Raw genomic sequence first — 43,139 nt, forward strand, 5'->3', positions numbered from 1 at the left:
ATGTACTAATGTCTATACAAATATTAGAATTAAATAAGAATATTCAAAATAAAAAGAGAGATAGCCTGCTTTTTATAAAAAAAATCTCATTTAACGAAAAAAGAGGCTGGAACAGAAGTGGTTAACTCCGAGAAATAAGAAGGAATTCACGAAAATTGCTTTTCAAATTTTTGTGAATTCCAGCTTATTATCGAAGTAGTTGCTTCTGATTCCGCCGTTTATACATATTTAGAGCGTGAAACAAGAGTAAAATAATACTTTTGTTCCACGCTCACCTTATACTCACACTGTATATAAATCATAGAAATTAGTAACAAAAAATCTCATTTTTTTATTTCATTAAATAAGGTATATCGCTCATCATGGTCGGGTACCCAAAAATAAACTGATTTAAATCTTTTGCTCTTAACTGCTGATTGATCATTAACATCAAATCGTTAATTAGTTCGTCAGCCGATTCACTCAGAACTGTCGCTCCAACTAAATAGTTTTCTTGATCAAATAGTAACTCTGCTTTAGCCATTGGATCATTCCGCCGATGATACGTAAACCAGTTAGTAAGGTCAATTGATTCCGTCCGATAACTCCCCTCATCCTTTTCCTTAGTTATGCCAACTTTGGCTAGTTTTGGACTAGCATAAACAATCGTTGGTATTAAGGGGTAGGTTATTTTATTTATTGTTGGTTGAAGGATGTGATTCGCCACATATGTTCCTTCAAAAGTGGCAACTGGCGTTAATTTAGGCTGTTTTTTTGCCACTACATCTCCACAGGCATAAATGGCTGGATTACTCGTTTGCATCGTCGAACTAACCCTAATCCCACTTTTTTCTGTTGCTACATTTGCCTTATCAAGGTTTAAGGATGCTATATTGGGCTGTCTTCCCGTTGAGCAGATGATTGCATCGGCTTGGTATTCTCTATCTTCGGTTATTAGCTGAAACTGAGTTCCCTTTGGTTGGATCTTTTTCGTTTCAATATTCCACTCGAACATAATCCCGAATTCTTCCATCTGCTTTACTAACTCCTGAACTAGAGGTTCATTGAACTCTTTTAATGGATGTGTATTATGATGAATAATCGTTACTTGACTTCCAGCAGCATGAGCAATGGTAGCAAGCTCAAACGCAACGTAGCCTCCTCCGATAAAGATGATTTTTTCTGGTAGGTGATCTAATGAAAGAAAATCTGCACTAGTTTTCAGATATTCTTTCCCTTCAATTTGTAATATCGACGGCCGTTGACCAGTTGCAATCACAAACTTCTCCGCTTTAAAAAGCTGGCCGTTCAGTTCAATTTCATTTTCATTCAGGAATTGTGCAGTTCCCGTTTTATAATCAATCCCCGCTTGCGCTAAAGCTTGTTGTCTGTTTTCTGACACTGGATCAGTAAAGGTCCGTTTGAATGCTTGTAATTTTTCCCACTCAATAGATGGTACACTATTGAAACCTTTACCGATGAGCTGGCTTACTTTCCTTTGTGCTTCCACCCCACTCAATAAGATTTTCTTAGGGTCACATCCACGATTAGGACATGTCCCACCCCACAGATCTTCTTCAACGATTAATACGGATTTCCCCGCTTGGCGAAGTGGGTAGGCGGCACTGAGACCAGCCACTCCTGATCCGATAATGATTACATCGTATTCTTTCATATACTTTTACGCTTCCTTTCTACTTAAAAACGCAAAAACATCTCCTCGAGAAATTTTCCCTACAGCCGTTTCTTTATCGACGACAACTACTGCTTCTTCTTTTTTTAATAAAGCATATAGCTCTTTCAAAGAAGTATATAACGAAACACGAACTTGCGCTCCAGCTATATCTTCAGAGAAACAGCCATTCAAAATCAACTCCTCGATTTTTGTTTCTTTATGCTGGACTGATTCATCAAAAAAACTACGGACAAATTCATTTTTCGGGTTTAGCAATAATTGTTCCGGAGTATCACATTGGATTAGTTTGCCTTCTTTCATGACGGCAATTCGGTCACCTAATTTGATGGCTTCTTCCATATTATGCGTGACAAAGACGATAGTTGTCCCTAACTCATCGTGAAGTGAAAGAACTAATTCTTGTAAAGAGGCTCGTGAGAGTGGATCAAGTGCACTGAAAGGCTCATCCATCAAGATCACTTCAGGATTTGCTGCAAGGGCACGGATAATACCAACACGTTGCTGTTCTCCTCCGGAAAGCTCAAGCGGCATGCGATTACGATAGCTTTCCGGATCTAATCCTACTTTTTGCAAGAGTTCATCTGCTACTTTTGAACGTTTTTGTTTGTCCCAACCTAGCATTTCGGGAATAATTTCTATGTTTTGCTTTACTGTCATAGTGGGAAATAAAGCGATTTGTTGCAATACATAACCCATTTGCCATCTCATTTTTTGCAGATTGTAGTTTTTCAATGATTTCCCTTTGAAGTAGACTTCACCCTCGCTTGGACTTGAAAGACCATTGATCATTTTTAGAGAAGTGGTTTTCCCGCTACCCGATGGACCGACTAATACAAAGATCTCCCCTTGTTCAATGGAAAGATCTAACTGCTTGATGGCATATTTATCTCCATAACTTTTCTGGACATGATTAAACTTGATCAATTCTGTCAATGGTTTCACTCCTTAATTAATCCTTCATTTAGCAAGAATTCATGTGCAACTTCTGCTGGTTGTTTCTTTTCTACGTTTACTTGATAATTCATTGTACGCATCTGTTCTTCTGTAATCTTATTGCTCAATTTTTCTAAAGATTTCACAATTTCAGGATGCTCTTTTGCAAATTTTTGTTTCATCAATGGAGCCCCTTGATAAGCAGGAAACAGACCTTGATCATCTTCAAGGGTCACAAGATCATATTGTTTTAACTCACTGTCTGTAGAGTATGCATCTACTAGATTGACATCTCCATTAGTTATTGCCTGATAACGTAAACTAGGCTCCATACTTTGCACGCTAGGGAAATCCAGTTGATATAGTTCTTGGATTCCTTTATAACCATCTGAACGATCAATAAATTCCAAAGTAAATCCTGCTTTGATCTGATTTTCTATTTTGGCTAGATCTGAAATTGTGGTAAGCTGGTTTTCTTTTGCAAAATCATTTTTGAGTGCCAATGCATACGTATTTTGGTAGGCCATTGGTGGTAAAAGGGTCATTTCAAACTGGTCATTCAAGAGACGATTTGCTTCTTTATACGTTTCTTCCTTTGTCAACTTCTGCTTTTTTAATGTATCTGGTACTTTTACTAAACTTTCTAAAACTGTACCTGTAAATTCTGGATAAATATCAATTTGGTCATTTTCTAAAGCGCTAAAAAGAAAACTTGTTTTACCAAAGTTTGGTTTCAACTCTACTTCAACCTCGCTGTTTTCCTCAATCAACTCTTTATACATTTGGATCAATATATCCGGTTCCGCTCCTAATTTCCCAGCGATTGTAACTTTTTCTTGGGTCAATAGCCCTGTCTGATAAAAGGATGTGCCAGCAATCACTGTCAAAAGCAATCCCAATGTGATCACAGCATATCTTGGTTTTAGATGTTGTAAAATGCGGATCAAACTACTGAAAATGATGGCTAGTAAAGCCGAACTGATGGCACCAATCAAAGTCAGCACCGGTGTATTTCGATCGATCCCCAGTAAAATAAACGTACCTAATCCACCAGCACCAATCAATGCGGCCAATGTAGCAGTTCCAATGATCAATACTAAAGCGGTACGTATGCCAGAGATAATCACTGGTAAAGCAATTGGTAATTCTACTTTGATCAACCTTCTGAATCGTGACATACCAAATGCAACAGCGGCTTCTTCAATCGAAGGGTCAATCTCAGTCAACCCAATATACGTACTTTGAAAAATAGGTAATAATGCATAAAGAATTAATGCTATCAAAGCTGGCAATGTACCGATCCCTACAAAAGGAATCAATAAGCCTAATAAAGCTAATGAGGGAATTGTTTGAAGCACGCTAGTCACTTGTAGCAATATCTCTGCCAATCGTTTATGATTGACACTCCATATTGCTAAAGGAATAGCGATCAGCGCTGCCACCAATAAAGCAATTAACGAAATAGATAAATGCTGGAATGTGGCAGCAAATAATTCTTCTTTTCTTTCAATCAGTGTCTGGACAAATGTATTCATAATACCTTCCTTTCCGTTCTTATTTAAGTATAAACATTGGTGTTCAAAACACCAATTAAGTTGCCCTAAAAAAACTGTTCAGAAAACAAGAGTTACTCTCTTAGGATTCACCCATAAGTAACGCCTATCTTCTAAACAGTAATCATACTTTTATGGTATGTGGGATGAAGAGGATGTTTACAAAAAAATTGCTTTTCGAAACCCTCCTGTGAAGTGAAAAAGTTTCCTGTCGGGTTTCGCAAAATAAGGTAGGAAACAAACGCTGAAATGAACTGATAAAGCTAAAGCGTAAAAAAGGACAAAAAAACAGCCAGCAACAGTTAAATCTCGTGGGGGAGATACTTTGTTGACTGGCTTGTTCAAAAATTATTATACTTTATCTTTTATCATTTGCGTTAAAAAAGTAAAAATCGGTTGTTTTAACATCATAACTGTTAAAACAAATATAAAATAACGGTAGTTATATATCGATCTTTATTTTGCCTACCAAATGGTTCTAAAAAATAAGGCCCAGGGAGAGTTATATTCATCCGTTTGTGAATCATCTCGTATTCATCAAACAATCTAAATTTCTTTATCTTCATACTTTCATGCAAAAGGTGTACTTTTAGCGGCCAATATCTTTCATCCTCCTCCATGTGGAGCTTGTCCCATTCCCTTTTTCAAGGAATGAAAAAAATTAGTTTTTCCTATTGAACAACTGGATACATTCAGTATAATAAAGAAGTTGCTGAAAATTTTCAAAAGAAAAGAGGTTAGAAATGAAACAGATAAAATTTTTACTGGATTTATGTGGAATCATTCTAGGTGCTGGTATTTATGGATTGGCGGTAACTGGAATCAATATCCATGCAAAATTAGCAGATGGCGGTGTAACAGGTATTGCTCTTTTATTAAATCATTTATTTAACTTTGCACCATCCATCACTTCACTGATTATTAATTTGCCTTTATTGATTATCTCATTATTTATTTTTGGAAAACATGCATTTATACGAACAATTGTAGGAACATTTTCGTTAGTTTTCTTTTTAAATCTGTGGGAAAATCTTCAAATACATTTTGCTGTTCAAAATCTTCTGCTCAATAGTCTAATGACGGGAATCCTTTCAGGTATTGGTTGTGGTCTCGTTTTCCGCTTTGGTGGAAGCACTGGAGGTACCGATATCATTTACCAAGCGATTGAAAAATATTTCAATATCAATATTGGTAAAAGCTTATTTTTCATTACCTTTGGTATTTTAGTCGTCTCTTTATTATATCTTGACTTTATACATTTCGCATATACTTTACTAAGCTGTTCCATTTTATCCTTCACTTTAAACAAAGTAAAAGAGATGCGATTTATCTCTACAGTGAGAAAATTCACTTCTATGCCATCTGGCAATGAAATGGAACAAATGGAGTCACTGGAACAATTTGAACAATTCTAAGTTTACACTGCTTTCTTTGATTAAGATATACTTCATTCTTAATCAAAGAAAGACGATGCCTGATTCTCTTCAAAGTTGAAAAGAAAAAGACATCGTCTGCTTTTATTTTTGAGCTTGTGATATTTTCTAAAACTAATTATTGTAATTCTAAAGTACTACACTCTCACTAGAAAAAATCGTAAAATAGGTGTCCATTTTGTTTTTCCATCTTATTAGCTTTGATCAAAAGATGATTGTCGCCTTTTCCTGTACAAAGCTAAGTATTGTCCCTACTGACCCCACCGGAAACAACTAGTTTTCCTAAACCTTTTCCACTACCAACTTCCATCATTGCTCTTTCTAAACTGGCAGCAGTGATCCCTTCTGAATAAACTTTAGTAAGATGACTATGAAGTTGCTTTTTCTCAATCAAATCAGCAATGAATCTTAAAATAGCTCCTTGAGATTCCTCGTGAACCCCCGCATCTGTTTTCGTGAACATATACTCCCAATCAAAACTGATCGATCGATTTTTAAACTCACTTAATGGAATTGGTTGTTCTGTATGAACGATCATGCCTATATGTCCTAGCGGTTGAACGATTTCCTTGATTTCCTCCAAATAAGGCGCAACATCGTATAATACAGCAATATAGGCGATTTGTTCCATACGCATCTTTTCGAGTTGTGGCTTAAGGGGTTGATGGTAATCGACAGGAACGTCTACACCGTTTTTCTTCAACCACCAAAAATTTTTGGGACTAGCAGTTGCAGCAACTTTCAATCCGCTCCATGCGGCTAACTGAGTCAAGATAGATCCTACTCCTCCTCCACCATTAATCACTAAGATTTCCTTACCTTTATTCGCATTTTTTTCTGGGATAAGGCAAAACTTCTCAAATAGTAATTCGTAAGCAGTCAGTGAAGTTAGTGGTAAAGCAGCCGCTTCTTCATTGGTTATATTCGTTGGTGCTTTTGCAACAACTCGTGCATCCACCAATTGATATTGTTGGTGACTTCCATCTCGTTGTGTCGTACCAGCATAATAGACACGATCTCCTACTTGGAAATTAGTGACAGTGTGGCCTTTATCTACTACATATCCCACACTATCGAAGCCTAAAACAGTCAATTTCTCACTTTGTTTCGTCTGCCTTATTTTGACATCCACTGGGTTAATAGAAACTGCTGATACTTCAACTAAAAGATCATTTCCTTCGGGTTTAGGAACTGGAACAAGTGTCTCAATTAGATGTTGATGTTTTGTCTCTTTATAAAAACCAATTTTTTTCATAAGTGATGCCATGCCAAAACCTTCTTTCCAAAAAGAGGCTGGGACAGAAGTGGTTAACTCCGAGAAATAAGAAGGAATTCACGAAAATTGCTTTTCACATTTTTGTAGGTTTCAGCTTATTATCGAAGGGGGTGCTTCTGATTCCGCCGTTTATACGTGTTTAGAGCGTGAAACAAGAGTAAATCATACTTTTTGTTCCACGCCCTCTTAATTGTATCTTTAATTTTAAAACAGCCTATCTAAAATAACCATTTTCATTCAAAGTATTTCCTTGATCCTCGATCAATCCTTTTAAAGAACGATCAAGTACGCCACGATTTTTATGATTTACTTCCTTATTTGTTCGTGATTTTTCTTGATTCGCTTCTTCTTGTTTCCCTTGATAAGGGGTATCCCCCGTATCAAACAACAAATACGCATTCTTCTCTTTTTTAAGAGCCGTCAACAACTCTTCTTCAGAAATCTTCTTTTTTTTTGTATCGGGAATAATCGAAGCCGGCACATACTTTGGAACAAAATAGGATCTTTCTCTCCCATTCGTATTCAATAACCCTTGACTACTCTTTGTTTCTCTTTTGTTTGCTGGATTAACACGTTGGCCATTACCAAACAAGGAAGATTGACCTGAACGCTTAGGCTGTTGACTTTTCCCACTTCGATAATCGGGTAACTTTTCCTTATGTTTAGCTAAATTTTCTTGTTGCGCAGAAGAGTGTCTGGCATTTATAGTGGCATTTGACTGGTCCATGTTTTTGGAATAATCATCAAAATGAAATCCTTGGATTTCTTCAAATAAAGCCTGTTCTTTCGTATCATTAAGCAGATCATCCTGTCCATCAAACAAGACTCGTTTATTCTCATTTTTTAATTTTACACCTAAATGATCATCATAGGCGGGAAAACGAAAATGTTTTCGTGTGATTTCTGTCATGTAAATCATCCTTCTCAATATGGGAGTTTCTTCCATAATAGCATAATTCATTGAATTTCAATAGCATAGGGTTTGTCATTTTATTGTTCGATCGTTGTTTCTCGAATAATCAGTTCTGGAAAAAATCGTCGATAGCCTTGACTTTCTCCTTTTTCTGAAATTTTCTTCAGCAACATCTCTCCGCAGACTTCCCCCATTCGAATAATATCTTGTTTTACAGTGGTTAATTTGGGTGAACTGATTTGATCTAAAAATACCCCATCAAACCCTATTACACCATACTGTTTGGGAACTTCTCCCCCTGCATTGAGAATTCCCCGAACGACTCCAAGCGCTAAACGATCTGAACTACAAATAAAGCATGTACGATCAGAAAACTCTTCCCAATGCTCCATCAAATAGGTTTCCGGCATAGTCGAATGATTGGAAAAGCGAAGCATCTTCGGAGGTTGCGCTGCTTCTTCCATCACACTAAGGTAACCTTTTTCTCTCGATAACTCAAAGGGCTCTTCTTCATCAATACCAATATAGACAATTGATTTATAGCCGCACTCTAAAGCATATTGTGAAGCTTTTGCCGTTCCATATTCATTATCACTATCGACATAATCATACCCAAAACGATTCTCACCAAAGAGAACGACCGGTTTTTCTAATCGATCGATCCAATCAAAATCTTTTTCACGTACCCCCGTGATGATATACCCATCACAGGAGCCGACATCGAATGCATCGTTCGTAACAAGTTGTAAAGAATAATGTTCTTTACCAATTCGCTTGGCAATCCCCATTAATAGATTCATATAATAAGGTTCAGTTGTATCGATTTCTTCAAGTATGAAAAGCTTAATGATCTGAGAGCGATTCGATACAAGCGCTTTGGCAGCGATATTTGGTCGGTAATCTAACTCAGCCATGGCAGAAAAGACAAGCTCCTTTAATTCATCCGTTACTTGTTCCGGGTGATTGATCACCCGAGAGACGGTCATTTTAGAAACATTGGCCCGCTTGGCAACATCCGCTAACGTTGTCATAAAAATCCCCTTTCAAAAAACATCCAGAGCTCTTTTTTTTTCATTACTTTCTATTATAACAAATATCTTTTACATAAATGATGAAAGGAAAATCATTTATGTAAAAAAGAACAGTTTTATAAAAGATAATTGTTACTCTATCTTTTATAAAACTGTTCTTATCTATTTAACAGACCTAAATGATTGCTTATTTATTCGTTTGTAACATCTTTCCTAGAAAATCAGCAGCCTCTTCCATCACTGGAACTTCTACCATATGTCTTTGCTCTTCTGACGAACGAAAAACGATCTTTTTTCCGTAAGATTGAGATTGATTGTTTGTCACAAAATCTGCTACCTGATGATAGGGAATCTTTTCATCTTTCTTTCCATGCCAGAAAAAGAGATCTCTCCCAGCTAATTTTTCTGGTTGCAAAGACAGATCGTATTTGTTTACCCATGAAATCAAATCAAAATAATCCTGTGGTAATCGATACTGAAAATCACTTGCTCGCTTTTGGATTTCTTTTCCATATTCAAGCAGTGCAGGTGATCCCATTAAACAAATCCCGCCGATGATCTCGGGATGTTTTGTCAGCAGTCCACAAGTCGTCATACCACCCATGGAAACACCACCTACTGCTATCTTATCTGAAAGTAGTTCTCTCTTTCTAAGATGATCCAATAAAGTATCAAATTCAAAAAGATTACTATAAATACTACTCCAAAAAGTAAAAGATGGAATAGAAGATACTGGTTGTTTTCTTTCTCCATGATTCATTGCATCTGGAATCAAGACACGGATGCCCTGTTTAGCAATTTTTCTTCCTTGGGTCAGTACTAATTCTTTACTGGTCTGCCACCCATGATAATAGATGACGACAGGAATCTTTACATCTCTTAGCTCTCTTAAGACTACTTCTAGAACAGGGATCGTTTTAATTCTTCGCTTCAATATAATCGGATTCACTGACTCACCTGATTTTCATTAAATTTGCTGACCTTACCACCAGTGATAAACCAATGATAAGTTGAAATAAACTAAGTATACCAAATACAACACTAAAAAAAGTCATTGATTTTGCAAAAAACATTAGACCGCAAATACCTGCAATCCCTAATCCCATAGAAAGTAATGGATAAGCGGAAAAATTAAAATAACTAGCCACACTTCCGAAAATATTACCGATAAAGATCATCAAAAATAAAAAAATACTTAATATTACTCCATCGGTAAGAGAGATTGGAAAAAACCAATTATTCGCTTCTATTGGTTGTTGGATTGAATAGTTACCTAAATACATGCTAAAACAAATACTTAAGACATGACTGGTACAAACAACCCGATTAATTGTCTTCATCACGCTCACCTTGCCCTCTTTATAATTCTATTATAATCATTTTATCATTTTTTTACAGAGAAATACGCTCATAATTTAATTATTTTCCATTTTTTATGATAGGATTAAGTTAATATTACTAGATTGGAGAGTTGATACATGTTTGATCCTAAAATGTTGTTGATGATTTTTTTCATCAATTTCGCTTACATCACCCTTAATACTTTGCGTTTTATGCTGACGATGAAAGGTTATCGTTATATTGCTCCATTGGTTAGCATGGTTGAGATTACGATATATATCGTAGGACTGTCACTTGTTTTAGATCGTTTAGATAACCCGATAAACTTATTTGTCTATGCTTTAGGTTATGCCGTCGGGATTAGTGTTGGCATTGCGATTGAGGACAAATTGGCACTAGGATATATCATGGTAACGACCATCTTACCTGCCAATACTTCAGAGGATAAAAATTTACCAATTATTTTAAGACAAAATGGCTTTGGTGTCACACAAACTTCTGCAATGGGTCTTGAAGGGGAGCGATTAGTCCTTGAGGTACTTTCTCCTCGTAAAAACGAACGAGAATTGTATCAATTAATTAAAGAAATTGAAGAACGTGCATTTATTATTTCTTATGAACCCAAATACATCTCTGGTGGATTTTGGACAAAAAAAGTACGTAAACGCAGAAATAATCACTAATCTAGAAGGAACGATCAGACAACTACAACATCAGATCATTGGTATTGTAAAGAGGAGTAACAAGCATATATTTCATCTAAGTTAAGGTGAATAAGAAGAATGACTAAAAAGAAGCTAACCTTTCTAAAAATTAGAAATAAACCAATTTTAGGTGCGTTAACTTCTTTTTTGATCTGTACATACAGGTTTTCTTCAATTATTTTATTTGATTTTATTAAAATCGTTCGACATTCCCTCATCATTTTGTTATGATAAAATATATTATTAATACAATAGGAGCAGTTATGGAAACACATCAAAGAACTACAACCTTTTTACACTGGGGTGCTGTTTTTGCCGCATTAAATGCTTTACTTTTTTTCTTTTACACTTACTTTAAAACGTCAAGTGTCCCATGTAATTCGTTTGGATGGTTATTGTTAGACCATTCAGAACTCAATCAAGGATCTGATAATCCTACCTTACTAATCTTATCCGCCATCTGCGGTTTCATCTTCTCTCTTTGCTTCGGCGCTTTTTTTAAACAGAAAAAAATAACAAGATTTAACGAAGCAATTGGAATTTTTATTGCTTTGAAATCATTGACACTATTAACCGATATCTTGTATTTCTTTGATCAAGACTCACTTTTCTTTTTCATCGTCAACGGTTTAGTTGTCATTTTGACTATCTTTACTTTCTTTATGTTTTCACTGATTTTCAAACAATTAAAAATGCCGGCATTACTACAAATGATTACACTTTTTTGTTTTTGTTATAGTATTTGTTCTTTTTTTATTTTGGCTTTAGCTACATCCATTGATTCTTCCAATATCCAAATCACTAGCAATATTTTAGATTTGCTATTTATAGCCAGTCTTGGTTATATGATGTGGCACCTAAGAAAACCAATTACTATTCACAAACAACAAGATAACATGTGATCAATCACCCTTAAAAAGAGGCGAAGCCATAATCAGAAGAAAACTGATTATAGCCTCGCTTTTTTAGGATATGCAAAAAACGACTCTATCAGTTAAAGTGACGAAACTCAACCAAAAAAGCGTGCTTTTATGTTTAAAAATCTATACCGTGAATCAAACCACTGTACCATTAGATATGGGAAAATATATTCCAGAAACGATTTTTTCTTCTAATCCATGGATTAGTCCTTATCTAATTTTTATCACTTTAAATGAAACTTTAATGATTATCTACTATTAGTCCTTTTGTTCACATCTTTATGAAGATAACTATGAACAACTAGACGAATACGATAAAATGAAACGAAAAAAATTGACCATTTTTAGTTACTTCAAAAATATTTGTTGCTCTCCTCACAAATATTTTGCCTAACAATTGTGAATCATTTTAATATAATTATAGTTGCGAATGTCAAAATACTTCATTACACTCCTAAACGCCTGTTCTTTGACATATACGCGTTCGGAAGGAGCTAGATGATCCAATCTATCAAAGAAGATGTCCGAATGGGCTTGTGCATCCATCACAGGTAATACAAGTTGGTATTCGTTCTCTTTTTTGATGACATTTGTAGATAGTAAGACATCTAAAAAAACATTTCTACGTCTTTCCTTAAACTTATGTTTAAGAATTCGCTCAAGAATCACTTCCACCTGATCAAAAAAATACTCTTCATTCACATCACCGATCAATTGGACAATAGGTGAAAACGCTTCGGGCATCATCGATTGTTTCTTTTGCAAATCAAAATAATTTGGCAAAGAAACTTGCTCGGTATTTCCCAATTGTAGTGTGACAAATTGATAATCTTCATTCCCTGCTGTAACTTTTTTGATGGTCTCAACAGGGAAAGCCGTGGCGTAAAAATAATCTGTTTCTTCTTCAAAGCAATTGGACCAGATTGTCTCTGACAATGCGAGCTTTCGTTCTTCTTGAGTATAATCAGACAGCTCTTGGATCATCTGCTCTTTTAACCGTTCAATGTCTTCTTGACACTCTCCTTCTTCAAAAACGGGAAAAGAGAGATGATAACGGCGATTTTTCCGCATAATCAAACCGGCTTCGATCATCTGATCAAGAAAGTGTTCGAATTTTTTTTGTGGAAACTCTTTTTTTAATTCTCTCAAAATGATTTCTTGTGATCGATTCTTGACCAAATAGTCGATCATTGGTTCAAATAGTGGATGAGCAAGTAATCCTTCATCTAAATATTTTTTTGAATAAAAATAATCCATCCAATACCCCTTTTCATTGTTGCAAGAAAAAAGCGGGAGAACCAGCCAAAGGCTCCTTCTCCCACTTCTTCAGCTAATTTTTTATGCTATGCTTAGTTAAATGCTTCCGTCAATTGAGGAACCACTTGTTTCTTACGAGACACAACTCCTTCTAAGAAGGCACGGTTATTGTCTAATTTTACTTGAAATGCTTTTTCTACTGCTTCTGTTTGTTCGCCCGCAATCAATAATTCAGAATTACTATTTAGAATGTCTGTTACGACTAGTACAAAAAGATCATATCCGTTTTCAGTCATTTCAGCCTGCATCGCTGTTTCTAATTCCTCTTGACGGCCCAATACTTCATTAAGGTCCACTGTATTTACTTGAGCAATTCGTACGTTAGCTCCCCCCATCGGGAAACTTTTAGCATCTAAATCAAGTAATACCGCTGCAGTTTTATCACTTAGATTTGTTCCAGCTTTCAACATTTCTAGTCCATAACCTTCTAAATCTACTCCAGCGATTTCCGCCAATTCTTTTGCGGCAGCTTCATCTTCTGCTGTACAAGTTGGTGATTTGAACAATAATGTATCAGAAATAATCGCTGAAAGCATAATACCTGCAATTGCTTGTGGGATCTCTACTTGGTTTTCTTTGAATATTTTTAATACAATCGTGCTAGTACAACCAACTGGTTCTGCACGATAATAAAGTGGATTTGCTGTTTCAAAATTAGCAATACGGTGATGATCCACTACTGCTAAAATCATTGCTTCAGCAATATCTGCTACACTTTGTTGAAATTCATTATGATCGACAAGCATGACATCTGCTTGTTCTTCTTTGATTGCTGTAATGACACGTGGTGCAGGTAAGCCAAAATGATCCAATGCATATTGTGTTTCTTCATTTGGTGTACCTAATGCAACAGCTTCCGTTGTTTTACCTAATTGGTTTTGTAAATATGAAAAAGCAATAGCTGCTCCGATTGCATCCGTATCGGGATTTTGATGACCAAAAACTAAAATTTTTGACATATAACTCGCTCCTTTGTGTTTTCTCCTATTTAATAATAGCAAAAAAACGGAAAGAAGCAATACTTATCTTCCTCCCGTTTTCGTCTATCGAGTCAAATACCCTTTATAATCTTCCGTATGGAGAAGCTGCTTCGCATTCTCCACTCTTTCTTTCGTTGGTGGGTTGATTCCTTCAAGTGGATAGGCCAAGCCAAGTGTTTCCCACTTGTATTTACCCATTGTATGATAAGGAAGAATCTCTACCTTATCCACATTATCAAGAGTTTTAATGAATGAATCCAAGCGTATCAGATATTCATCATAGTCACTACGCTCAGGAACTAGAACATGTCTGATCCAGACAGGTTTTTTGATTTCAGAAAGATATTGAGCCATCTCTAAAATATTCTCATTGCCCCAACGAGTCAATTTTTTATGTGCTTCATTATCGATATGTTTGATATCAAATAAAAGTAGATCTGTATATTTCATCAACTCTTGAAAACGAGAAAAGAAAGGTTCTTCGCGCGTAAATGGCTTACCACATGTATCCAGAGTTGTGTGAATTCCCCGTGCTTTTGCTTTTTGGAATAATTCAATCAGAAAATCGATCTGTAACAACGGTTCACCACCACTAACTGTAAGTCCCCCTTGAGCTCCCCAATAAGAGCGGAATCGTTCAGCTTGATCTAAAATTTGATCTGCAGTGTACTCTTTTCCTCCACCAATATTCCAAGTATCCGGGTTATGACAAAACTCACAGCGCATACGGCAACCTTGCATAAATACAACAAAGCGGACACCTGGTCCATCAACAGAACCAAAAGTTTCAATGGAATGAACGTAGCCAATTGTTTTTTCTTCCAAAATAATCACTTCTTTTCTTTAATTTCATTACGAATGATCGACTTTCAAAATGAGGATGTACCACGAGATCTTCGCTATGATAACGAAGACCTCTTTTGAGACATCACTTATTCAAATTTAAAGCAAATAGCATTGAATCACAGCTAACATTGAAAATTTAGTTTTCCTATGAGTAAAAAGGAAGACAAAAGCTCTTGAGATGCGGAACTTTTGTCTTACCTCTTCCATTTCACTTGTTGCTTGTCTTACATTCTATCGTGTGATGTACGCATCAACACGTCTAATTGTTGTTCTCTTGTCAAATCACGGAATTTAACCGCATATCCAGAAACACGAATGGTCAAGTTGGGATATTTCATTGGATTTTCCATTGCATCACGTAACAAGTCATTACTGAAGACGTTGACGTTCAAATGGTAAGCCCCTTTAGAGAAGTAGCCATCCAATACATTACGTAAATTGTTGATTCTTGTTTCTTCATCTTTACCAAGCCCAGAAGGATTGATTGTTTGAGTATTTGAAATACCATCACGAGCATGTGCATAATTGAATTTCGCTGTTGAATTCAGACTTGCAAGTAACCCATTTTGTTCTGCGTTGTAACTTGGGTTCGCACCTGGTGCTAATGGTTTTCCAGCTTCACGTCCATCAGGTGTATTCCCTGTGTTTTTACCATAAACAACGTTTGACGTAATCGTCAATAATGAAGTTGTTGGTGTTGAATTGCGGTATGTTTTATGGCGTTTGATTTGTCCCATAAAGTATTCCAATACCCATTCTGCGATCTCATCTGCACGATCATCATCATTACCATATTTAGGGAAATCACCTGTTACTTCAAAATCAACAGTGATTCCTTTTTCATTACGGATTGGTTTTACTTGAGCATATTTGATAGCTGACAGGCTATCTGCCGCATGTGAGATCCCTGCGATCCCTGTAGCAAAAGTACGTTTCAAATCTGTATCCATAACTGCCAGTTGAGCTGCTTCATATGAATATTTATCATGCATGTAATGAATGATATTCAATGTATTCACGTAAAGTTCAGCTAACCAGTCCATCATGTTCATGAAGTTGTGTTTCACTTCTTCAAAATCTAATGTATCACTAGTGATTGGACGATATTCAGGACCTACTTGAGCGCCTGTCATTTCATCAACACCACCATTGATTGCATATAGTAGTGCTTTCGCTAAGTTCGCACGAGCCCCAAAGAATTGCATATCTTTTCCGACAACTGTTCCAGATACACAACAAGCGATCGCACAATCATCTGATCCCCATTGTTCACGAAGCAGATTGTCATTTTCAAATTGGATCGATGAACTTTCGATCGCAATTTTACTTGCATATGTTCTGAACCCTTCTGGTAAGTTTTCTGAATATAGAACAGTCAAGTTAGGTTCTGGTGAAGGACCCATATTTGTCAATGTATGCAATAAACGGAAATCATTCTTAGTTACTAATGAACGTCCATCTAAGCCCATTCCTGCAATAGAAAGTGTCGCCCAGATCGGGAATCCAGAGAACAATTGATTGTATTCAGGTGTACGTGCAAATTTCACCATACGTAGCTTCATCACTAAATGATCGATCAATTCTTGTGCTTCTTTTTCAGTGATTACGCCATTGTCTAAATCACGTTGGATGTAGATGTCTAAGAATGCTGAAATACGTCCAATTGACATTGCCGCACCATTTTGTGATTTAATCGCTGCTAGATAACCAAAGTATAGCCATTGTACCGCTTCTTGCGCATTCGCTGCTGGTTTCGAAATATCGTAGCCATATTTTGCTGCCATTTCTTTCATTTGTGCTAATGCACGATATTGTTCTGAAATTTCTTCACGAAGACGGATCACTTCTTCACTCATTGTGTGGTAACCAGTCATATCATGATCTTTTTTCTTTTGTGCCATCAAGTAGTCGATTCCATACAATGCGATACGACGATAGTCACCAATGATACGTCCACGACCATAAGCATCAGGAAGTCCTGTGATGATTTTGTTTTTACGAGCTGCACGCATTTCAGCTGTATAGGCATCAAATACTCCTTGATTATGTGTTTTGCGCCAGTCTGTGAAAATATGAGTTAATTCTTCATTTGGTGTATATCCATTACTTGTTAATGCATTGTTTGCCATATTGATTCCACCAAACGGCATAAATGCTTGTTTCAAAGGCGTTTCTGTTTGAAGTCCTACGATTTTTTCTAAATCTTTATCTAAATAACCTGCATCATGAGAAGTAATCGTTGAGACAATTTCTGTATCCATATCGTAAACACCATTACGATCGAATTGAATATCATTTAATTTTTGTAGTTTTTCCCACAAATTTTCAGTTGCTTCTGTTGGCTTTTCCAAAAAGCTGTCATCGCCACGATATTCTCGGTAGTTATTTTGGATGAAATCACGTGTATCCACGCCTTCTTTCCATTTTGTTCCTTTAAATCCATTCCATTGTTCCATTGTATGGACCTCCCGTTTCTGTTTTATGTAACAGTTTTTATGTGATAAGTATAACACACGCCCCTCGTAATGCAAGGGTTTTCTTGTTTTTATTTTAACAATTTAGACTAACTTAAAATAATGTTTGTTATCAAACCTTATTTATCAACGTTTATCTATTGTGAATACTTTATTTTTTTCGATTGTTCAACTTTTAATTTTATCTTAACAGATAAAAAATAGGAGAGATCTGTAATAATACAGATCTCTCCTGAAACAATCTAGATGTGTATAAGAGACAGGTATAACACACGCCCCTCGTAATGCAAGGGTTTTCTTGTTTTTATTTTAACAATTTAGACTAACTTAAAATAATGTTTGTTATCAAACCTTATTTATCAACGTTTATCTATTGTGAATACTTTATTTTTTTCGATTGTTCAACTTTTAATTTTATCTTAACAGATAAAAAATAGGAGAGATCTGTAATAATACAGATCTCTCCTGAAACAAAAATACTATAACAGTTATTCGTCTAGTTCCATTTGTGGCGATTCAATAACCATTTGGATTTCTCCGCCTTTTTTTTCATCTAATACGAATGAACCGTTCGTTGTACGGTCCCCAATCGGATAGTCAGTTGGATCGATCGTTAGTTGATCTCCTTTTTGATTCATCAAGGTGATCTCTTTAGTCCGCCCTTCTGACATGTAAATCACTCGATGCGGTTGTTTCTTCAACTCACGTAGAACGGCTACACCTCGGTTTGCTCTTGAGGTTTGACTGATTTCTTGAGCTAACATCCGTTTTACTGCACCACGTTGGGTAACGATTACAATAGGTGTATCTCCTTCAGCAAGAACTAACAGACCATTGACGATCGTATCTTTTTCTTTTAAATTCATTGATTTAACGCCTGCAGCCTTTGAACCGACTACCGGAACATCAGTCAACGGGAAGCGCAGGCCCATTCCTTGATTCGAAACTAGAAAAACATCTAAGTCCGGTTGTTCTTTTTCAAGATAAACCGCTACTAGTTCATCCTCTGCTTTTTTTAGTTTCATCCCACTCAATGGACGACTCTTGTAAGTACGCCAAGGTTCAAATTCAGTCATTCTCGTTTGTTTGATCAAACCGTTTTTACTCATGAATACGAAGGTCTTTTCTGGATCTATTTTTTGATAAGGAAAGACTGCTAAAATCGATTCATCTACTGAAAGGTTCAAGATCGTCTGTGAAATATGCTCACCCGCATCTTTCCATTTCAGATCCGGCAACTCATGAATCGGACGATAGATGACATTGGCCTTATTCGTAATCAATAACAAATGATCCAACGTATTCAATTCACCTGAGTAAAGAAGATAATCACCTTCTCGCATGCCGATTTCTTCCGGCTTAGAAGCACTATATGAGCGTAAGCTCGTTCGCTTCACATAGCCTTCTCTGGTCACACTGACGATGACGTCCTCTTGCGCTACAAGCACTTGAGTATCGATTTTTATTTCTTCGATTTCGTCTTCGATCTTCGTCAATCGAGAAGAGGCATATTTTTTCTTCACTTCACGCAATTCTTTTTTCATCACAGAAAAAAGTTCTTTGTCATTTGAAAGAATCTTGTTCAATTCAGTAATTTGCGCAATTAGTTCATCGGATTCTCGTCTTAGTTCGGTAATATCCGTATTCGTTAAACGATATAATTGCAGCGTAACGATTGCTTCTGCTTGTTCTTCTGTAAATTGGAACATCGCCACCAAATTAAGTTTCGCATCTTTCTTATCTTTACTTTCACGAATCACAGCAATCACTTCATCTAAAATAGATAAAGCTTTGATCAAGCCTTCAACGATGTGTTGTCTTTTCTGTGCTTTGGCCAAATCAAATTGGCTACGTTTCGTGATGACTTGTTTTCGATGTTCAATGTAACTGCTCAAGATATCTTTTAAACCGACTTGATGCGGTGTCATATGATCGATTGCTACCATATTGAAATTATAATTGATTTGTAATTCCGTATTTTTATATAAGTAATTTAAAATCCCTTGCGCATTCGCATCTTTTTTCAACTCAACCACGATCTGTAAACCAGTCCGGTCACTCTCATCTCGTACCTCAGCAATCCCATCCACTTTTTTATTCAAACGGATTTCATCCATTTTTTTGACAAGTGTCGCTTTATTGACTTCATAAGGGATTTCTGTGATAACGATTTGCTGCTTATTGCCTTTGAGCGCTTCAATTGATGTTTTTGAGCGCAAAATGACTTTACCTCGGCCTGTTTCATAGGCTTTTTTGATTTCCGCTTTTCCTTGCAAGATCCCACCAGTTGGAAAATCTGGTCCAGGAATATATTCCATCAACTTATCTAGGCTTGCCTGAGGATGATCAATCATATAGATCGTTCCGTCAATCACTTCCGCTAGATTATGTGTTGGGATCTCTGTTGCATAACCTGCAGAAATTCCTGTCGAACCATTGACTAATAAATTCGGATAGCGTGCAGGTAACACAGTTGGTTCTTTTTCAGTATCATCGAAATTCCAGACTAGATCAACAGTATCTTTTTCAATGTCTGCTAACATTTCACCACTTAATTTTGATAAACGAGCTTCCGTATAACGCATCGCAGCTGGAGGATCTCCATCCATACTCCCGTTATTTCCATGCATCTCGATAAGTACTTCTCGCAATTTCCAATCTTGACTCATACGGACCATCGCTTCATAAATACTGCTGTCACCATGGGGATGATAATTCCCCATGATATTTCCGACTGATTTTGCAGATTTGCGGAAACCTTTGTCGAATGTGTTTCCATCTTTATTCATGGCATATAAAATCCGTCGTTGAACAGGCTTTAAGCCATCACGTATATCAGGCAACGCTCTTTCTTGAATAATATATTTTGAATAACGTCCGAAGCGGTCACCCATTACTTCTTCTAATGTTAACTCTTGTACTTCTTGCCGTTCTTCCATGAGGTGACCTCCTATTCTCCATCAACTATTTGTTCATTTTCTTTTGTTGCTAAAAGTTCTTCATCAAACAACTCATTAGAAACAGAAGATGTCATATCCGTTTCTTCTTTTTTATCCAAAATACTTCCGTCTTCTTCCAAGCTAAATTGAACATGGTTCTCGATCCATTTACGACGAGGTTCGACTTTATCCCCCATCAATGTCGTTACACGACGCTCTGCTTGAGCAGCATCATCAATTCGAACACGAATCAACGTACGAGAACTTGGATCCATGGTTGTCTCCCATAATTGCTCCGCATTCATCTCACCTAACCCTTTATATCGTTGCAACATATATCCTTTGCCGATTTTTTGGATCGTAGCGGCTAGTTCATCATCTGTCCAAGCATACTCCACCACTTGCTTTTTCCCTTGTCCTTTCGAGACTTTATATAATGGCGGTAAAGCAATATAGATTTTTCCTGCTTCGATCAAAGGTTTCATATAACGATAAAAGAAAGTCAATAACAAGACTTGGATATGCGCACCATCTGTATCCGCATCGGTCATGATGATGATCTTATCATAATTGCAGTCCTCAATTGAAAATTCCGGACCAACACCTGCACCAATCGTATAGATCATTGTGTTGATTTCTTCATTTTTCAAAATATCTTGCATTTTCGCTTTTTCTGTATTGATGACTTTTCCTCGAAGGGGTAAGATCGCTTGGAATTTCCGATCTCTTCCTTGTTTGGCCGAACCACCAGCAGAGTCACCTTCCACAAGATAAAGTTCATTTTTCTTAGGGTTTCTTGATTGAGCTGGAGTTAGTTTCCCTGACAACAAGGATTCTCCTTTTTTCCGTTTCTTGCCATTACGGCTCTCTTCACGCGCTTTACGTGCTGCTTCGCGCGCTTCTCGGGCCTTGATTGCTTTACGGACAAGCGTTTGGCTCATCTCACTATTTTCTTGCAAGAAGAAGCCCATTTGTTCGCTTATGACACTATCTACCACACTACGTGCAATCGGTGTTCCTAGTTTTTCTTTTGTCTGACCTTCAAATTGAAGCAAATGCTCAGGTACACGGATCGACAACACGGTCGCTAGTCCTTCCCGGAAGTCACTACCTTCTAAGTTTTTATCCCGTTCCTTCAACAAGCCCACTTTGCGGGCATATTCATTGTAAGCTTTGGTCATCGCCGTCTTCATCCCGACTTCATGCGTTCCGCCATCTTTAGTCCGAACGTTATTAACAAAGGATAAGACATTTTCTGAATAACCGTCATTGTATTGATAAGCTACTTCTACTTCAATTCCTTCTTTTTCACCCGAAAAGTAAACCACAGGTGTCAAAGTATCTTTTTCTTCATTCAAGTATTCAACAAATTCTTTGATCCCTTCTTCATAATGGAACTCTTCCATAACCGCTTCTTTGCCTCTTAGATCCGTCAATGTGATCTTGACGCCTTTCAAAAGGAAAGCGGACTCTCTCAATCGTTCAGACAAAGTATCATAAGAAAACTTTATGGTTGAGAAAATTTGATCATCTGGTAAAAAGTGTACGGATGTACCATTTGGTCTTTTTGTTTTACCAATTTTTTTCAACGTACCGTCTGGTTTTCCACCTTGTTTGAATTTTTGCTGATATTCGATACCATCACGTACGATTGTAACAGTCAACCATTTGGATAAAGCATTTACTACACTAGCGCCAACACCATGAAGTCCACCAGAAGTTTTATACCCTCCCTGTCCAAACTTACCACCTGCGTGAAGAACAGTAAAAATGACTTCAACTGTAGGAATACCAGAAGCATGCATGCCAACTGGCATGCCCCGACCGCTATCGGCTACTGTCACGCTATTATCTTCGTGAATCGTTACATCTATTTTATTTCCATAGCCTGACAAGGCTTCATCTACTGCATTATCAACGATCTCATAGACTAAGTGATGTAAGCCTCGGCTATCTGTTGATCCAATGTACATCCCTGGTCGTTTTCTAACTGCCTCTAATCCTTCAAGAACCTGGATAGATGCATCATTATATTCGTTCTTTACTTTTTTTGCCAAGGCAAACGCTCCTTCAATAATACTTTGCGGCTAAAGCCACACCACGCTAATCATACTAGAAAAGTTCACGAAAAAAAAGAGGTTAGGCAAGAATAAAACAAATTACCTCCTAACCACATTTTTCACAGTTGCTTTTCTTTCAAATGATTGGATTTTCATTTCAACTAAAAAATAAGAGTTCTCTGTTCTTACATTACTCAGCTTCTGCCATTTTGGCTAATTCGATTTTGACACAGCGATCCATGACAATATCCTCGCGTCCAGCAGCACGAAGCTGTTGGGCCGCCTCATCATTTTGGATGCCTAATTGCGCCCAAAATACTTTGGCATCTGTCTCCAAGAAGTCAGCCACTACTTCTGGCAAAAATTCACTACGACGGAAAATATCCACGATATCGATTGGACCATCAATATCTGTCAATTTAGCTACTACTTTTTCACCAAGTATTTCTTCCCCGACTAATAGTGGATTTACTGGAATGATTTGATACCCGTTTTCTTGTAGCAGTTGGGCGATCTGGTAGCTTGTCCGATCTGTTTTATTGCTTAAACCGACAACAGCGATTCTGTTTGCTTCTTTTAAATACTGAAAAATTTTTTCCTGTGACGGATTTTTAAAAGTCATAATTACAACTCCTCTCTGATACTTGCAAGTTTTTCGATTGTTCTGCTCCTCTATTCATGCTAAAATAAACAATAGTTTTCAACTTGAAAGAGGTTAAAAAATGAAAGTAATCTTATTGTTTATTGTAGCATATCTTTTAGGTTCCATTCCATCCGGAGTTTGGATTGGTAAGCTATTCTTTAAAAAAGATATCCGAGAATATGGAAGCGGTAATACCGGAACTACAAACACTTTCCGAGTATTGGGTAAAACAGCGGGAACGATCGTCTTGTTCATGGATATTCTTAAAGGAACATTAGCCACTTGCCTTCCTATTATTTTCCATATCACGACTGTCAATCCTCTTTGGTTTGGTGTTGGTGCCATCATCGGACATACCTTCCCGATTTTTGCAAAATTCAAAGGAGGAAAAGCTGTCGCTACTAGTGCCGGTATGCTTTTAGGATTCAATCCTTTATTCTTTATTTATTCTTGCCTTATTTTTATTATCAGTTTATTTTTCACAAGTATGGTAAGCTTGTCTAGTATGATCAGCGCGGTCTTGATTACTTTATCAACCGTCATTTTATCGTATGTTGCTCCTGCTATCCTGCCAAAACCTAATTGGTTATTAACCATTATTGCATTTGGTGTTTCCGCCTTTATTTTTTATCGGCATAAAGACAATATCCAACGAATCAAAAATAAAACGGAAAGTCGTGTTCCTTTTGGTTTAAATAGTAGTAAAAAGAAAAAATAAGGATAAAAAAGCCCAATAGTTCCATAAATCAAGATTGCACCCGTATATCAAGTCTGTGAAGAAAAGGATTTGCGCTTTTGGGGGTACCAACTACTTTGGTAGAGCAGTTATTGTCGATTGTCGAAGTCCTTCTTCAATAATACAAGAACAATCGCACACTATATGAAGTAAATAACGCCTTCTAAACTTTTGCCAGAAGTTTAGAAGGCATTTTTCATTTCAAGAATGGTGTTTCAACCAACTATCGGCTAGATTAAAATAAGACAAGCCTGCTGATTATATGAATCAGTAAGTGAGCTGCACATATTACTTAACTGTGATCGAATATTTTGTTTTGAAGATTTCATAGGCTCCCAATTGGTTGATCCCTGCTTTTTCAATTAGATGACCATTACTATTGACTGTATCGGCAATTCCAAACCATGGTTCGATACAAATAAATGGCGCTTCTTTTGGATAAGGAGACCAGATACCAACATAAGGAATATCCTTATAACTTAAAGTCACACTGTGGCTTGATTGTTCACTTCGGATCGAATAGGCATTCAATCCTTTTGTTTCAAATACTAAAGCATCCTGCTCAAATAAATCTCTCATCAAAGCTAAATTAGTGTTAGTTTGACCTAAAGTTTTTTGTTCCATATCAATGAATGGACCATTTAAAGGTAAACGTAATCTTGATTTCCTAGGTGAAAAGGCTAAATAGAAATCTTCAAAAGATAGCCCTTCTTCTAAAGGTACGTTAAATGCTGGATGGCCACCTATGGAGAAAAACATCTCTTCATCTCCAGTATTCTCGACTTGATAGTGCACCGTAATGCCATCTCCACCAAGTTCATAAGAAATTACCAATTCAAAATCAAAGGGATAGTTTTTTTTCGTTTCTGGGGTACTTCGTAACATAAAGCTAGCTAACTCCTGACCATGCTCAATCACTTCAAAATCCATATCACGTGCGAAGCCATGTTGCCCCATCGAATACATTTTTCCCTGATACATATATTGATCATTTTTTAGTCTGCCTACAAATGGAAACAACACAGGGGCATGTCTTCCCCAGTAGTTGGGGTCGCCTTGCCAAATATATTCAAGATCATGCTCTTTGGACTTCAAACTGATCAATTCTGCCCCATGTTCAGCAATTTCAGCAATCAGCTGATCATTTTGAATAATAACAGTCATCGTCATTCCTCCACCTATACATACTCTCTTCCCGGTAACTAAATAATCCTGAAGGAAAACGAGTCATTTCTATTTCTAATAACTATGCTTCATCAATTCTTCTTTAAAGCGTGCATTCAACACTTTCAAATACGTACCTTTCATCCCTAACGAACGAGATTCAATGATCCCTGCTGACTCTAATTTACGTAAAGCATTCACGATCACTGAACGTGTGATACCGATCTTATCGGCAATATTTGAGGCCGTCAAACGACCTTCATCTCCTTCAAGTGCATCAAAAATTGCTTGGACTGCTTTTAGCTCACTATAAGATAAAGTATTGATCGCCATTTGAACCGCGGTAGTGCTTCTGACATCTGCTTCGATATCTCGCGATTTTTGATAAAGGATCTGCATTCCTACAACGGTCGCTCCGTATTCAGCTAATACAAGATCTTCATCATTAAAGGCTTGTTCCATTCGAGCAAGAATGATCGTTCCTAAACGTTCACCAGCACCAAATATCGGTACAACTGTTGTTAACCCAAATGGATATTTTTCACGGCTTTCAAAAGGAAAAGCAGTCATTTCGCTAGTAATTGGAATATTTGCTTCGGTTTTTGTTAATTGATCTACTGTATCCGTATAGGCATCTGGAAACTGTTTTTTTACAAACATCGTTTTTACACGATCATTATTGACATCGTGACGTTCGTTATAGCCGAGTAGCACTCCTTCACTGCCAATGATGTATGCATTACTATCTAAAACAGCTCCTAACGTAACAGCCATTTTATCGTAAGGTAAATCCGCTTGCATATCAAATGTATTTTTTTGTTGCAATAACTTGTTTATCTTGCGAGTTTTCGTTAACAAATCCGTCATTTTCTTCCTCCAATTTTATAATATATATCGGCTTAAGTCTTCATTTGATGCAATCGATTCTAGTTTTTCATTGACATACGCTTCGGTAATCGTAATTTCACCCATTTGCATTTCAGGTGCCTCAAACAGCAGATCTTCCAATAATTTTTCTAAAATCGTATGCAATCGTCTCGCACCAATATTATCTGTCTCACGGTTTACATCGTAAGCGATTTGTGCAACACGTTCAATCGCCTCTTTCGTGAATGTGACAGTGACATTTTCTGTACCGATCAACGCAATGTACTGTTTGATCAAAGCATTATTTGGTTCCGTTAAAATCTTGACAAAATCTTCTGCAGTCAAATCATCTAATTCCACACGAATCGGGAAGCGACCTTGTAATTCTGGGATCAAATCACTTGGTTTTGATAAATGAAAGGCTCCTGAAGCAATGAAAAGAATATGATCTGTTTGTAAAGAGCCATATTTGGTATTCACTTGTGATCCCTCAACGATTGGTAAAATATCTCTTTGAACACCTTCTCTAGAAACTTCACCCGATTGTTGTGATTTGGACGTGATCTTATCGATTTCATCAATAAAAATGATCCCACTTGACTCAGCTAGTTTTATCGCTTCACTATGGATATCCGCATCATTCACTAATTTTGCCGATTCTTCTTTGATCAACAATTCCAATGCTTCTTTGACTGTCACTGTACGCTCGACTTTTTTCTTTGGTGTCAATGCACCTAGAGTTTCATTCAAATCGATCCCCATTTGTTCAAGCCCATTATTCATCATTGGAGCAGGTTTCTTTTGATCTTCCACTTCGATCGTGACTTCACGGTTATCTAACAGTCCTTTTTGTAACTGTTCAAGTACCGTTCGGCGATTGACACGAATTTCTTCTGTGACTTCTTCTTGTGGTTCAGCACTATTATTTTGCTGTGATGCATTGAACATGCTCATCATTTGTTCAAATTGGTTCGTCGATTGCTTTTGTTCTTTTTTGATACCAGGAACTAAGATTTTCACCAATCGTTTTTCTGCATTCTTTTTCGCTTCAGGTCGGACACGGCTGTATTGAGTTTTCTCAACGATTTGGATCGCATTCTCAACTAAGTCACGGACCATTGATTCTACATCACGTCCGACATAGCCAACTTCAGTAAATTTTGTTGCTTCTACTTTGACAAAAGGAGCATTGACGATTTTAGCCAAACGTCTAGCAATCTCTGTCTTACCAACACCTGTTGGGCCGATCATCAGCATATTTTTTGGTGTGATGTCTTGTTGCATTTTTTCATCTAGTTGCAGACGACGATAGCGATTACGTAGCGCAACAGCTACTGATTTTTTAGCAGCTTGTTGACCAATAATGTATTGATCCAGTTCACTGACGATTTGTTTTGGTGTTTGAGTTAATTCATACATATTATTCACCTCTATAGTTCTTCCACGATAATGTTATGATTCGTAAAGACACAAATGTCCGCTGCAATATTCAACGCATTTTCAGCAATTTCTTTGGCACTCATGTCATTTTGCGCATAGTTTTTCATTGCTCTTGCAGCCGCTAAAGCAAAATTCCCTCCAGAGCCAATGGCTAAAATACCATCATCCGGCGTAATAACTTCTCCTGTACCCGATACTAATAACATTTCTTTGTCGTTCATGACGATCAACATGGCTTCAAGTTTTTGCATCGACTGCTGTGTCCGCCATTCTTGTGCCAACTCTACAGCTGCTCGTTGCAGATTTCCGTTATATTCGTTTAGCTTACCTTCGAATTTTTCTTCCAGTGTAAATGCATCGGCGACACTTCCAGCAAAGCCGACAACAACTTCATCGTTATAAATGCGTCGAACTTTTCGTGCGCTACCTTTCATCACGACAGATTCTCCCATCGTCACTTGACCGTCTCCAGCCATTGCAAACTTGCCATTTTTTTCAACTGCACAAATAGTGGTTGAATGGAATTGTGATTCTACCATATAGCTTTCCTCCTATAACACTTTATAAGTTTACGCTCTTGGATGAAATGAGCGGTAATTTTTTTGTAGACTTTCTTTTGTCACGTGTGCATAAATTTGGGTAGTGGATAGATTTTGATGTCCTAGTAATTCTTGTACGGTCCGCATATCTGCTCCATTATTCAATAAATGTGTAGCAAAGGTATGTCGCAACATATGCGGATGGATATCGCTATCTAAGCTACTTTTTTTGATGATCTGATTCAATACATATTCGATTCCAGTTGGAGTAATCGGTTCCCCATGATGATTCACGAACACATACTCATGATCTTTGTGATACTTTTCCATTAAAACCGTGCGACCATATTTAAAATACTCTCGTAAAGCATCTTGTGCAAAAGTACCTAATGGCGCATAACGTTCTTTATTTCCTTTTCCATGAATCAACATCACTTCGGATTCAAAATCAATAGCCGTTATCTTCAAACCACTACATTCACTTAAACGAATACCTGAGCCATAAAGAATTTCCAATAATGCGCGATTTCTCAAATCTAACGGACGATCCCCTGTAACACTTGCAAATAATGCCTGCATCTCATTTTCATAAAAAAAACGAGGAAGTTTGATATTTTTCTTTTTTAAATGGACGTAAGAAAACGGATTTTCCTCTATGATTTCTTCTTTTAGAAGATATTGGTAAAAGGAGCGTAGGCTGGCAATCTTACGACTAACAGAATTCCGACTGTAAGCCTTATCAGACAGATGACTTAAATAAACGCGGACATCTAAATAACTAACTTTCAATACATCCGCATCGCCAGATTCTGCTAAAAAGGTCTCAAAATCTTTGATATCCTCAGCGTACGCCCCTTCAGTTTTCTCAGAGTAGCCACGTTCAACGATTAAATAACGCAAAAATTTTTCTTGCCACGTTGTTTCTGCCATCTTTTCCCCCTCCTTTAGCTTCCAGAGATAAATTTAGCATAGCTAAAGTAAAAAAACAAATAAATTGTCAGAATTTAACCAATATTTCTAAGGTTAGTCACAATTGACACAATTCACTTGACTTTACCTCTTATTTTCTTCTCATTATTAATACTTATCCCTTTTTTACTTCTATCCCCGTGTTTCCATTTTTTATCTGTTGATTCGTAAGTCAACAGTGAGTGATCTTTTCGCACCAAAAAAACAAGACGAATAATCAAAAAATAGTTGTTCCTATTTCATGATTCTTCGCCTTATTTATTCAAAAATCATTTCTTGGTTCCTAGACACAGAAAAAGTTACCTTAAGAACTTTTAAGAAATAGTTTGTTTATTCTGATGCTAACATTTCTTTGATTTGTTCATTAGCTGCTAGCGCTCGTTGCGCAATCGCTTCATAACGTGCTTTTTTATCCCGGATACGTTCAGGCAATTCTGGGAACAGACCATAATTGGCATTCATTGGTTGGAAATGTTTGCCTTCAGCATGGGTGATATAGTAAGCCATGCTACCCATTGCGGTTTCTTGTGGCAAGGTGACTGGTTCCATTTCCTTTGCCAAGCGCGCTGCGTTGATCCCAGCAAGCAAACCACTTGCAGCACTTTCCACATAACCTTCCACACCAGTCATTTGTCCAGCAAAAAATAAATCTTCCCGTTTCACAGATTGGTAAGTTGGCTTCAATAATTCTGGTGAATTCATAAAACTGTTACGATGCATGACACCGTAGCGTACAAACTCAGCGTTTTCTAGACCAGGTATCATACGAAAAACACGTTTTTGTTCGCCCCATTTTAAGTGAGTTTGGAAACCCACGATATTATAAAGCGAAGCTGCCGCATTATCTTGTCTTAATTGAATCACTGCATAGGGACGTTTACCAGTTTTTGGATCTTCCAATCCTACTGGTTTCATCGGACCAAACAGCATTGTTTTAAATCCACGTTGCGCCATCACTTCAATAGGCATACAACCTTCAAAATATTTCTCTTTTTCAAAAGACTTTAGCTCTGCCACTTCCGCATGGATCAAAGCCTCATGAAATGCTTTGAATTCTTCTTCTGTCATCGGACAATTCAAATAGGCGGCATCGCCTTTGTCATAACGTGATTTCAAATAGACTTTATCCATATCGATCGTTGCTTTATCAACAATCGGTGCAGCCGCATCATAAAAATAGAATCCATCCGAGCCATTAAATTTTTTGATACTTTCAGCTAAAGGATGAGAAGTTAAGGGGCCTGTAGCAATGACAGTAATCCCTTCAGGTATTTCTGTGATTTCTTCATTCACGACTGTCACCAAAGGATGTTCTTTCACTTTACGTGTAATCGTTTCTGAAAATGTATCACGATCCACAGCTAATGCCCCACCAGCAGGAACAGCTGTTTCATCTGCTGAAGTGATCACGACCGAATTTAACCGACGCATCTCTTCTTTCAATAGCCCAACTGCATTGGCTAGGCTGTTTCCTCTTAATGAGTTTGAACAAACAAGTTCAGCAAAATTTCCTGTATGGTGTGCTTCAGTCGATTTAACTGGACGCATTTCATATAATCGTACTGGCACACCTGCTTGAGCAATCTGCCATGCAGCTTCACTTCCAGCAAGTCCTGCTCCTACAACATTTACGTTTTTCAACTGAAAACCTCTTCTCATTTTTTTATTTTTGGACATCTTCTTCATAATCGCCATTTACACAGACGACTTGTTTCCCGCCTTTGACTTTTTTCTCAACTAGATACTGATCACATTTTGGACAGTTTCTACCGATTGGCTTATCCCAAGATGTGAATTCACAATCAGGGAAACGAGAACAGCCATAGAATAGACGGTTTTTCTTAGATTTACGTTCAATGACTTGTCCTTCATGGCACACTGGACAAGTCACGCCAATTTCCTTGACAATTGCTTTTGTATTTCTGCAATCAGGGAAATTGCTACAAGCATAAAATTTACCATATTTCCCTAGTTTGATAACCATTGGATGACCGCAGATATCACAATCAAAACCAGCTGGTTCATCTTTGATTTGGATCTTTTCGATTTTTTCTTCCGCATTACCTAATTCTTTTTCGAAAGGCTTATAGAAACGGTCCACAACTTCGACCCACGCTTCTTTTCCTTCTTCGATTTTATCTAGATCGCCTTCCATCTCAGCAGTGAAATGGATATCTACAATTTGTGGGAAGAATTCACAAATCAACGAGTTGACGATTTCACCTAGTTCAGTTGGTTCAAATCTTTTTTGTGTCAGTTTCACGTAATAGCGACGCTGTATCGTATCCAAAGTGGGAGCATACGTGGATGGGCGTCCGACACCATTTTCTTCTAACGCACGAATCAAGGTGGCTTCACTAAAGCGAGCAGGTGGTTGAGTGAAATGCTGTTTTGGTTCGATATCGACAGATTGGACAATATCGCCTTCTTCTAGTTCCGGCAAAATGTTTTCTTTGTCTTCTTTCCCATCATCTCTACCTTCAACATAGACTTGCATAAACCCTTTGAACTTCACTTTCGATCCATTAGCAATAAAGGTCACTCCATTTTGTTCTAAAGTCACTTTCATCGTATCAAGAATGGCTGGTGTCATCTGACTAGCAACAAAACGTGACCAAATCAAGGTATAAAGTTTTAATTGATCTTTATCCAAGTATTGCTTAATTTCTTCTGGTGTTCGCAATACACTGGTTGGTCGTACTGCCTCATGGGCATCTTGTGCGCCTTGGGAATTTTTGATTTTGCGTTCAACATGGCTAGAAAATTCTTTGCCGTATGTTTCTTCAATATATGAAGCTGCTTCGGCTTTTGCTGTATCAGCAATACGAGTGGAATCTGTACGCATATATGTGATCAACCCCACTGTACCTTGTTTGCCTAGTGCGATTCCTTCATAAAGTTGTTGAGCAACCATCATTGTTTTTCTTGTTCTGAAATTCAATTTACGTGCTGCTTCTTGTTGTAAACTACTTGTTGTGAAAGGATTCGCTGGATTGCGTTTACGCTCCTTCTTTTCAACTTTCTTTATTTCAAATTCTTTTCCATCAATTCGTTGGGTCACTTCTTTTACAGCTTCAGCATCTGAAAGTTTTTTCTTCTTTCCGTCGATCCCCCAAAAGTTAGCCTTGAATTTTTTTCGTGCCTTTTTAAAGTTACCATCAATGCTCCAGTATTCTTCTGGTGTGAATTCACGGATTTCTTTTTCACGATCAATAATAATCTTTAATGCGATCGACTGGACACGACCAGCACTTAACCCTTTTTTGACTTTACGCCATAGAATAGGACTAATTGAATACCCTACAATCCGGTCAAGAGTTCTTCGTGCTTGTTGTGCATCCACTAGATCAACATCAATCGTACGTGGTTCTTTAAATGCCGCTTTGACGGCATCTTTTGTGATCTCATTAAAGATAACACGATTTTTTTCATTTAGATCGAGCCCTAGTAAATAAGCAAGGTGCCAAGCAATGGCCTCTCCTTCTCTATCCGGGTCACTTGCAAGATATACTTTTTGTGCTTTTTTAGCAGCTGTCTTCAAGCTTTTGATGACATCGCCTTTTCCTCGAATCGATATATAATGGGGTTCATAATTATTTTCAAAATCAATACCCATTTTGCTCTTTGGTAAATCACGGATATGACCAACACTGGCCATTACTTTATAATTACGTCCGAGATATTTTTCAATTGTTTTGGCTTTCGCAGGTGATTCTACAATCACTAAATATTTATATGCCATTCCTGAATGGACTCCTTTCCATTGACGTGTTCCTACTATAATAAGAGGAATCATACAAATCGTAGCTTATCATATCCATTCAGAAAACGTTTGTCAAGGAAAGTAAATAATAAAACATTAGCTAGCCATTTATTTCAGCTAAGATATCTTGCCCTGAAATGGCGCAGATTGCCCCATCTTGAATCAAATGATGACAGCCAGATGACTGTCCTGTTAAAATATTTCCTGGAACGGAAAAAATAGTACGTCCAAGTTCCAAACCTTGTTGGGCAGTAATCAATGATCCACTTTTTTTCTTTGCTTCTACTACACAGATTCCTTGTGACAATGCAGCAATTATGCGGTTTCTCATAGGAAAATGATATTTTTTCGGTCCATCTTCAGGACGAAATTCACTTAGTAAAAGATGATTTTTACTAATTTCTTCTTGAAGTCTTTGATTTTCTTTGGGATAGCATCGATCGATCCCAGTACCGATAATGGCGATCGTCCTACCAGAAGCTTTGATTGCTGCTTGGTGAGCATATGCATCAATACCTTTTGCCCCACCACTCACAATCACAAAGCCTTTTTCAATTACGGGTAACAACAAATGGTTTACAGTTTTTTTAGCTAACACAGAAGTTTCTCGACCGCCAACAACACTGATCATCTTACTTCTCAATAATGAGAGATCTCCTTTATAAAAAAGCAAGATAGGAGGATACGCTAGATGAAACAATTGTGATGGATAAATTGGATCAAGACAAGTGAAAAATCGCTCTTCTTTTTTGATTTTCTCCCACTCTTCATGGATCATCCACCAACTTTTTTGAAAAGTCATTTCTTGACTTTTGATTTGTGCGATTTCGATGATTTCATTTGTGGTTAACCGTTCATTTTTAAAGGTTAAAAGATGATGGATCACTCGCCATTTTTGTTGTCCATTCATTCCATTTACATAGGCTAATTTGATTAAATAATCTTTGATATAAAACATAAAACGTCTCCTTTCTACATAATTACTTTTTAGTAATATACGTGAAAGTGACGTTTTTTATTTTATCCTAAATATTGTTTGACTGGAGCAAAACTTTTCCGATGAATAGGTGTGAGACCCTGTTTTTCTAATCCTAGAAGATGTTCTTTTGTACCATACCCCGCATTATGTGCAAATCCATATCCTGGATATTGCTGATCATAGTCTCGCATTAAACGGTCACGAAACACCTTGGCAATAATACTAGCCGCCGCAATGGAGATGGATCGAGCATCCCCTTTGATCAATTTTTTTTGTGGAATAGGTAAGTCCAACGTCATTGCATCAATCAGTAAATAATCAGGAGTGGTTGTAAGCTTATTTACTGCTTCACACATAGCCAGTTTACTTGCTTCATAAATGTTGACCTCATCGATGGTTTCTTCACCAATTATGCCTAGCCCGATTGATACGGCTTTTTCTTGGATTTGTTCATAAAGAGTTTCTCGTTTTTTTTCGGAAAGCTGTTTTGAATCATTTAATCCATAAATAACTACATTTTTCGGTAAGATAACTGCTGCTGAAACCACAGGTCCTGCTAAAGGTCCCCTGCCAACTTCATCGATTCCAGCAATCCATTCATATCCTTTTTCATGGCCTTCCAACTCAAAACATGACATTGTTTCATATTTCTCACGAAGTAATCGTTCTTTTTGAATCCTATTCTCAAAAGAAAGCAAGGCTTGCTGAACACCCTTGCGAGGGTCTTTCCTGTATAATTCGAGTACAGGATCATCTAGTTGGCTGATTGTTTTTAATTGTTCTTTGATTGTTTTGATCGATTCACTCATCTAAAGATGCACCTATTTCTTCACAGCGATCAAGAGTATAACGTCCTAGTTTTCCTTGGCGGATATCAAAAACCACTAGTTCACTTCCACGATCATAATCTTGACGATAGCCTCGTTTTTCAGTGATCGTCATCAATAATTCAGGTGCTAAACTCTGTTCCTCTTCTATCTCTAGTCCATAACGCTCACTGATTTTTCCTGGATAATAGCGCGTGAAAAAATCCAAGCCATAGATAGCCAAATCATCTAGATGAACGAGCTGATCCTTGATAGCTCCTGTCAAAGCCAATTTTTTGCCGATTTCTTCATCTTCAAATTTTGGCCATAAGATTCCTGGGGTATCTAATAGTTCTAGTTCACTTCCTAAACGTAGCCATTGTTGACCTTTAGTGACGCCAGGTTTATTTCCTGTTTGGGCAATTTTTTTACCAACGAGTCGATTCATCAAAGTAGATTTCCCAACGTTAGGGATTCCTAAGACCATTGCACGAATGGCTCGAGTTTTGATCCCACGAGCAGCATCTCGTTCACGCTTTTCCTTCAAAGCCTCTTTTGCAGTGGGAATCAAAGCTTTAATCCCTTTGTTTTCTTGCGCATTGATTGCTAATGCTTGATGACCTTGCTGTTTGAAGTACTCTTGCCATTTCTTTGTTTGTTGAGGATCTGCTAGATCTGCTTTGTTTAATAAAACAAGCCTTGGCTTTTGCTGAATGATCTGATCCAGCATAGGATTACGAGAAGACAACGGCAAACGCGCATCAACCAATTCAAAGACGATATCAACGTATTTCATTTTTTCAGATACTTCTCGTCTGGCCTTTGCCATATGTCCTGGAAACCATTGAATGGTCATATTATTAAAGCAACTCCTTTCATATCAAGTGTTTACACTATTTAATTGTTGATAATCTTAGTAAAATCGTTTTATGATACAAACCATACATATCAAGCGAAGAAAAGATTATCTCTATACGTTCTTTTATAACCACGTATCTTTTGCATTTTACCATAAATCGTTTTGATGTTAAACTTCTCCATCAATCAATTGATTCACATTATCTATATTCAATCTTTCTCATTCAGTTGTTCTTGAATTAGCATCAACACCCCGATGATTAAATTACTTTTATACAAGTTGTGAAAAGTTTTCTACTGTTTCCGATTTACTTTATTCCTGTTTTCCAATGATTTTTATCAATCTTCTCTTCATAGCTTGCGTTCTGCATTTCGTTGAACTTTACGAATATTTTCGGATATATTCATATCATCTTCATACGCTTCCGATCTAGGGATTTACATACCAACTAATGCATAATTCATATTACGTATGATACCATTTAATATCGCTCTTCATAAGTGAAGTGAGTACTGATATTGATTTGAAAAACATGTGACAATCTCCTCTGGCTATTCTATCATACCACCAATTTTTAAACATCCTATTATCAATAATTATTCCTTTGCTTTTATTTCAAAAAACATAAAAACCATTAATGTTAATCCACACTAGTTGATTGGAATCGCAATTGAAGATAACGCCCTGCATAAATTGAATATTTCTCCAGCTAAACCTAGTAGATTCGAAGGCGAAAATTACGAATATCCAATCAATCGTTGTGCGTCCATTTCCAAAAAAAAAGCAATCCATATAAAATCAAATGCTAGATATAGATTTGACCCATAGTTTGCGCCGATTATCAGTAAGATAATAATAGATTTGTAATAATCGGTATTTTTCTAAACCTACTATCTCAGAAGCCTTTTTCGGTTAATTTATCTGAAGCATATCCAGCTATTATCAAACTAGATTAAGTAGACAAATATGGAATACTTGATAAGAAGTCGATATTACACAATGATAATCCTGTTGTTTGCGTCAGATAAGAGTGTAACCAAGTCAAAAAAAGGAACAAAGTCAGGTTGTGGCACTTTCAATAAAAAGAGTTGCTCGCCTATTTTTAGGTTAATCGCAAAAATACATATAATTAAATGGAATTTTTAGGTTATTTATACCTCAGAATAGAATCAAAGGCGTAACTATTAAGTTCTTGTCCCACACTTAAAAATATACATTCCACTAATATCCCACCTTACTCTCTATCATGTCCGTTTTTGCCTTCATACAGAATGCAGTAAATTCGGACATCACTTAGTTAGTGTTGTGGGGAAAATTCTTGCTGATCCTGACTTATTGGGTGGTTGAATATCATCGTTGACTTGAATTGAGTACTTCTTTCCTTCCCCGTTCCTACAAGATCTAAAAATTTTTTTTTCGCTGTAGTTTTTGGGAGTTCCGCTCCTTGTTGATTGAGGGTAATTTGAGTCTGACTGTTGCTACCTTGTGTTTTCGTGGGTGAAGGATTTAAGGAAATTCTATTGGGTGTGATTCGTGTAGATTCTTTCCCACTCGTAGTGCTTGCAGTTACTAATGTTTCTTTGTCTGTTATATCTACACTTACATTATCCGTTGTTCTTGTTGTGATCTGCTTTTGCATCTTGTTCAGTTGAAGATCTTTTTCGAATATTCCCTCTCCAAGTTCGTAAGCCAACGCTAGATACATAAACATAAATTTATCTCCTAATTCTTCGGTAACAGCCTCCCTTGAGACACGAATTAGGTCATCATATTTTCTTCCTTCGACAACATCTCTGATTATAATCATAACAAGTTCAGCATCGGTTAACAGAAAATTGGTTCGTAGCATGGGATCTACATCTAGTGCTAGCGCTTCAGCGACTACTTCTTCTGATAAATTTGGCAAATTAAACTCTTCCGCCAATCGTGCAACGAATCTTTTAAAACCCATAGATGCTAAAACTTCCGAAAAATTTTCATTAATTTCATCCATTATCGCTTTTCCATTATTCCAAGTGCCTCTCATAGGCAAGCTATATGTTGTTAAGTCTGATGTTCTTGCAGTAATATGAGTGACTTCATGCATAATTGTTTCATCTAGAGCCGGTGTTAACTCAATTGATAGATCTACCTTGGGATCTAAGTGGAAAGCATCCGCTAAAACGAAGATTCGACATTCTGGATCGTTTCTTATTGCAAATGCCTGTTCTAGCAAATTTTGATGTATTGTATAATAAATTTTTGAACTTCCTTGCTGAATTAAATCAGTCGATACAATCAAAATATTTTCAAAGCCCCAATCTTTTGATAGTTGAAGAAATCTCTCTGCTTTTCTTGTAATTGACGCCAATCTTGTTACGATTTCCTTTAATATCTCTTCTTGATTATCCTTTCCTTCCAGTGAAAACATTTTTGTTAAATACTCCCCACCAATGGTTTCTGAAATCATTTCTTGCCTCAATAAAGTGTTGAATTTTACATGTGCATCTCCAAAATATTCCATAGAACTCGTAATATCTTTTGCCAGCTTTCTGACAAACGGCTTGAGAAACTCTGGTACTCTTTTTGTCCGAAGTCCAGTAAATACTCGAAATGCAAATCGATAATGCTTATTAATCTCTCTCAAAATGCTCTCATTAATCCAATCATTATTAAGGGAAACGGCAGGAGACGATTCCGGGATAAATTTAGCTAGCAATGGAAGCTTAACAGTAGGATCTTCTACTCTTCTAACAGGCTCCATTAACTCTACTGCTTTTCTGATTTTATTCCATAGCTCTCCTCTACCTGGAGATGGTGGAATCTTATTATACGGCGGAAACACTCCGCTTTGATTACTTTGTGAGACTACTCCTTGCGAGGTACTTGGCTCTCCTTCTTTCAAAATTTTTGAAGTTTTTTTCTTGACTTTCCTTTCCCCTCTCCTATGTAGAACCTCTTCATCAATTCCTTCTTCCACTTGTGTCCTTTCAAAATCTGTTTCAAAACGAAACTGGCCACTTTTTGAATCAAGTCTTAACACTGTCATTTCCTCATTGTAGTCTTTTTTCACCAAATGATACCGTTTTAACTTCTGATCTAGTAAGATCAACGGGATGTAGTGTTCCTTGATCTTGATGTAGGACCTATCTGATTCATTCCACATCAAACCATCTCTACTATCTGGTGCAGAAAGATCATTTGGATTTTTTTGTGTTTCAAACTGATCCAAAATATCAGCGATTTTTGTTTCTACCTCTTTTGATATGAAAGGCGAAGTCTCAGCTTCAAAATACCACTCCACACCGTTATAATTCACTGACAAGATTTTTTCTGAATGCGGGACATAAACATCCAATCGGATACCATGCTCCTTAATTACCGTGATGATCACCGGAATCAGTTTTTCTTTCATTCGAATAAAGTGTGTTGCTTCCTCTCCTTCTTTTAATACTGTTGTGATTGGTCCTTCTCCATAAGCCTGAGGATTAGGGTTAGCTTCAACGACAAATAGCTGAGTTTTATCTAGTTTCACCTCCAAAAGATCAATCAACGTTAATTGTTCAGGAGTGAATGTAGCCACGCCTCTATAATCTTCTAGTTGATCTCCTTTCAACATAAATAGTCCACCAAACACCTCCACAGTTTCCAGATTCGTCACCCGCCTATACAAATGAGATTTTACCTTTCTCACTGGAATAACCAATTCATCTCTCGGCGAGCGTGCCATCACAATCTCTTTTTTCAACGCCTCTCGTGATTTTTCCATGGTCTCTATTTTTTCTAATAGCTCTTTGGTTTTTTTACTTACCCATAATTCATTTTTGAGACTCGCTAGCTTCTTGGCAACCAGTCGTCCCCCACCTATGACTAACTCAAACCCTGGATCGAGGGTCCGTGCAAGACTTAACAGAAGTTTTTGAATCTCTGCTATATTAGGAAGAAAACGACTACTATTTAGGATCACACCTCTGATACCGCTTTTGGCAAACGTTCTGGCAACACCTAGTGCAAATTTGATATTGAGGGAAGTGATCTGCCCAAATACCGGTATGAAAATCAATGCATCAATCGTACACGAAGTTACCGCTTCCCCCACATTTTGGTTTTTGATCCCAATCACACAATCATAAAATGGGATGAAATGCTTGATGACATCCCAAGCTTTTTCGATATCCGCTTTGTCATTTCCCGAATCGTAGAGCTGGTTATATAGTTGATCACTATGCTTTCGACTTAATGCCTCAATGAACGGTCCCATTTCCACTCCATGGGATAATTTTTTACTTCGATTCACACGAGCAGAGAACTGAAAGTTTTTATCTCCTATACGAATTTCATTTCCTACTTGGCGATATCCTTTTTCCCAAAGATCTTTTCGATTAAATAAACCATATTTGAGATAGGATAGGGGATCTTGATCCACTCGATAGAGGATATATCCCCCTTCTTCATCCAGTCTCTTCAATCCATACCAACGTTCTTCCTTTCCTTGAACAGCCACGAATAGATCGGTTTTATCTAGACTAAGCGTCGTGTCCTCCCACGTCACTCGTCCTCTAAAATTAATCAGTAACATCCCACCTGTTCCCGGAGCTCCACCTATATAGTGGGTTTCATTTTTCAACTCGGCAAATCCTTCGTAAAGGGAGGTTCCTTCCGAGAAGATAAACTTACGTTCCTTTAGATCAACCGTATTTATCGCAAATTCAATCATTTTTTTATCAAAGGGAATATGCGTATCCGAGACGTTTTTTGTCAATTTGATATACTCGTCTTCTAATTTAGGTGGGAACCAATCGATATCTCGACAGGGCTCCTCTAAGCCTAAAAGATAGTTTTGTTTTATAACATAAATGGGCGCACGAGAACCTTTGTTGCGACATTTTTCAGCAATATTTGTGGCTATAGCATCTTTTCGGCGCCATTGAAGTAAGGCTTCTTGATAGGCTTTATACAAACGATCGAGTAATTCTTGATTTTCAACGAGTTGAAAATAACCTACTTGTTGGTATCCTATAAATGTGCTGATTGCCACTTCTTTGTAGGTACCCGTAGCCAATGCCTCACGTAATAAATCTGGTTCTAGTTGAGCGACCGCAAGTAAAGAAGGCATCAGGAGATGACGGAATTCTTCATAAGTGGTGATTCCTTTTTCAAGGATTGTTTGCCAAAAATGTTCCCCCATCAATCGAGCCTCTTTTGGACTAAAGGAGGCTTGATATTCCCCCTCCTTTAAGATTTTAGCCCCTGTTAGTTGCATCAATGAGTTATAATCAGAAACCAATAAGTTATTGCCTAGACCACTGCTGTCTACAAAATAATTAGGCAACTCTCGCTGGAGGAATAAATTCCATAGCTTATTAAAGAAGGTCTTCTGTTCTTGAGAAAAGGTCGGTACATCTAACTGAAGATGACCTGCTTTTTTTAAGTTTTCAACCGTAAATAGATCCCTCAGGTGTCCAATTGTAAATTGGTTCACGTCAGGAACCGTCACGAGTGTTTTGACTATATATGCTTCAATCGAACTCCCCAACACATTTTCAAAGACCCATTTCATGACGGTTAGTTCGGCATCTTTGTTCGAGACATTCTCCTCTTTTATTCCACCATAAAGCTTCAATACATTCAGGATCACTTTCGCCACTGATTGAAGCTTTTTATAATTGAAGACCAAGTGGTTATTTTCTTCTTGTGTGAACCATTTTCCCATAGCAATCAATACTTGTTCTTGAGTTGGTTGATCAGAGAGCACCTTTTTCCCCTTAAGGAACGCTTCTATTTTTTTTCGCACTTTTGGATTACGCCATTGAACCGTACCCTCTTTAGCTGTTGAATTAGTTTGCTCTTCATTTACTGAGGGGGATAGCATCGTGCTCGTTTCTTCTGATTGTTTTGTAGTTCCTGCGACCATAGCTAAAGCTACAGGTTGGTTGTCTTTCATTGTTTCATAGATCCATGATCCGACAGTTAAACCTGCTTGTTCCTCTGAAATTACTGTCTCTTCCTCCATGTCTAGAATAATTTTTGCGAGTTGTTTGACTTTCACCATATCCAGCGCTGGGGGAGTCGCTCCTTCAAGAAGCGCCCACTCACCGACTGTCTCCATTAGATCTTTGGCATTAGATTCTTGACAGTCTATTCCTTTTTCTATGAAAAAATCAACTAGATTCTTACGGATGTTCTCTTTTTGTTCACTTGTCCATTCAGGGGGACTGAATTCTCCCTTTACCTCCTTAGCCACTACCTTTGTTGGGTCATCGGCATTTTCCCGCAAAAATGCTTGGATCTTTTCATTGATTTCCTGAGTATCATTACTTCCCCCAGCTGGTGTCATCTCTAATTCAGTTCCATTAATATAAGGTGCCGTTCCATTAACTTGACTGCTTCCTGTAGTGGTTACACTTATCTGACTCTCTTTGAATGTTAATTGATTTTCCTCTAATTCTAGAGAAGGTATTCTAGTAGTTGGCAACGGCATAGCCTCGGCGCTTAAAAACTGGAGGCCAATGGATTGTTGGATAAAATCATCGACTACTCCATAAAAATCCGTAGCCAAGCGCCAAAGTTGAGGTAAAAACCCCTCTCCTTCTGAGTTCAATACAAGCACAGTTTTCAAAATCATTTCTGGTGTCACTTCTTGTTCGGGTTCCAATACCGTTTCTGGTGCCATTTTTAATACAGTTTCCGCTACCATTTCTGGCGTTACTTCCAATAGTCTTTTTTTCGTTTGATTTGATTGATTAGAAAATAACTTTTTCATCTGATAATTTAGGTTCTTTTCTGATGGTGGGTTAGTGGGAACATGTTTTCCATAATCTATCGAAAAAGTTTGTAGCAACAAATCCACAAAATATGACATCAGAGATCCATTACGACTTCCTTCTTGTTTTTGAGTATAGGACTTATTTTCGTGTTGGGAAAAAAAATGATAGAGCCGTTCCATTAATCCCTTCCAAAATGTTTCTGCCACTTGATTATGTATATGATTTGGGGTTCCTATTGTAGCGTTATGTTTGTTTTCGAAAGAATCTTGAAAGGACTTGATTAGTTCTTGAGCAGCCTCTTCCGCAGAAAACTGAGAAGTTCCTTGAACATTCATGCCATTCACAGGGTAAGTAGAAATAGAAGAGCTCTCACTTTCTTGTTTCATTTCTTGATTATTTTGTGTCTCAGCTCTGCCGATGGCATTCTGACAAACCGTGGTAAAACTCGTTTGTTCCACGCTTTCTCCTGTGACGACCCATGTCTTCACCTGATCCGTCCTTCTCGTAGTGCTACAATTCATCAGTTGATAGAGTTCATGAGCTTTCTGGTGAACAGAAATACTTAATTCATGTGCCATCTTCGCTATGTCAACATTCGGTTGCGTAGACGTTGATGTCTGATAATGTAATGTCTGATTGTCAAAAAGAGAGTCAGCAGTACTGGCAAACGGTAGTGCCACCGATGAGGATAGGTGAGACCTAGTATGGGGCCTATTCAAAAATAATGTAGATTGGATTTGCTCATGATTAATGGTGGAGGTTGAAACAAAGGAGTGGATCCTTGTCTGATTCCCATCTCTTCTAACGTCAATTCGTGTATTCACTTCAAATGCTGGTTGAGTTTTTTTTAAGACCATCTGTTGGTCGGGAAAATCTAATGGTGGGGCCATCATTAACAAGGTTCCCCATGTATGAAGCCAGCCCGCTGGGCGCTTTATTCCTTCGGGTGTTAGGGTATGTCCCGATGTGTTGGAGACATTGTTTAAAACGCGTTGGACACCTCCTGGTTTATTCTTGTCATTCATTTTGTTGTAGTTCCGACCACTTGTTCGTCTAGAAGAATCTTGTGGTATCCTTGACTTTTTCGGCATCTTCGAATGCTTTGGTTTCAATGGTATCCTGAATTCCTGTGGCATCTTTTTCACTCCTTCATTGAAAGTATTTGGATGATTTATTTCAGGTATCCAGCAAACAAAAAAAATTCCTTCTAAACTCCCCTTCTCTCTATATAAT

30 protein-coding genes are annotated in these 43,139 nt (G+C 37.4%); 4 read left to right on the forward strand and 26 right to left on the reverse strand.

Annotated features, from left to right (window positions below):
• Positions 1 to 331 precede the first annotated feature (331 nt).
• Genes A5844_RS01590 through A5844_RS01600 form a run of 3 tightly spaced genes read right to left on the reverse strand, consistent with a single transcriptional unit; the run spans position 332 to position 4,143 of the window.
• On the reverse strand, positions 332 to 1,654 hold the full coding sequence (locus tag A5844_RS01590) for a dihydrolipoyl dehydrogenase family protein (RefSeq protein WP_086283310.1): 1,323 nt from the start codon (positions 1,652 to 1,654) through the stop codon (positions 332 to 334).
• Positions 1,655 to 1,660: 6 nt separating this feature from the next.
• Positions 1,661 to 2,608, reverse strand: coding sequence for an ABC transporter ATP-binding protein (locus A5844_RS01595; protein ID WP_086283311.1), 948 nt, complete (start codon positions 2,606 to 2,608; stop codon positions 1,661 to 1,663).
• 5 nt (positions 2,609 to 2,613) lie between these two features.
• Entirely contained in the window at positions 2,614 to 4,143 is a 1,530-nt protein-coding gene (locus A5844_RS01600) for an ABC transporter permease/substrate-binding protein (protein WP_086283312.1), read from the reverse strand.
• A 761-nt stretch (positions 4,144 to 4,904) separates the two neighbouring features.
• On the opposite strand from A5844_RS01600, the gene A5844_RS01610 reads away from it, so the two are divergent.
• On the forward strand, positions 4,905 to 5,576 hold the full coding sequence (locus A5844_RS01610) for a YitT family protein (RefSeq protein WP_086283314.1): 672 nt from the start codon (positions 4,905 to 4,907) through the stop codon (positions 5,574 to 5,576).
• Positions 5,577 to 5,832: 256 nt separating this feature from the next.
• Here the strand turns inward: A5844_RS01610 and A5844_RS01615 are convergent, their stop codons facing one another.
• From A5844_RS01615 to A5844_RS01635, 5 genes are all read right to left on the reverse strand, one after another.
• The gene (locus tag A5844_RS01615) at positions 5,833 to 6,861 is read right to left on the reverse strand and encodes a zinc-binding alcohol dehydrogenase family protein (RefSeq protein WP_086283315.1); all 1,029 of its coding nucleotides are present in this window, start codon (positions 6,859 to 6,861) and stop codon (positions 5,833 to 5,835) included.
• 223 nt (positions 6,862 to 7,084) lie between these two features.
• A complete protein-coding gene (locus A5844_RS01620) occupies positions 7,085 to 7,780 on the reverse strand; it encodes a hypothetical protein (RefSeq protein ID WP_086283316.1) in 696 nt (231 codons plus the stop codon).
• An 80-nt stretch (positions 7,781 to 7,860) separates the two neighbouring features.
• Positions 7,861 to 8,814: a LacI family DNA-binding transcriptional regulator gene (locus A5844_RS01625; RefSeq protein ID WP_086283318.1), complete on the reverse strand. Its 954-nt coding sequence runs from the start codon at positions 8,812 to 8,814 to the stop codon at positions 7,861 to 7,863.
• A gap of 187 nt (positions 8,815 to 9,001) precedes the next feature.
• The gene (locus A5844_RS01630) at positions 9,002 to 9,763 is read right to left on the reverse strand and encodes an alpha/beta fold hydrolase (RefSeq protein ID WP_086283320.1); all 762 of its coding nucleotides are present in this window, start codon (positions 9,761 to 9,763) and stop codon (positions 9,002 to 9,004) included.
• A gap of 4 nt (positions 9,764 to 9,767) precedes the next feature.
• Positions 9,768 to 10,154: a hypothetical protein gene (locus A5844_RS01635; protein ID WP_086283322.1), complete on the reverse strand. Its 387-nt coding sequence runs from the start codon at positions 10,152 to 10,154 to the stop codon at positions 9,768 to 9,770.
• A gap of 138 nt (positions 10,155 to 10,292) precedes the next feature.
• On the opposite strand from A5844_RS01635, the gene A5844_RS01640 reads away from it, so the two are divergent.
• Positions 10,293 to 10,838, forward strand: coding sequence for a DUF2179 domain-containing protein (locus tag A5844_RS01640; protein ID WP_086283324.1), 546 nt, complete (start codon positions 10,293 to 10,295; stop codon positions 10,836 to 10,838).
• Positions 10,839 to 11,122: 284 nt separating this feature from the next.
• Positions 11,123 to 11,761, forward strand: coding sequence for a hypothetical protein (locus A5844_RS01645; protein ID WP_086283326.1), 639 nt, complete (start codon positions 11,123 to 11,125; stop codon positions 11,759 to 11,761).
• A gap of 408 nt (positions 11,762 to 12,169) precedes the next feature.
• On the opposite strand, the gene A5844_RS01655 is transcribed toward A5844_RS01645, so the two are convergent.
• From A5844_RS01655 to A5844_RS01685, 7 genes are all read right to left on the reverse strand, one after another.
• Positions 12,170 to 13,036, reverse strand: a complete 867-nt coding sequence (locus A5844_RS01655; RefSeq protein WP_086283330.1) for a DUF1803 domain-containing protein — start codon at positions 13,034 to 13,036, stop codon at positions 12,170 to 12,172.
• 92 nt (positions 13,037 to 13,128) lie between these two features.
• Positions 13,129 to 14,055, reverse strand: a complete 927-nt coding sequence (locus tag A5844_RS01660; RefSeq protein WP_086283332.1) for a manganese-dependent inorganic pyrophosphatase — start codon at positions 14,053 to 14,055, stop codon at positions 13,129 to 13,131.
• Between the two features lie 84 nt (positions 14,056 to 14,139).
• The gene (pflA, locus tag A5844_RS01665) at positions 14,140 to 14,901 is read right to left on the reverse strand and encodes a pyruvate formate-lyase-activating protein (protein WP_086283334.1); all 762 of its coding nucleotides are present in this window, start codon (positions 14,899 to 14,901) and stop codon (positions 14,140 to 14,142) included.
• A gap of 245 nt (positions 14,902 to 15,146) precedes the next feature.
• Complete coding sequence (gene pflB / locus A5844_RS01670) at positions 15,147 to 17,378, reverse strand: formate C-acetyltransferase (protein ID WP_086283336.1); 2,232 nt, start codon at positions 17,376 to 17,378, stop codon at positions 15,147 to 15,149.
• 506 nt (positions 17,379 to 17,884) lie between these two features.
• Positions 17,885 to 20,335, reverse strand: coding sequence for a DNA topoisomerase IV subunit A (gene parC / locus A5844_RS01675; protein WP_086283338.1), 2,451 nt, complete (start codon positions 20,333 to 20,335; stop codon positions 17,885 to 17,887).
• A gap of 11 nt (positions 20,336 to 20,346) precedes the next feature.
• Positions 20,347 to 22,392 carry a DNA topoisomerase IV subunit B gene (parE, locus tag A5844_RS01680; protein ID WP_086283340.1) on the reverse strand — a complete coding sequence of 682 codons (2,046 nt, stop codon included), beginning with the start codon at positions 22,390 to 22,392 and terminating at the stop codon, positions 20,347 to 20,349.
• Between the two features lie 193 nt (positions 22,393 to 22,585).
• Complete coding sequence (locus tag A5844_RS01685) at positions 22,586 to 23,017, reverse strand: CoA-binding protein (protein ID WP_086283342.1); 432 nt, start codon at positions 23,015 to 23,017, stop codon at positions 22,586 to 22,588.
• A gap of 100 nt (positions 23,018 to 23,117) precedes the next feature.
• On the opposite strand from A5844_RS01685, the gene plsY reads away from it, so the two are divergent.
• Entirely contained in the window at positions 23,118 to 23,756 is a 639-nt protein-coding gene (gene plsY / locus A5844_RS01690; protein ID WP_086283344.1) for a glycerol-3-phosphate 1-O-acyltransferase PlsY, read from the forward strand.
• A gap of 306 nt (positions 23,757 to 24,062) precedes the next feature.
• On the opposite strand, the gene A5844_RS01695 is transcribed toward plsY, so the two are convergent.
• The 11 genes from A5844_RS01695 to A5844_RS01745 form a co-directional block, all read right to left on the reverse strand.
• The gene (locus tag A5844_RS01695; RefSeq protein ID WP_086283346.1) at positions 24,063 to 24,938 is read right to left on the reverse strand and encodes an aldose 1-epimerase family protein; all 876 of its coding nucleotides are present in this window, start codon (positions 24,936 to 24,938) and stop codon (positions 24,063 to 24,065) included.
• A gap of 75 nt (positions 24,939 to 25,013) precedes the next feature.
• A complete protein-coding gene (gene codY / locus A5844_RS01700; protein ID WP_086283348.1) occupies positions 25,014 to 25,805 on the reverse strand; it encodes a GTP-sensing pleiotropic transcriptional regulator CodY in 792 nt (263 codons plus the stop codon).
• Between the two features lie 15 nt (positions 25,806 to 25,820).
• Positions 25,821 to 27,224: an ATP-dependent protease ATPase subunit HslU gene (gene hslU, locus A5844_RS01705; RefSeq protein WP_086283350.1), complete on the reverse strand. Its 1,404-nt coding sequence runs from the start codon at positions 27,222 to 27,224 to the stop codon at positions 25,821 to 25,823.
• A gap of 11 nt (positions 27,225 to 27,235) precedes the next feature.
• Entirely contained in the window at positions 27,236 to 27,784 is a 549-nt protein-coding gene (gene hslV, locus A5844_RS01710; RefSeq protein ID WP_086283352.1) for an HslVU peptidase proteolytic subunit, read from the reverse strand.
• Between the two features lie 30 nt (positions 27,785 to 27,814).
• The gene (gene xerC, locus A5844_RS01715) at positions 27,815 to 28,714 is read right to left on the reverse strand and encodes a tyrosine recombinase XerC (protein WP_086283354.1); all 900 of its coding nucleotides are present in this window, start codon (positions 28,712 to 28,714) and stop codon (positions 27,815 to 27,817) included.
• 369 nt (positions 28,715 to 29,083) lie between these two features.
• Positions 29,084 to 30,448, reverse strand: coding sequence for an FADH(2)-oxidizing methylenetetrahydrofolate--tRNA-(uracil(54)-C(5))-methyltransferase TrmFO (trmFO, locus tag A5844_RS01720; RefSeq protein WP_086283356.1), 1,365 nt, complete (start codon positions 30,446 to 30,448; stop codon positions 29,084 to 29,086).
• Positions 30,417 to 32,495 (reverse strand): type I DNA topoisomerase, encoded by a 2,079-nt coding sequence (topA, locus tag A5844_RS01725; RefSeq protein ID WP_086283358.1) that lies wholly within the window; start codon positions 32,493 to 32,495, stop codon positions 30,417 to 30,419. The genes trmFO and topA overlap by 32 nt, the downstream gene beginning before the upstream one ends.
• A 121-nt stretch (positions 32,496 to 32,616) precedes the next feature.
• Positions 32,617 to 33,474, reverse strand: coding sequence for a DNA-processing protein DprA (gene dprA, locus A5844_RS01730; protein WP_086283360.1), 858 nt, complete (start codon positions 33,472 to 33,474; stop codon positions 32,617 to 32,619).
• A gap of 62 nt (positions 33,475 to 33,536) precedes the next feature.
• Positions 33,537 to 34,304 (reverse strand): ribonuclease HII, encoded by a 768-nt coding sequence (gene rnhB, locus A5844_RS01735; protein WP_086283361.1) that lies wholly within the window; start codon positions 34,302 to 34,304, stop codon positions 33,537 to 33,539.
• Positions 34,297 to 35,157: a ribosome biogenesis GTPase YlqF gene (ylqF, locus tag A5844_RS01740; RefSeq protein WP_086283363.1), complete on the reverse strand. Its 861-nt coding sequence runs from the start codon at positions 35,155 to 35,157 to the stop codon at positions 34,297 to 34,299. The genes rnhB and ylqF overlap by 8 nt, the downstream gene beginning before the upstream one ends.
• Positions 35,158 to 36,457: 1,300 nt before the next feature.
• The gene (locus A5844_RS01745) at positions 36,458 to 43,042 is read right to left on the reverse strand and encodes a hypothetical protein (RefSeq protein ID WP_086283365.1); all 6,585 of its coding nucleotides are present in this window, start codon (positions 43,040 to 43,042) and stop codon (positions 36,458 to 36,460) included.
• Positions 43,043 to 43,139: the final 97 nt, after the last annotated feature.

Origin of the sequence: Candidatus Enterococcus wittei (assembly GCF_002140175.1) — a bacterium.
Lineage (GTDB): Bacteria > Bacillota > Bacilli > Lactobacillales > Enterococcaceae > Enterococcus_B > Enterococcus_B wittei.

Bases quoted from the DNA above. Each gene is read 5' to 3' on its own strand.
- dprA (WP_086283360.1), bottom strand. From the start codon at position 33,474: ATGTTTTATATCAAAGATTATTTAATCAAATTAGCCTATGTAAATGGA.
- topA (WP_086283358.1), bottom strand. From the start codon at position 32,495: ATGGCATATAAATATTTAGTGATTGTAGAATCACCTGCGAAAGCCAAA.
- A5844_RS01620 (WP_086283316.1), bottom strand. From the start codon at position 7,780: ATGACAGAAATCACACGAAAACATTTTCGTTTTCCCGCCTATGATGAT.
- A5844_RS01615 (WP_086283315.1), bottom strand. From the start codon at position 6,861: ATGGCATCACTTATGAAAAAAATTGGTTTTTATAAAGAGACAAAACAT.
- A5844_RS01685 (WP_086283342.1), bottom strand. From the start codon at position 23,017: ATGACTTTTAAAAATCCGTCACAGGAAAAAATTTTTCAGTATTTAAAA.
- A5844_RS01625 (WP_086283318.1), bottom strand. From the start codon at position 8,814: ATGACAACGTTAGCGGATGTTGCCAAGCGGGCCAATGTTTCTAAAATG.
- A5844_RS01655 (WP_086283330.1), bottom strand. From the start codon at position 13,036: ATGGATTATTTTTATTCAAAAAAATATTTAGATGAAGGATTACTTGCT.
- rnhB (WP_086283361.1), bottom strand. From the start codon at position 34,304: ATGAGTGAATCGATCAAAACAATCAAAGAACAATTAAAAACAATCAGC.
- trmFO (WP_086283356.1), bottom strand. From the start codon at position 30,448: ATGGCGATTATGAAGAAGATGTCCAAAAATAAAAAAATGAGAAGAGGT.
- hslU (WP_086283350.1), bottom strand. From the start codon at position 27,224: ATGTATGAATTAACTCAAACACCAAAACAAATCGTCAGTGAACTGGAT.
- parC (WP_086283338.1), bottom strand. From the start codon at position 20,335: ATGGAAGAACGGCAAGAAGTACAAGAGTTAACATTAGAAGAAGTAATG.
- A5844_RS01645 (WP_086283326.1), top strand. From the start codon at position 11,123: ATGGAAACACATCAAAGAACTACAACCTTTTTACACTGGGGTGCTGTT.
- codY (WP_086283348.1), bottom strand. From the start codon at position 25,805: ATGACGGATTTGTTAACGAAAACTCGCAAGATAAACAAGTTATTGCAA.
- xerC (WP_086283354.1), bottom strand. From the start codon at position 28,714: ATGGCAGAAACAACGTGGCAAGAAAAATTTTTGCGTTATTTAATCGTT.
- hslV (WP_086283352.1), bottom strand. From the start codon at position 27,784: ATGGTAGAATCACAATTCCATTCAACCACTATTTGTGCAGTTGAAAAA.
- A5844_RS01600 (WP_086283312.1), bottom strand. From the start codon at position 4,143: ATGAATACATTTGTCCAGACACTGATTGAAAGAAAAGAAGAATTATTT.
- A5844_RS01745 (WP_086283365.1), bottom strand. From the start codon at position 43,042: ATGCCACAGGAATTCAGGATACCATTGAAACCAAAGCATTCGAAGATG.
- A5844_RS01610 (WP_086283314.1), top strand. From the start codon at position 4,905: ATGAAACAGATAAAATTTTTACTGGATTTATGTGGAATCATTCTAGGT.
- A5844_RS01660 (WP_086283332.1), bottom strand. From the start codon at position 14,055: ATGTCAAAAATTTTAGTTTTTGGTCATCAAAATCCCGATACGGATGCA.
- plsY (WP_086283344.1), top strand. From the start codon at position 23,118: ATGAAAGTAATCTTATTGTTTATTGTAGCATATCTTTTAGGTTCCATT.
- A5844_RS01695 (WP_086283346.1), bottom strand. From the start codon at position 24,938: ATGACTGTTATTATTCAAAATGATCAGCTGATTGCTGAAATTGCTGAA.
- A5844_RS01635 (WP_086283322.1), bottom strand. From the start codon at position 10,154: ATGAAGACAATTAATCGGGTTGTTTGTACCAGTCATGTCTTAAGTATT.
- ylqF (WP_086283363.1), bottom strand. From the start codon at position 35,157: ATGACCATTCAATGGTTTCCAGGACATATGGCAAAGGCCAGACGAGAA.
- pflB (WP_086283336.1), bottom strand. From the start codon at position 17,378: ATGGAACAATGGAATGGATTTAAAGGAACAAAATGGAAAGAAGGCGTG.
- A5844_RS01590 (WP_086283310.1), bottom strand. From the start codon at position 1,654: ATGAAAGAATACGATGTAATCATTATCGGATCAGGAGTGGCTGGTCTC.
- A5844_RS01640 (WP_086283324.1), top strand. From the start codon at position 10,293: ATGTTTGATCCTAAAATGTTGTTGATGATTTTTTTCATCAATTTCGCT.